Raw genomic sequence first — 53,867 nt, 5'->3', positions numbered from 1 at the left:
CAAAGATCAAGATGCGAGGGTTGGCCAGCAAGGCGCGGGCGATCGCTATACGCTGCCGCTGTCCGCCGGATAGATTGGCCCCGTGTTCGGTCACCAGCGTGTCGTAGCCTTCTGGTAACTCGCTGATGAATTCGTGCGCTCCCGCGAGCGTTGCTGCGTGCATGACTGCTGCAAGAGGGGTGCCAGGATCGGATAGGGCGATGTTGTCGCGGACTGATCGATTGAATAGGACGTTTTCCTGTAGCACCACGCCGATATGTCGTCGCAGCCATGCCGGGTCGGCCAATGCGAGATCGATGCCGTCCACGCGGACGCGACCAGCCTCTGGCAGATAGAGTCTTTGGATGAGCTTCGTGACGGTGCTCTTGCCGGACCCGGAGCGACCGACAATCCCGATGACCTCTCCGGCGCGGATTTCCATCGACACGCCGTCCAACACGGGGCGACCGTCTACCCGGTATTTGAACCGCACATCTTCGAAGCTGATGTGCCCTTGGATTGCCGGCAAGGCCTGGCGACTCGATGGCTGTTCGTTGCTCGAATTGAGAATATCGCCCAGGCGTTGCATTGAGATGCCGACTTGCTGGAAGTCTTGCCAGAGTTGCGCCAGCCGCAGCACAGGCGCCGCCACGTGCTGCGCCATCATGTTGAACGCAATGAGCTGGCCGATGGAGAGTTTGCCTTCAATGACGAGCAGCGCACCAAAGTACAGAATCGAAAGGTTGACTAGCTTGCCGACCAGCTGGATGAGTTGCTGTCCGATATTGCCGATGTTGCTGACGCGAAAGCCGGCTGTGACGTACGCTGCGAGCTGATTGTCCCAGCGACGAGTGAACTGGGGCTCCACCGCCATCGCCTTCACCGTCTCTGCTGCGGAGACTGACTCGACGAGGAACGATTGGTTGTCGGCTCCGCGTGCGAATTTTTCATTCAGGCGCCGGCGCAGGATGGGATTCAAGCCTGCTGAGATGGCAGCATAGATGGGCAGCGATAAGGTCACGATAAGGGTGAGCCAGCCGCTGTAGAAACACATCACGCCGAGGAATACGAATGAAAAGAATAGGTCGATGAGGGCAGTCACCGCTTGGCTCGTGAGAAAGCTCCGAATGCTTTCGAGTTCGCGCATGCGTGCGACGGTGTCACCGACGCGGCGGGAGGCAAAGTATTTGATGGGAAGCGCCATCAAATGTCGATACAAGCGGGCGCCCAACTCCACGTCGATGCGGTTCGTCGTGTGGGAAAACACGTAGTTGCGCAACCCAGTCAGGAGGACCTCGAATACGGAGCACACGAGAAGTGCGACGCACACGACTCCCAGCGTGCTTAGCGCTCGATTGACCAGGACCTTGTCCATGACGACCTGGAACATCAAGGGTGAGACCAAGCCGAATAGTTGCAACACAAAGGACACGAAGATGACTTCCAGTAGCAGCCGGCGATACTTCACTACGGCCGGGATAAACCACGAGAAGTCGAATCGAGCTAGTTCACCTGAGAGGGAGGCTCGAGATGCAAACAGCATGAGCTGGCCGCCGCACCGGTCGATGACCTCGCTCGCACGGCACACCTTAGGAGCCGTGCCGTCTGGATCGAGGACCATTGCGCGGTCAGCGTCGCTGCCCACAACGATGAAATGTGCCCCGTTCGGTGCAAGCGCCAGCGCCGGGCACGGCGTCTTTCCAAGGCGTTCCGCTGATACTCGGACGGTGCGAACCTTCAGCCCTAGTCTGCGTGCAGACAGGGCCAAGTCGCGGGTACTCAGCGCACCTGACAACACGCCTGCGGCATGCCGGAGCTGACTCGGATCAGTGGCGATACTGTGATGGCGAGCAATCAGCGCCAGGGCATTCACACCCGAATCGGTGACGGCGCAATCGGATTTGTCTGAAGAGAGGTTGGCCGGATCGGCCGCTGTTGCGGTTGACATGGGACGGAATGTCGCGAAGAGACATCTTCGGCGCCCCGGATGTGAAAGCCACAAGGAGGCACCTTCGCCGGGCTCTCCCATTGTTGATTGGGGGAGAGCCCAGGACCGGAAGTGCCTGTTACCGCGGGATCTTGTTGTGGTGAAGGATGTAGGCGCCAGCGATCTCGCCTGCCCAGAAGCACTTGTCACCGACGGCGATGTGCTGAACGTCGATCTCTCCAACCGATTCAACCACTTCCACCGTCTCCCACGCGGTGCGGACGCCGTTCTTGTCATCCACTCGCGTCGCAACTTTCAGCCCGATCAGCTTAGGTGCAGGGAAAACTCCATTCGGTGTCGGGATTGGCGCCGTTTCTGAGCACACCAGGCTTATGCCGCTCTGGGTTGTGATCTTGACCCCCGGAACCCGCTGACGCTTGGAATGTGTCACAACGCCCTCATCGGCCTCAAGCGTGGATTCGTCCGCCAACTGAAGGGTCGAATCCACAAGAACGTCTCCAGCAGTCCGCCCATCAGGAAGATGCGAAGAGACACTCACACAGTATTCAGGCGGATCCGGCTTGTAGACGTGCGTTGGATCGTAGCGAAAGCTCACGCCAGCAATATCTCCTGTTCCGCCTGCCTTCCAAGTGAACACGCTGTCATCAAGGATCTTATTGCCATTGTTGACTTGGTTCACATGGGTGGAACTGAGGCTGATGGAAGCAATCCCCAGTTGATCTACTGTCGACAATGCGCTCGCGCTGAATGCCCCAGTTCCGTATTGATCCACCCACACCTTAAGATGCGACCAAGCACTGTCCAATGCACTCAGTTTGCCGTCGTGGTTGGTATCGAGCGCTGTGAGCGCCGCGAATCCCGGGACCATAGCCTTGTCATTCGGGACGGAGTTGAGGTTGTTCGGATCGTAGACCAGATACCCTTCTCCGGCAGTGCCCCAACCCGTCTGGACTTTCTTGCCGATGTTCTGCATGTCGAAGTACACACTGGAGGTTCCGACTGCAGTCGTCTGAACACTGCCTCCGCGCAGATTGAGGATGATCGGGTCGTCAACCCAATCACCTGCGTCGTCTTCGCAAAGTGTGGTGTCGGGCGTCGTGAATTGCCCTCCGCCGCCAGTGTTGATTGAATCACCCGTGGTGGCGCCAGCCCACGTGATTGTGTCGCTGCTCGGCAAGCTGCCAGTGATGTTCGTTCCTTCAACCGCAAACTGATCGTTAGTACCGTTGCCGCCAACATAGTCAACCGATCCAACCAGTTTGACTCCGGTCAGTCCGCTCATGGTGAGATTCACCGTGTCGCCGGAAGCAAAGAGCAATTCGTTGCTGCCGTTCAAATTGATTGTGTCGCCGGTTCCGACGACCGCGGTCGTAGAGGGACCGTACAACCCCAAAGTCACTCCGGAACCGTAGAGAACGTCATTGTTCCCCATGATGGAAAACAAGTCTCCCGAGGCGACATATGCACTCTCATTCCAACCTTGGAGTGAGACGCTGCTGCCACTGGTGACGTTGAGAGTTCCGTTGTTTGCCCATACGTCACCAAGGCCAGTGACCGTGACGTTGCTCCCATCCAGAACGTGGGTGTCCCATTGGGAATACGGATTCACTCCGTTGATCTTGTCGCCACCGGCGTTCAGAACATCGACACGTCCGTAGCCACCAACGGTAATCGTATTGCCTGTGCCATTGATCGTTGCATAAGCGCCCTGTGCAAGATTCACTGTGGCGTTGCTGAATGTGTCGCTGGCACCGCTGCCGGTGATAGCAACATTGACTTGGCCTGCGGCCGCGGTGTTGATGACCTCCTCGGATTGAACTTGTCCCAAATACAAATTCTTCTTGTCATCCAGTTCACTCTTGTCCGCATTGACGACAACTACTTCATTTGCATCCTTGTTACCGTCGCCGTTGGCATCCCGGTTCATCACGACCTTCTCATACTTGCCGTCTCCGTTGAGATCCTGAAAGTCCATCGAACTCAGCTTCTGAGACTCCACTGGCACTGGCGAATCCGTGGTGGGTGACCACGTGCCTTGATCCATCGCCTTCGGCGGTGGAGTTGTTGTCATGAATGGGGATACAGACTTCAAGTATGTATTGCTCAGACCCGGCAGTTCGCATCCCACGCCTGGGGCGAGAACCGGATTGCCGTACCGAGGATCGATGGGAGTGCTTTTGACTTGATCTCCAAATCCCATGAATGTGGCAGCCGTGCTCATCACTGCGTTCGAGTTGCTCACGCAGGCGAAGGGATTTACAGAGTACGGAACGTACGAAATATTTCCTGTTTCGATGACGTGAGCAATGTTATCTCGAACGCCCTCAATCATTTGCCAGGCTACTGCATCCGATACTGTCCCAAGTACTTGCGTCGTAATCGTTATATTCGGGTCAAGATCACCTTTGGCCTGACGAGCATCTTCACCAAATAGAAAATTGTAGGTGAGACGATTTGGGTTATCGCTTGCAGGGCCGCCTCGAAATACGATCTCTTTCCCATCGTCGAACTTCCAAAGGATCGCGCCGTGGGCTGCTCCTGTAAACGCTTGAATTTGAGAGTACACAACTGAAACTTGAACGGGCATCGTTTCCTCCTGATATTAGTCGAGCCGTCGAGCAAGAATGCCAATTAGGTTCCCAGTGGAATCAATTAGCACAAGTGATTGAATCGGAGTCGTCGGAGCGTCTGCCGCGACACTTCTGTGCTCAATGCAGCGGTACACCCGACTTGCTGCTTTGAAGCTGGCGATCAAATTTGGATCGGTGACAAGAGTTGGTCGGTTTTTGAACACCAAATTTTCATAAACGCGAAGGGAGCCCGCATCCACCTGCTCGACGTGAAACGTTGTGTGCGCAGAGCAGGCCGCTCGGTCAAGGAACTGGTGAATCGGCTCTGCAACATCCGAAGCGGCTCTCTTGTCATCTGCGTGTGCGAGTCCGCCAAGAGACACGCAAACGGCGATCTGGATCAATAGACGTGCCGCCGTGGAACGCTTGGCTCGTGGGCCCCCTCCTGCCGGACGAGTCAATGTCTGCCGACTGTTTGGATCGCGCTCTATTGTTCGAACAGTGTGCTCAGTGCTTGGTGAAGCTGGTGTCATTTGTCTTTCCTCGTTCAACTCGGGCCGAAGGCGATACCCCATGTTTCAAGCAGTCCAGTTAGACATGCTGCCGCCCACCCTGAAAACCGGGAGAACTATTCGAATAGAGATGGCTTCCGAGAGAAAGCCAGAGATGTGCATCGGCCAGCCCAGACTTGGGCGGATGCTTGATGCAGCCGTAGAAACGACTCTCTGATGCTTGGACAAGCCAAACACCGAATCGGCGCTGCACACCTAATGTTCGTCAGATCAACGAGCCTCCCCGCGATTCCACTCACGGCCAAGCCCTCGACCTTGCCGAAGGGCTCGACCAGAACGGTACTATTTCGCAATTTGTTTGCGAGTAATCTAAGACATTCCTCCGGGAAAAAGCTTGCGGCTGGCTGACTTGTCACATCTTTTTGAGCTATAGCGGTTCGACCGTGCCGGCTCTCTTGACACGGGCGCGATTCAGCGCCGCATTTGCCTTCCGCTTTCGTTAGATGTCTTCGGTCGGGCCATGGACCCGCCTCGTCCCTATGCCAGACGCTGGTGCATGACCACGCCACGGAGCCACCCTCGTGATTCCGATACAGATGCGACCGTCAACCAACGGGCGATGAATTCGACCCTGTGGATGTCGCCTTTGGGTCGATTGCCGCCAGTCACGTTGCAGTTCATCCCCCCCTTCCGGCAGTTCATCGCAACCCATCTGGCCCCCGGCCGGCGGCTCCGCTATGGTGTGCTACATCACCAACACACCGGTGCCCTCATGCCCACCTGGAACAACGACTCGCCGATCTACCGGCAACTGGCCGGCCACCTGGCCGGGCAGCTTCTCGAAGGCGATCCGCCCGAAGGCGAGGCCATGCCCTCGGTGCGCACGCTCGCCAGCCAGTACGTCATCAACCCGCTCACCGTCACCCGGGCGCTGCAGTCGCTGGTGGACGAAGGCCTGGTGGAAAGCCGCCGCGGCCTGGGCATGTACGTGCAGCCCGGCGCCCGCCGGCGGCTGCTGCAGGCCGAGCGCTCGCGGTTCCTGAACGAGGAGTGGCCGCAGCTGGTGGCGAAGCTGCGGCGGCTGGGCATCAAGCCGGAAGACCTGAACTGGGAGGCGCAATGAGCGACAACAACCTGATCGAAGCGCGCGGACTGAGCGTGCGCTATGGCCGCAAGATGGCCTGCGACGAACTGACCTTCACCGTGCCCAAGGGCCGCGTGGTGGGCCTGCTGGGCCACAACGGGGCGGGCAAGACCTCCCTCATGAAGGCGCTGGTGGGGCTGATGCCGCGCAGCGGCGAGCTGAGCGTGATGGGCCTGGACCCGGTGCGCCAGCGCGTGCAGCTGCTGCAGTCGCTGTGCTACATCCCCGACGTCGCCATCCTCCCGCGCTGGGCGCGCGTGGACCAGCTCATCACGCTGATGAGCGGCCTGCATCCGCGCTTCTCCGCCGACCGGGCCCGCGCGTTGCTCAAGCGCACCAGCGTGGGCCCGCGCGACAAGGTCAAGACGCTGTCCAAGGGCATGGTGGTGCAACTGCACCTGGCGCTCATCGCGTCCATCGATGCGCGGCTGATGATCCTCGACGAGCCCACGCTGGGCCTGGACATCCTCTCGCGCAAGTCCTTCTACGAGATGCTCATCGACGAGTGGTGCGACGGCGAGCGCACCGTCATCATCTCCACCCACCAGGTGGAGGAGATCGAGACGCTGCTGAGCGACGTGATGATCCTGAACGAGGGCAAGCTGGTGCTGGACATCAGCCTGGAAGACGTGGACCGCCGCTTCGTCGCGCTCAGCCACGACGCGGTGAGCGCGGACCGCATCGCCGCGGCGCATCCGCTGCTGCGCTACCGGCAGCAAGGCGAGACGGTGGCGCTGTTCGATGGCGCACCGTCCGACGATGTGGCGCAGCTCGGCCGACGCATGCGGCCCAAGCTGGTGGACCTCTTCGTCGCCCTGACCCGCGCCCCCGAACTCAACCGCAGCTCGGCCTGAGCGTGCCGTGCAGGAGAAACTTCAGATGAACACCTTCAAGACCCTGCTGCTGCGCGAGTGGATGCAGCACCACAAGGGATGGCTGGCGGTGATGATCGCGCCGATCGTGCTGATCCTCGGCGTCTACGTCTTCTCCAAGCTCGCCAAGGTCGAGGTCGGCCAAACGCCCATGAACGTGCCTTCGGTGCTGATGGTCGGCAGCGTGCTGGCGGTCACCTTCATGGTGTTTGCCATCACCTGGACCGTCACGGTGATGCAGGCGCCTGGTATGGCAAGGCGCGACCACCAGGACCGCTCCGTCGAGTTCTGGGCCTCGCTGCCGGTGTCGCACACTGCCAGCGTCGCAGCCATGGTGCTGATGCAGTTGCTGCTCATCCCGCTGCTGGGCCTGTTGGTCGGCTATGTGGGTAGCCTTCTGGTGGGGGTCGTGGGCGTCGCTGTCACGTCGGGGCTGTCCGGCTTTGGCGAAGTGCCTTGGTCCGGCATCCTGAGCGGTTCTCTCGCCACGCTGGCCTACATGGTCTTGGGCATCACGCTGTCTATGCTGTGGCTGTCACCCATCGTGCTGGTGGCGATGGCAGCCTCGGCCTGGCTCAAGCGCTGGGGCGTGCCCGCGCTGGTGGCGGGGCTGGCCGGCAGTGACGTGCTGCTGGACAAGTTCTACGGCATCACGCTCATCGGCGACACCTTGAAGGGCGTTTGGGTGAACGCGCTGTACTCCATCGTCCACAAGGGACATCCGATCGTGGCGCAGTCGAATCAGCCGGTGGCCGACTTGAACCACTGGCCGGTCGACGCGGCGCAGCTGGTCGAGGGCGTTGGCATGTCGCTGGCGAACCTAGCCCAGCCCCTGTTCTTGTTCGTCCTGGTCACGGCCGCAGCCGCTTTCGCTGCCCTGGTGCTGCGTCGCTCCCGCGGCTGATCCTCACCGCAGGTACTTCGCCCGCAGGTAGTTCAGGTAGTCCTTGCTCTCGCCCACCACGTAGGGCGAGAGCAGGGTGAGCGTGTAGTAGGCGGCCAGTGCCGAGGCCCCGTAGGCCGGCGACTTCTGCGGCGGCGTGAGCCGCTTGAACGAGAACCAGCAGGTGGTGGAGAACACGATCTGCAGGGCCAGCATCTCCACGTCCTCGGGCGATGCGGCAATCACGCCGGCTTCGGCCAACCCGGCGCACATGGCCTTGGTGGCCACCAGGTTGCGTGCCGTCAGCGCCTGTGCACGCTGCTCCAGTTCGGGAAACTCCTTGAGCAGGTAGTCGATGTCGCGGTAGATGAAGCGATATTCATCGATGGCCTCGAAGGTGAGGTGCAGCGACAGCCACAGGTCGTCCAGCGCGGTCACGTTCGCATGCGCATCGATGCACGGCGCGAAGCGTTCCTCGAAGCGGCGGAACAGCCAGGTGACGATGAGTTCCTTGGTGCGGAAGTGGTAGTGCAGGTTGCCCGTGCTCATGTCCAGCTCCGCGGCGATGCGGTGCGTGGACACGCCCGCCAGGCCTTCCTGGTTGAACAGGTTCAGGCTGGTCTCGAGGATGCGGTCTCGCGTCTTGGGTGCGACCACCGGCGTGCCCTCGTCGCCTTCAGCGCGCGGTGGTCTTGCGGCTGGCGGTCTTGCGCGGGGCGGCGCGCTTCTTCGTCGCCGGCTGTGGCGATGAAGACTCGATGCGCTTCAGGTGCTCGTTGATGGCTTCAAGCTGCTGGCACAGCGTGGCCAGGGCCTGCGGCGAAGGCATCCCCAGCCGTTCCAGCGAACGGGCCACGCGCTGGTCGAAGATCTCTTCGAACTTCTGAACGCCGGCGGCGCCCGTGGGGTTGAGCAGCTTCCACTCGTGGGCCGAACGGTCGCTCGCGGTCTTGGAGGTGTCCAGGCCCAGCAGGGCTTCGAACACGCGGCTCTGGCGGGTGACGACGTCGTCGCGCACCTCGTTCAGCGCCTTGAGGCCGGCGCGCAGCAGGGCCTTCGCGCCAGTCTGTTTTTCTTCGGGGGCGGGTGTCTCGGCCTTGGCCCGTGCCTTGGCCGCGGGTGCGGCTTTCTGGTTCGATTTGCCTGCCATCGCATCGTCCCCTGGTGCGTCAGAAAGTGAAACGGCCGGCGCCCGCAAAGGAACGCCGGCCGCGGTCGCGCCGATTATGCGCGGCGGGTGCGGGCCACGCGCTTCTTGGCAGCGGGCTTCTTCGCGGGAGCTTCGGCCACGGTCTCTTCTTGCGTGCCGACCACGCGCTCGGACAGCTGCTTCGTGCGCTGGTTCACCAGGCTGCCGATCTCCAGCGTCACATAGGCCGCGGGCAGGGCCAGCACGTTCACCGTGTCGAGCACGGAGGTGTTGAACACCGTCTCGATCTTGGTGCCGGTTTCGGCGATGCGCTCGATGCCACCCTTGGCACCGCGGGCGATCTGGTCGATGGTGGCGTCCGCGCCGTTGGCGCTGGCGCTCAGGCCGCCGGCCACGAGGTTGACCAGGTGCTGCTGGGCGGTGATGAGGCTGGTCTTCACGTTCTCGCTCACCAGCGGCAGCGGGCGGGCATTGACGGCGGCGGCGAAGCGCTCGTTCACGGCGCCGACGGCACGCTCGGTGCTCGTGCGGTAGGCACGCACGAGGTGCTTGCCAGCCTGGTTGTACTGGCCGACGACATTGATCGCGACGGTGCTGAGGGTTTGCGTGGACATGGATGCTCCGTGGGAGGGAAAGAGGTGCACGGATCATCAGCGCCGAGTGCTGGGCGCGGAAAGCTAGAAGGCGCGGAAAGTTAGGCCAAGTGCCCTAGCTTGTATCTGCCGCTTCGGTTCACAGCGGCGGCAGGCCGTGCCGCTGGCGGGCGCGGTTGCAGGCCTCGTCGCCCACGCCCAGCGGAGCGCGCAGGCCGAACTCCCGGCAAGGCGACGGGCGCCATTCGTAGATGCCACAGTGCGCCTTCACGCCCACCGTGCCCACCAGGGCGGCGCAGCGCGGCTGGGCATGGTCGGTGCCGCGCATGCGGCAGGTGTGCCCGGTGACATCCACCGCCAAGCCCCCGGGCACGTGGCCGCCTTCCTCGTCCAGCTCGTCGCGGGCGAAGTCGACGTGGAAGCTGGCGCAGCAGGCGCCGCAGCGGGTGCAGGGGTTGGCGGGGGTGGACATGCGGCGAGTTTAGGATCGCCGGCCATGAGCACCGCGAGCAACGCCGGGTATTCCGGCACACCCTTGCCGAAAAAGCTGGGCATCCAGCCTGGCCTGCGCGTCTTCGTCATCGATGCGCCGATGGCCTACCGAACGCTCGTCGTGCCCTGGCCAGAGGGCGCCGAGCTGGTGTCCAGGGCGGATGCGAAGACGGGCCTGGTGCACCTGTTCGTGACCGAACGCAAGGTGCTGGCCGCGCAGGCGAAGAAGATGCGGCAGACCCTGGCGCCGGATTCCGTCCTGTGGGTGTCGTGGCCCAAGAAGTCGGCCAAGGTGCCCACCGACATCACCGAGGACGTGATCCGCGAGGTCGTGTTGCCCATGGGCTGGGTGGACGTGAAGGTCTGCGCGGTGAACGAGACCTGGTCGGGTCTGAAGCTGATGGTCCGCAAGGAACTCCGCTAGGGCCCGGAATTGCCCCTACAGCCGGCGAGGTTCGGCGGTAGCCGCGATTGGCTGGCGGGGCGAAGATGCCCCGGGCCCGTTGCGCGTCGCGGCGGCACACCGGAGGACTTCGACATGGCTTTGTCCCAAGGCAACAACGACGTCGGCAAGGAGTTGCGCGCGGCGTTCGAACTGGACCCGCGCGTCGACCTGCACAAGTACCCCATCCATGTGGTGCCCAACGGAAAGGGCCTCACCCTCGAAGGCGAGGTGGAGAACATCGCGGCCAAGCGGGTCGCGATGCAGCTGGCCCGCCGCGTGTGCGGCCTGGACCAGGTCATCGACGCCTTGCGCCTGGTGCCCACCGAGCCGCGCGGCGACGGAGAGATCTGCGACGCCTTCTCCCGTTCGCTGCTGGCCCAGCCGGAATTGCGCAACGCCACCATCCGCCAGCACCGCAAGGGCCGGCTGGAGACCCTCCACGAGACCGACGATGACGAGCCCTCCGCGACCATCGCCTTCGCGGTGGCCGAGGGCGAACTGACGCTCGCCGGTGAAGTGCTCAGCCTGAGCCACAAGCGTGTCATCGAGGCGCTGGGCTGGTGGACGCCCGGCTGCCGCAACGTGGTGAACAAGCTGGAAGTGAAGCCCGCCGAGGAAGACAACGACGACGAACTGGCGGACGCCATCCGCCTGGTGTTCGAGATGGACCCGATGGTGCATGCCGAGCAGATCGGCATCCACATTGCCGATGGCGAGGTGACGCTGTCGGGCATCCTCACGCGCGAGGAAGAACGGCGGCTGGCCGAGATGGACGCCTGGTCCGTCTGGGGCGTGAAGGACGTGCACAACGAGATCAAGCTGACCTGAGGCGCCGTCGTCCCCAGGCCAAGCACCCGGCGGCGCCGGCACACAGCCGCGCCGCCAGGCACGCTCACAGCGTGCGCATGAAGGCCACCAGGTCTTTCTTCTCCTGCTCGTTGAGCTTCACGCCCAGCACGAGGTTGAAGAATTCCACCGTGTCGTCCAGCGTGAGCAGCCGGTCGTCATGCAGGTAGGGCGGCGAGTCCTTGATGCCGCGCAGCGGGAAGGTCTTGATGGGCCCGTCCTGCATGGCCTTGCGCCCGTTGAAGGTCACGCCCTCGGTGTAGAAGCGCTCGGTGTGCAGGTTGTGCATGAGGTTGTCGGTGTAGTAGGGCGGCGCATGGCAGGTGCCGCAGCGGCCCTTGCCGTGGAAGACCTGCTCGCCGCGCAGCTCATCGGGTGAAGCCTTGGCCGGGTCGAGCCGGCCGAACACGTCCAGCTTGGGCGCGGGTGGGAAGTCCAGCAGGTTCTGGAACTCACCCATGGCGTGGACCTGGCTGCCGCGCTCCAGCGGGTTCACGCCCTTGCGCGCGGCGGTGGCGGGGTCGCCGTCGAAGTAGGCGGCGCGTTGCTCGAACTCGGTGAAGTCTTCCACCGACTTCAAGGCGCGCTGCGAGCCGAACAGCCGCTGGATGCCCACGCCGCGCAGCGAGGGCGTGTCGATGCGGTGGCGCAGTTCGTCGGGCCGGATGTCGCCCACTGTGTGCGTGGCCGCGGTGCTGTGGCCGTTGGCGTGGCAGTCGAAGCAGGCCACGCCCGGGTGCGGCCTGAGTGCGCGGCGGTCCTCCGTGAGATTGAACTGCTGCTGCGGGAAGGGCGTGACCAAGAGGCGCAGGCCTTCGAGCTGCTTCGGGTTGAGCACGCCCTTGAACAGCGCCTCGAAGTTGTCCTGCGTGATGAGCTGGCCTTTGGAGACATCTCCCAGATCAGGCCGCGTGGTAAGGAACACGGGCGCCGGGAATTCCGGAAGCAGGTGCTGCGGCAGGTCGAAGTCGAGGTCGAAGCGGGTGAGGTCGCGCTGGGTCTGGCGCCTGGTCTCATCGATCAGCGGCTGCGGGAAGATCATGCCGCCCGCCTCATGGTGCGGGTGCGGTAGCGGCAGGAAGCCCGCGGGCCAGAGCTTGCGGTCCTTGATCTCCTGCGGCGTCATGGCGGCCAGCGCGTCCCAGCTTGTGCCCAGCGGCAGCTTGACGCGAACACCGGTTTGCACCGGCTTGCCGCGGGTCATGGTCACGCCCTGGGCGGGGCGGTCGGCGAGGTCGTAGCGGGCGTTCAGCAGGTCCTGCTGCCGCTTGGCGAACTTGGGTTTTTCCTGCGTGAGTCGCTTGACGAGCGACGGGAAGTCTTCGGGGTCGGCCAAGGCCGTGGCGGTGATGGCGCCCAGAGTCGCCAGCGTCGCGACGGCGAGCGGCGCTTTCCAGGAGGGGCGGATGCGTTTCATGTCTTCTCCCATGTGACGGTTGAAAAGCCATTGCCGCGCAGCCCTCGGCAACCCCTCTCACGCGCCGGCTGGATGACTATAGAAATCAGCGATTGACCTTGATGTTTCCATTGGTACGGTCAATGTGAAGGCGTCACCCCGTTCGCGCGGGTCCTGCGTATCACCCTCCAACAACCACCACTTGGAGAGTAGCCATGCCCACCCGCCGCGCCGTCCTGTCTTACGCCCTCACCACCGTGGCTGCCGCGTCCGCCGGTGGCGTGCTGCCCCTTGCCAGCGCTGCGTCACGCAACACGCTCAAGCCCTTCGAGAGCGAGGCCGAGTTCCTGCGGGTGTTCAAGCGCTGGAGCGAGTCGTCCGCCGTGCGGCAGCGCCGCTCGATGGCCGATGCGGCGGGCAGCGTGGCAATGAACATGGCACCTGCGCCGATGGCTGCGCCCGCGGCGGAGCAATCCGCCAAGTCCGTCGCGCCCGGTGCGCCGGACTCCATCACCAACAACCAGACAGCCGGCGTGGATGAAGGCGGCATCGTCAAGCGCGCGGGCGACCACCTGGTGATCCTGCGCCGCGGCCGGCTGTTCACGGTGCGTGTCGGCGGCGATGCCCTGGAGCCGGTGCACATGGTCGATGCCTTCGCGCCCGGGTCGAGCCCGCAAGGTGCCTGGTACGACGAGATGCTCATCTCCGGCAGCACGGTGGTGGTCATCGGCTACAGCTACGAGCGCGGCGGCACGGAGATCGGCCTGTTCGAGCTCTCTCGCGATGGCCGGCTGCGCTACCGGTCCACCTACCACCTGCGCAGCTTCGACTACTACTCCTCGCGCAACTACGCGAGCCGGCTCATCGGCGACAAGCTGGTCTTCTACACGCCCAGCTACCTTCAGCCGCATGGCGACGTGCCGCTGGACCAGTTGCCCGCCTTCCGCCGCTGGCGCAGCGATGCGACGCCGGCAGACTTCCAGCGCATCCTTCCCGCCACCCGCATCTACCGCACCGACGACGACTTCGACATCAACGAGCCGCTGGCGTTGCACACCATCACCAGCATCGACCTGTCCAGCCCCAGCCTGCGCTGCGAATCCACCGCGGTGATGGGCCCGGCCGGACGTGTGTTCTACGTCTCGCAGGGTTCGGTCTATGTGTGGACGAGTTCGTGGCGGCAGCGCGGCACGTCGGCGGTCTTCCGAATCCCGCTGGACGGCTCGGCACCCACCGGCCTCAAGGCGGCGGGCGTGCCCATCGACCAGATGTCCTTCCTCGAGGAAGGCGCTCACCTGAACGTGCTGCTGGCCAGTGGCGGCGTGGGCGAAGGCATGTGGGGCAGTGAACTCGCGCGCACCGGCATGGCCTTGCTGCGCGTGCCGCTGTCGGCCTTCGGCGACGGCCGCGACTCGGCCCAGCGCGAGCACTACCGCAGCCTGCCGGCCATGCCGGGGTCCTCGGTGCAGAACCGCTTCATCGGCGACTGGCTGGTGTGGGGCGGCCTGAATACCGGCGCGGCACCGGGTGTGCTGCGCATCGGCGCGTGGGCGGTGCGGCAGGCTGACCGCACGATGGAGCCGGTGCCGCTGTCGCCGGGGCACCACGTCGAGCGCATCGAGGCGATGGGCAGCGATGCGCTGCTGGTGGGCGGCAGCAACGGCGACCTGCATTTTTCCAGCGTGCGGCTGGCATGGCGCTCGGCCGAGGTGATGGGCAAGCACGTGGTGCCCGGTGCGATGCAGGGCGAGACGCGAAGCCATGGCTTCTTCTACAAGCCCGTGTCGCGCAACGAAGGCATGCTGGGCCTGCCCGTGATGGGGCCGGGCCTGCGGCGCCGCCACGGTGGGGTGTATTCGGACGGGCAGGGCGCGGCGTCGGTGGTCTTCCTGCGCCAGCGTGACCTGGCCTTCACGCCGCTCGGCCAGCTGGACTCGCACGGCCAAGGCCAGCGCGACGACGGCTGCGTCGCGTCCTGCGTGGACTGGTATGGCAATGCACGGCCCATCTTCAGCGGCGACCGCGTGTTCGCCCTGATGGGCTACGAACTGGTGGAAGGGCGCCTGTCGGGTGGCGCATGGCGAGGGGAGGAGCGCATCGAGGAGCGCCGGCGGGTGGATTTCTCGCCCGCCGGCCGCCCGGTGAACGGGCGCTATTCGCCGTTCAACTGAGTGGCCAATCCAGTTGCGTCTGGAGGCAGGACTTTCCCTCTGGCGGCTTGCCCCCGGGCGCGAAAGACGAGAACATGCCCCTTCGTGCATCTCGACTTCGCGCCTTTCATGACCCCGACCCGCTGTATTGCCCTTGCCGCCTGGATGTTGTGTACCGCCGCCGGTGCCGCGGAGCTGCCCGCCGAACACGGCAAGGCGGCTGACAAGTGCGAGAACGCTGTGGCCGACACGGTCAAGCGCATGCGCGGCAAGGATGCGCAGGAGGTCGAGTTCATCGGCGCCAAGCGCCAGATCTCGCCCACGCCCGAAGAAGAGCTTGGCGTGAAGGGCGAGGGCCGCTACCGCCGGCCCGGTGGCGAGCAGGTCAGTTTCAGCTACAGCTGTGCCTACAACTCGACCACCGGCGGCACCTCGGGTGCGATGTTCCGCGAGACCGGCGTGAGCGGCGCGGGCCGTGCCGCCAAGGCCTGGGAGCCCGACCTGGCCAGCGTCTCGCCCGAAGCCTGCGAGAGCGCAACTGCTGCGGCCTTGAAACAGAAGTATCCGCGCGTGGGCCGCATTGCCTTCGGTTCGGATTCGCGCAAGCTGCGGCCGGCACCCAATGAACACACGCTGCTCGAAGCCCAGGGCGCCGTCGAACGTGCGCCTGGCATGAACCTCGTGCCCTTCACCTATCGCTGCGAATTCGAATCACACACCGGCAAGCTGTTGCGGGTGGAGACCAGCGACGCTTCATGAGGCGGCTGCTCGCCGCGTGCCTCGTGTTCGCGCTGGGCAGCGTCGCGGCCCAGCCTGACGCACCGGCATCCGCCCCTTCTGCCGCATCGCCGCTCTTCCATCGGCTGGATGGCAGCGGCGGCTTGTCGCAGGCGCAGATCGAGTCGACCATCGATGGCCTGATGGACAAGGCCCAGGTGCCCGGCCTCGCCCTGGGCCTGGTGCAGGACGGTCGCATCGTGCTGATGACCGGCCGCGGCTTCGCGGATGTGGCATCGAAGCGGCCCATGACGCCCGAGACGGTGATGAGCGCTGCATCGCTCACCAAGCCGACCTTCGCCACGGCCGTGATGCAGCTCGCGCAGGAAGGCCTCATTTCGCTGGACCAGCCCCTGGGCGAGCAACTGCCTGGCGGCATCGCCGAGTACCGCCAGTTCGCGGAGCTCGCAGGCGATGAACGCTGGAAGCGCATCACCCCGCGCATGCTGCTCACCCACAGCAGCGGCCTGCCCAACTGGCGCTGGTTCATCGAGGGGAAGAAGCTGGGCATTCATTTCGACCCGGGGTCGCGCTTCGTGTACTCGGGCGAGGGCATCCAACTGCTGCAACTGCTGGTCGAGCTGAAGACGCAGGAGCCCGTGGAGCAATTGCTGAAGGCGAAGGTGTTCGCCCCCTACGGGCTCACGAACTCCAGCCTCACCTGGCAGATCGAGAACGCCGCGCTGGCGACGACGCACTACCGTGCCGACGGGACGGCGTTTGCGCATCCGCGCCGCATGCGCGCCGTGGCCGCGGCCAGCATGGACACCACCTTGCATGACATGACGCACCTGGCCGCAGGTCTGCTGCGCGACTGGAAGGTCGGCAAGCCGGCGGTGCGCCGCATGTTCGAGCCGCAGCTGGCCATCGTGTCGCCTCAGGAGTTCCCGTCGCAACTGCCGGGCGAGACGCGGGTGAACGAGTCCATCCGGCTCAGCTCCGCGCATGGCTGGATCAGCTACCAGTCGCCCTACGGACAGGCGCTGTTCAAGGAAGGCAACGACGACGGTACCAACAACTTCATGCTGCTGTTCCCGCAGTCGGGCACGGGCATCGTGATGCTGGCCAACAGCGCGCGTGGCGACCGCATGTTCTTCCCCGCGGTGGAAGCGCTGGTGGGCCGCAGCTGCCTGCCGTGGTTCTGGATGGGCTACGTTCCCTACGACCGGCCGGAACTCAGGCGCAGCGGCGTGCGCGAGTCGCCGGTCGGGCCGTCCTGCAGCTGATCGTCTCCTGGGCGTCTGCAGCGCCGTTCGGTGCGGCCGCATTGTGGACATTGCGAACCGCTTGATAGCGCTACCAATGGTATGGTCGCAGGCCATGAGCGCGACGCCTCCCGAACCCCAGCCCCTGGCTCCCGTTCCGCCCGTCGCCACGGTGTCTGCCTGGACGCCGCTCATCAACCCCGTGTTCCGCATGCTGTGGGGCGTGTGGGTGGCGGCCAACGTCTGCATGTGGATGAACGACGTGGCCGCGGCCTGGCTCATGACCTCGCTGAGCCCGTCGCCCATCATGGTCGCGCTGGTGCAGTCGGCGTCCACGCTGCCGGTGTTCCTGCTGGGCGTGCCCAGCGGCGCACTGGCGGACATCCTCGACCGCCGGCACTACTTCATGATCACGCAGGTGTGGGTCGCGGCCGTGGCCATCGTGATCTGCCTGGTGGTGAGCGCCGACGGCATCAGTGCACCGCTGCTGCTGGCGCTCACCTTCGCCAACGGCATCGGCCTGGCCATGCGCTGGCCGGTGTTCGCGGCCATCGTTCCGGAGCTGGTGCCGCGTGCGCATTTGCCGGCGGCACTGGCGCTCAACGGCGTGGCGATGAATGCGTCGCGCATCATCGGACCCATCCTGGCGGGCGCCATCATCGCGAGCCTGGGCAGCGCCTACGTGTTCGCGCTCAACGCCGTGCTGTCGGTGGGGGCCTTCTTCATCATTCGCCGATGGAAGCGCGAGCAGAAGGTCAGTGCGCTGCCTGGCGAGCGCTTCGTCGGCGCGATGCGCGTGGGCCTGCAGTACGTGCGGCAGTCCCGGCGCATGCATGCGGTGCTGATCCGCGTGGGCATCTTCTTCCTGCAGTCCATGGCCTTGATGGCGCTGCTGCCGCTGGTGGCCAAGAGCCTGCACGGCGGCGGCGCGCGCACCTTCACCGTGCTGCTGGCCTGCATGGGGGCGGGCGCGATCGTCGCGGCGATGTTCCTGCCTCGGCTGCGTGCCGCTGCGTCGCGCGACGACATCGTCACCTGGGGCACGGTGATCCAGGCGTCGGCGATGCTGGTGGTGGGCATCACGTCCGAGCTGTGGATCGCGATGCCGGCGATGGTGGTGGCCGGTGGCGCATGGATCTCCGCGGCCAACTCGCTGACCGTGTCCGCGCAGCTCGTGCTGCCGGACTGGGTGCGTGCCCGCGGCATGTCGATCTACCAGATGGCCTTGATGGGCAGCTGTGCCGTCGGCGCCGCCGTGTGGGGCCAGGTCGCGACGTGGACCAGCGTGCACACCAGCCTGATGATTGCTTCGGGCCTGGCCATCCTGTGCCTGTTCATCACGCAGCGCTTCAACGTGGAATCCGGCGTGGTGGAGGACCTCACGCCTGCGCAGTTCGCCCGCCCGCCGGGCACGGACATCGAGCTCGACCCGCATGAAGGGCCGGTGCTCATCACCGTGGAATACAGGATCGACCCGGCGCGCACCGATGAATTCCTCTCGGTGATGCAGGAGAGCCGCCGCAACCGGCTGCGCCACGGCATGTTGTCCTGGGGGCTGTTCCGCGACCCGGCGGACCCGGCGCGCTACATCGAGCACTTCGTGGATGAGTCGTGGGTGGAGCACCTGCGCCACTTCGAGCGCATGAGCGCCTTCGACCTGTCGCTGCGTGAGCGGCGCCTTGCCTTCCACGTCGGCGACCAGCCGCCGGTGGTGCACCGCCTCCTTGCGCAGGCTGTGGACAAGTAGCGGCCGTCAGTCTTCCGCGACGGCCGGCGCCCGCACCACGGTGACGGTGCAGTTCGACTCCGCCACCACCTGCGCCGACACGCTGCCCAGGTAGCGCCGCAGCATCGAACTGCTGCGCGCGCCCATCACGATGTGATCGACCTGGTTGCGCCGGGCGTACTCCACGATGGCGGTGGCCGCATCGGGCGCTTCGATGACGTGGAAGGTGACGCGTGTGTCCTGGGCCGCATCCGGGGGCAGGGCGAGCGCGGCCACGAGCGGCCGGGCCCAGTGCTTGAGCTGCACCAGCATGTTCACGTGCTTGCTGCTGCCGTCCTTCTCGGTGAGCTCGTCCATGCCGATGCGGTTGACCTTCATCACTGCCAGGCAGGCCAGCCGCGCGCCCGGCGAGGTCTGCATCACGCGCTGCACCGTGATCTGGATGGCCTCCAGCAGCGCGGCCTCGGCGCCGGCCACGTCCACGGCCACGAGCACGATGGGGCTGCGGCTGGTCTGCGTGGTGATGCTGGCATCTCCCGCCGGCTCCGCGCCCATGGATGAGAACCAGCGCTGCATGGTTTTCAGCGTGCCGCGCCGCGACGAGCGTTCGGCGCGCTGGGTGAGCACCACCTGGTCGGGGTTCTGCAGGTCGAAGGCGAGTTGCGCGGCACTCTGGTGCCGCTTGGCGGGGTTCACCTCGAGGCAGCGCAGGATGATCTCCTGCAGCCACGGCGGGCAGTCCGCGCGCAGCGTGCGCACGGGCTCCGGGTCCTTGTACAGCCGCTGGCGCAGGCCGCGAACGCTGGTCGGGTTGCCGAAGGGCCGCTCGCCCGTGACGAGGTGGTAGAGCATCACGCCGAGTGCGAACAGGTCGCTGCGCGGGTCGTTGCGCACGAACTGCACCTGCTCGGGCGACATGTACGGCGCCGTGCCCATGGGCAGCTCGAACTCCTCTTCCAGCAGGTCGGGCAGGCGCTCGTGGCGCGACAGGCCGAAGTCGATCAACACGGCCTCGCCGCTGTCGCGGAACATGATGTTGCTGGGCTTCACGTCCAGGTGCACCACATGCTGGCGGTGCAGGTCGTGCAAGGCGGTGGCGACCTTGCAGCCGATCTGGCGCACGTCCTCGACGGGAATCGGTGCCTCGTCCAGCCGCGCCTTGAGCGAGGGGCCGGCGATGCGCTCCATCACGATGTACGGCTGCCCGGTGAAGTCTCCATTGGCGACGAAGCGCGGCACGTGCGGGCCGGTGAGCGTGGGCAGGATCATCTGCTCCACCTCGAAGCCGACGATGGTGGTCGGATCGTCGCCGCCCTTGATGCGCGGCACCTTCATGATGAGCGGCATCGTGTCGGTGCCGTCCAGCCGCTTCACGCGCCACAGCGAGGCCATGCCGCCCTGGTGGGTGCGCTCTTCCAGCATGAAGCCGTCGACGACGTCACCAGCTTCCAGCGGACCCTTCGAGGGCTTGCCTTCAGTCGCCATCGACCAGCCGCTCCGCCAGGCGCTCGGGCAGGCCCGCGGCGCGCACCTTCGCGGCCGCGGCCTCGTGGTCGTAGGGCACGCGGTGGAAGGTGAGGGCGTGGGTGTCCGTGTCGAACATCGCGTAGGCCGCGGCGGGGTTGCCGTCGCGCGGCTGGCCGGTCGAGCCGGGGATGGCCAGCCACTGGCGCTGCGGCGACAGCGGGATCGCGACGCCCGGGACTGGCTTGAATTCGCCGGCCTTGCCGGTGGTGGTCAGGTGGAACAGCTTGGGTTCGTGCACGTGCCCGCAGAAGGTGAAGCGTGCCTCGGTGCAGTGCAGGCTGCGGATGGCCTCCATGCGGCTCACGATGTAGGCCCACTGGTCGGGGGCGAAGGCATTGGCATGCACGTACAGCCGATCCTCGTCGCGCACCGACATGGGCAGGCCGGCGAGGAAGGTGAGCTGGTGGTCGTCGAGCTGGTTGCGCGTCCATTCCACCACCTCGCGCGCCTGCGGGACCATCGTCGGCGTCGGCCCCTTCACGACGGCGCTGTCGTGGTTGCCCATCACGGCGATCGCGCCCTGCCGTACATGCTCGATGAGGAAGTCGACCACCCAGCCCGGCTCCGGCCCGTAGCCGACGTAATCGCCGAGGAAGGCGTAGCGCTGTGCGCCCTGAAGCACCGAATGCACCATGACCGCCTCCACGGCGTCACGGTTGGCATGGAGGTCGGTGATGAGGGCGAGCTTCATGGACCCGCCGATCGTAAGGCACGACCGGCGGGGCGGGTCAAGCGCGGTTCAACCGATGCGGCCGAGCAGCAGATACTCCATCAACGCCTTCTGCACGTGCATGCGGTTCTCGGCCTCGTCCCACACGACGGACTGCGGACCGTCGATGACCTCGGCTTCCACCTCCTCGCCGCGGTGCGCCGGCAGGCAGTGCATGAACAGCGCATCGGGCTGGGCGGCGGCCATCATCTCGCGGTCCACGCACCAGTCGGCGAAGGCCTTCATGCGCGCCTCGTTCTCCGCCTCGTAGCCCATGCTCGTCCACACGTCAGTGGTGACGAGGTGGGCGCCCTTGCAGGCGTCCAGCGGGTTCTTGAAGATCTTCACGCACTGCGTGTTGCTGACGCCGGCGACCTTCGCGTCGATCTCGTAGCCCGAGGGCGTGCTCACGTGCAGCGTGAAGCCGAGGATGTCGGCCGCCTGCAGCCAGGTGTTGGCCATGTTGTTGCCGTCGCCCACCCAGGCCACCACCTTGCCCGCGATCGAGCCGCGGTGCTCGATGTAGGTGAAGATGTCCGCGAGGATCTGGCAGGGGTGGTACTCGTTGGTCAGCCCGTTGATGACCGGCACGCGCGAGTTGGCTGCGAAGCCTTCCAGCTTGGTCTGCTCGAAGGTGCGGATCATCACCAGGTCGACCATGCGGCTGATGACGCGCGCGCTGTCCTCGATGGGCTCGGCGCGGCCCAGCTGGCTGTCGCCCGTGGTGAGGTTCACCACCGAGCCGCCCATCTGGTACATGCCGGCCTCGAAGCTCACGCGCGTGCGGGTGCTGGCCTTCTCGAAGATCATCGCCAAGGTGCGGTCCACCAGAGGCGTGTACTTCTCGTAATTCTTGAACCGCTTCTTGATGATCGCGGTGCGGTCGAGCAGGTAGGCGTATTCCTCGGTCCGGAAATCCTTGAACTGCAGGTAGTGCTTGATCAGGCTCATTCCGGGTTTCATTGTTGTGGCGCGGGCTGCGCGAGGAATTCCTTGATGAGCGGACACAGGATCGCCACGATCTGGTCCGCTTCCGAGGCGTTGATGATGAGCGGGGGCAGCAGGCGCACCACCTTGTCGGCGGTGACGCTGATCATCAACCCCGCGTTGGCCGCCTTCAGCAGCAGTTCGCCGCAGGGTCGGGCGAGCTCGATGCCGATCATCAGGCCCTGGCCGCGGATGTCCACCACGCCATTCACGCCCTTGAACTCGCGCACGAAGGCGTCATGCAGCCGCGCGCCGATGGTCGCCGCGTTCTCCAGCAGCTTGTCCTCTTCCATGATCGTGAGCGTCTCGATGCCTGCGCGCATGGCCAGCGGATTGCCGCCGAAGGTCGTGCCGTGGTTGCCCGGGCCGAGCACGTGCGCCGCACGCGGCCCGCACACGAACGCGCCGATGGGCACGCCCGAGCCCAGGCCCTTGGCCAGCGGCATCACGTCCGGCTTGATGCCGGCCCACTGGTGCGCGAACCACTTGCCGGTGCGGCCGATGCCGCACTGCACCTCGTCGAGCATCAGCAGCCAGCCCTTGTCGTCGCAGATGCGGCGAACGGCCTGCAGGTACTCGATCTTGGCGGGGTTGATGCCGCCTTCACCCTGGATGACCTCCAGGAACACGGCGACCACGTTCGGGTTGCCGGCGGCGACCTTCTCGATCGCGGCCACGTCGTTCAGCGGCACGCGCACGAAGCCTTCCACCAGCGGCTCGAAGCCAGCCTGCACCTTGGTGTTGCCGGTGGCCGAAAGCGTGGCGATGGAGCGGCCATGGAAGGCCTTCTCGTAGACGATGATCTCCGGCCGGGCGATGCCCTTGTCATGGCCGAACTTGCGCGCGATCTTGATGGCGCCCTCGTTGGCTTCGAGGCCGGAGTTGCAGAAGAAGACGTTGGTCAGGCCGGAGATCTCGGTGAGCCTGGCGGCCAGCCGTTCCTGCAGGGGCGCGGCGTAGTAGTTGGAGGTGTGGATCAGCTTGCTGACCTGGTCCTGCAGGGCGGGCACCAGCTTGGGATGGCCGTGGCCGAGCGTGTTGACCGCGATGCCGCCCAGCCCGTCGAGGTACTTCTTGCCCTCGGTGTCCCAGACCCAGCATCCTCGGCCATGCGACAAGGCCATCGGCAGGCGGCCGTAGGTCTTCATCACATGGGGTTCCGGGGTGGTCGGGACTTTCTCAGGGGCATTCATCGAGCGCTCTCCGCGTGGATGGGCTGGAAGGATGTCAGGACATCGACAGATGGCTGACAGCGAATCGTCAGCGGCAACAGCGATGATTCCTTCGCAGTGCCGCATCGAACGATTCTAAGGGTCAGCCCCAATGTGCCGATGACAACGCCATGGGCGCCAGAGACTTCCAGATCGAGCGTGCTGCGACGCAGCACAAACACGGCACAATACCGCCTGCCGTTCGGATCCCGTTGTGGGTCGAACATCCCTCCTGGGCCCGTTGGACGGCCCGACTGCACAGAATGACCGACCCCAAGCCTCGCCAAGTCTTCATCCAGGGAATCACCCAGGACGGCAAGACCTTCAGGCCGAGCGACTGGGCCGAGCGACTGTGCGGAGCGATGTCCTGCTTCCGCCCCGAGGGCTCGGCCGGCGGCATCGGCTCCTTCATCGGCTACTCGCCGTACTGCGTGCCGCAGGTCATCAACGGCGTGAAGTGCGTGATCGTCAACGAGAAGCTGCGTGAGATCGAGCCGATGGCCTGGGACTTCGTCATCAACTTTGCCCGCGACAACAAGCTGCAGTACAGCGACGCCTGCCTGCTGCCGGACGCCGAGCCGCCCAAGGACTGATCCTTCTTCGGGGATGGTCGGTGAAGCCAAACCGCCAGGCCAAACCGTCAGGCAAAACAAAAAGGGCTCGCAATCGCGAGCCCTTTTTTCACCTGGATGCTTTGCCGTCTTAGGCGGCGGCAGTGGCGAGCGCCTTGACCTTGGCGGCCAGACGGCTCTTGTGGCGAGCAGCCTTGTTCTTGTGGAAGATGCCCTTGTCGGCGACCGAGTCGATCACGCTCTGGGCAGTTTGGAAGAGTTCGGTGGCCTTCGCCTTGTCACCGGCGACAACGGCCTTCTGCACGTTCTTGATGACGGTGCGGAACTTGGAACGCAGCGCCGTGTTGGCGGCGTTCAGCTTGACGTCTTGGCGGACACGCTTGCGACCAGACGCAATGCGAACCGTCTTTTTCTTGGCTTTGGAAGAGGTGGCCATGCTTGAGCTTCGATCCAGGTGGGCGCTCCATGGTCCAATTCACTGGGTGAATGCACACGGAGCAAAGACAGCGAGTATAGCACCCGTTGGCAAGTCTGGGCAAATGGCAGCAACTGAACGTTAGTAACCGCTTCCTATAATGCCGCCCACTCCATAGTCCATCGACGAGCCGGGCCCGCCCGAAAGACCCCATGAACCTGTTGAGGGCCGCCTCCACCGTCTCCTTGCTGACGCTCGCCTCGCGTGTCACCGGGCTGGTCCGCGACATGCTCCAGGCGTCCGTCTTCGGAGCCAACGCCTTGACCGACGCCTTCAACGTGGCGTTCCGCATCCCGAACCTGTTTCGGCGCCTGGTGGGCGAGGGCGCATTTTCCCAGGCCTTCGTGCCCTTGCTGGCGGCTTCCCACGAGCGCGATGGGCCCGAGGCCACCCAGAAGCTGATCGATGCCGTCGCCACCGTGCTGCTGTGGTCGCTGATCGTGCTGTGCGTCGTGGGCGTGGCCGGGGCGCCGGTCCTGGTCTACCTGATGGGCAGTGGCCTGAAGGCCACCGGCGGTTTCGACGCGGCCGTCCTGATGACGCGCTGGATGTTTCCGTACATCGCGTGCATGTCGCTGGTGGCGCTGGCCGCGGGAATTCTCAACACCTGGCGCCGCTTCGTGGTGCCCGCGGCCACGCCGGTGCTGCTGAACCTGTCGTGGATCGCCGCGATGCTGCTGCTCACGCCCTGGTTCCGCCGCTGGGGCATCGAGCCCATCTACTCCCTGGCCGTCGGCGTGATGGTGGGCGGCGTGCTGCAGCTGGCCGTGCAGGTGCCGGCGCTGCGACGGGCGGATGCCTTGCCGCACTTCGGGCTGGGCTGGCAGCGGCTGAAGGAATCCTGGTCGCACGAAGGCGTGCGGCACGTGATGGGCAAGATGGCGCCGGCGCTGATCGGCGTGTCGGTGGCGCAGATTTCACAGCTCATCAACACGCAGATCGCCAGCCACCTCGGTGCCGGTGCGGTCTCGCTGCTCACCTACGCCGACCGGCTGATGGAGTTCCCGTCCGCGCTGCTTGGCGTGGCGCTGGGCGTCGTGCTGACGCCGCAGCTGTCGGCGGCCCACGCGCGCAAGGACGATGCCGCGTATTCCGATCTCATCGAATGGGGCCTGAGGCAACTGCTGCTGCTGGCGCTGCCTTGTGCGGTGGCCTTGCTGGTGTTCGCCGAGCCGCTGGTGTCCACGCTCTTCCAGCGTGGCGAATTCCGTGCCGCCCAGGTTCATGGCGCCGCGCTCGCGGTGAGCGGCTACGGTGTCGGTTTGATCGGAATCGTGTCGATCCGTATCCTCGCTCCGGGCTTCTTTGCCCGGCAGGACACCCGCACCCCGGTGCGCGTGGGCATCGCGGTGCTGGTGCTGACGCAGCTGTTCAACCTCGGATTCGTCTATGGCCTGGGGCTGGGCGTGGCGGGCCTCGCCTTGTCCACTGGGCTGGGTGGTGTCGTCAATGCCGGCATGCTGCTTTTCTTCCTGTGGCGCCGCGGCGCCTACCGGCCGGCGGCGGGCTGGCTCCTGTACGTGCTGCGCCTGTGCGCGGGCTGTGCGGTGATGGGCGGCGGGCTGTGGTGGGCGGCGCATCACCTGGACTGGCTGGGCGCCGACAGCCTGCGCCGCGCGGCCTGGATGGCCGGGGTGCTGGCTGCCGCCGCCGTGCTGTACTTCGCCACCCTGGCAGCCACTGGCCTGAAGCTTCGCGAGTTCGCCCGCCGGGGCTAAACTGACCCGATGTCCGAGCCCCTGCAGTTCGCAGCACCTACTGCGCTGGAATACTTTTCCTCGCTGGTGGCCGACGATGCGAGCCTGTCGCTGGTCGAGGCCGCCGTTTCCATCGCCCAGGACGACTACCCCGATCTCGACACCCAGGCCGTGCTGGCCGACATCGACACCCTGGCCGACCGTCTCAAGCGCCGCATCCCGGCCGACGCCGTGCCCGTGCAGCGACTGCGCTGGCTCAACCGCTACTTCTTCCGCGAACTGGGCTTCGCGGGCAACGTCAACGACTACTACGACCCGCGCAACAGCTACCTGCACATGGTGCTGTCCACGCGGCGCGGCATTCCCATCACGCTGGCAGTGCTCTACATCGAGCTGGCCACGCAGATCGGGCTGACCGCCCGTGGCGTGTCCTTTCCCGGCCATTTCCTCATCAAGCTGCGCATGCACACCGGCCAGCAGCACGGCGAGGTGGTGATCGACCCGTTCACTGGCCACTCGCTGTCGCGCGAGGAGCTGGACGAATTGCTGGGCCCCTACAAGCGCAGCCATGGCCTCATGGGCGAGTTCGATGCGCCGCTGGGCCTGTTCCTGCAGTCGGCCCCGCCGCGCGACGTGCTGGCGCGCATGCTGCGCAACCTGAAGGAAATCCACCGCAGCGCGCAGGACTGGCCGCGGGCGCTGTCGGTGGCGCATCGCCTGGTCATCCTGCTGCCGCACGCCGTCGAGGAGCGGCGCGACCGCGGCATGGTATTGGCCGAGCTCGGCCAATACCCGCAGGCGGTCGAGGACATCGACGCCTACCTGCGCCAGCGCCCCGAGGCCGAAGACCACGCGGCGCTCACGGCTCGCATCGATGAGTGGCGCAGTGCGGGCAGGCCGAGGCTGCATTGAGTTTGTAGCCCCTAGAATTCCCCCCGACCATGGCGCGCCACAAGCCATGGCGTCCGAACCAACCGACACGGGCCGCGCCACGCCGGCCTCCATGTTCGCTCGATGAACCTGTCTTCCACACAACGCCGCACCCTGACCTGGATCGCGCTCGGCCTGGCCGGACTCGGCCTGCTGTGGCTGCTGGCGCCGGTGCTGACCCCCTTCCTCATCGCGGCGGTGCTGGCCTATGCCTTGCATCCTGCGGTGGAGCGCATGGCGGCCCGCGGCGTGCCGCGGGCGCTGGCGGTGATCGCGGTGGAGGTTCTGGTGCTCCTCGCCTTCACGGCCGTCCTCTTGCTCATGGTGCCCATCCTGTCCAAGGAAATCCCGCTGCTGCGCGAGCGCATCCCGGTGCTGGCCAAGGGCGCAAAGGAATCGCTGGAACCCTGGCTCGCGCATTACGGCGTCAACGTCTCGCTGGACATCGACAGCCTGCAACAAATGGTGCTCAAGGCGCTGAACGCCAACTTCGAGGACTGGCTGTCCACCATCCTCGCCTCGGCGCGCATTGGCGGCAGCATCGTGCTCACGGTGCTGGGTGCGATGGTGCTGGTGCCGGTGGCCCTGTTCTACCTGCTGATGGACTGGTCCCGCCTCACAGAGCGGGTGCAGGAGCTGGTGCCGCCGCGCCTGCGCCCGGGCTTCCACGGCTTCATGAGCGAATGCGACACCGTCCTCGGCCAGTACCTGCGCGGCCAGCTGCTGGTGATGCTGGCGATGGCCATCTTCTACAGCGTGGGCCTCGCGCTTTTCCGCTTCGACCTCGCCGTGCCCGTGGGCGTGTTCACCGGCATGGCGATGTTCATCCCCTACCTGGGCTTCGGCCTGGGCATGCTGCTGGCGCTGCTGGCGGGCGTGCTGCAGTTCGCGAGCTGGTACGGCTTGATCGCGGTGGCCGTGATCTATGGGCTGGGCCAGATCCTGGAAGGCTTCTTCCTCACGCCGCGCCTGGTGGGCGAGCGCATCGGCCTGAGTCCGCTGATGGTCATCTTCGCGCTGCTTGCCTTCGGGCATCTCTTCGGCTTCGCCGGCGTGCTGGTGGCCCTGCCGCTGAGCGCCGTGCTGGCCGTGGCCGTGGGGCGCCTGCGCAGTTGGTACCTGCAAAGCCGGCTGTACGGTGCCTGAGCGATGAAGCAGATTCCGCTCGCCTTCGGCCCCGCCATCGTCCACAGCTTCGACACCTTCGTGCCGGGCGCCAACGGCATGGCGCTGGAGCACCTGCGGGCCGTGCACGCAGGCTCGGCGCCGGTCTACCTGTGGGGGCCGTCGGGCAGCGGCAAGACGCACCTGCTGCAGGCGCTGGCCCAGCGCTTCCAGCTGCAAGGCGGGCAGGTCGGCTGGTTCAGTGCGGCCGATGCCGGGCCCTGGGCCATCGACGAGCGCACGGACCTCATCGTCTTCGACGCCTGCGACCAGTTCGATGCCGACCAGCAGCAGTCGGCCTTCGCGCTCTTCGTGGACGCCACCACTCGCGGCATTCCCATTGCCGCCGCCGGCCGCCTGCCGCCCGTGGACCTGCCCCTGCGCGACGACTTGCGCACGCGGCTGGGCTGGGGCCATGTGCTGGCGATCCAGCCACTGTCCGAGTCGGAGACCCGCGCGGCCTTGCGCCGCGAGGCGGACCGCCGCGGCCTGTTCCTTTCCGACGAGGTGATGGACTACCTCCTCACCCGCTTCACCCGCGACCTCAAGCACCTCATGGCCCTGCTCGACGGCCTCGATGAATACGCGCTGGCCAACAAGCGCGCCATCACCGTGCCCTTGCTCAAGCAGATGCTGGCCGACCAGGGTTCCTCATGAATCTTTGCCTCTTCGACCTCGACGACACGCTCATTCCGCTGGATTCCGACCACGCCTGGGGCGAGTTCGTCACCCGGCTGGGCTGGGTGGACGCGGCGGAATTCCGCCGCCGCAACGACGAGTTCTTCGAGACCTACAAGGCCGGCAAGCTCGACGTGCACGCCTACATCGAGTTCGCCACGCAGCCCCTGCGAGAGCATTCGGCCGAGGAAACCGCTGCCGCCCACCGGCAGTTCATGGCCGAGGTCATCACCCCGCGCATGCACGACAGCGCCCGCCAACTGGTGCAAAGCCACGTCGACCAGGGCGACCTCGTGGCCCTGGTCACGGCCACCAACGAATTCGTCACCGCGCCCATCGCGCAGGCCTTCGGCATCGCCGATCTGATCGCCGTCCGGCTGGAGCGCGGTCCGGGGGGTACCATCACGGGTCGCATCGACGGCGTGCCGAGCTACCGGGAAGGCAAGGTCACGCGGGTCGAGCAATGGCTGGCCGGGCGCGGGCTGCGCTGGAGCGATTTCGAACGCACCAGCGTCTACAGCGACTCGACCAACGACCTGCCGCTGCTCGAGCGCGCCACGCATCCCGTCGCCACGAACCCGTCGCCGGCGCTCCAAGCCATTGCCGGCGAGCGCGGTTGGCGCATCCTGAACCTCTTCAAATGATCAAGAAGCTCATCAACAAGCTGCTCGGAAAGGGCGAAGCCGCCGCCGGTAACGGAAAGGCCAAGGCCACGCCGCTGGGCAAGCGCGTCGAGGTGGCCAAGGACGAGCACCTCATCGATCTCACGCTCGTGGACGAACGCGCGATCAAGGTGGTGCAGACACTGTCCGAAGCCGGCTTCGAGGCCTACATCGTCGGCGGTGCGGTGCGCGACCTGCTGCTGGGCCTGCGCCCCAAGGACTTCGACGTGGCCACCAATGCCACGCCCGAGGAGGTGAAGAACCTCTTCCGCCGCGCCTTCATCATCGGCCGGCGCTTTCGCATCGTGCACGTGGTGTTCGGCCGCGGCCGCGACCACGAGGTGATCGAGGTCTCGACCTTCCGCGCCATGATGGATGCATCGGCCGCCGAGACGGTGAGCGGCAACGAGAAGACCTCCAAGAGCGAACTCGCCGGCAAGACCCACGTGGTGGACGCCGAAGGCCGCGTGCTGCGCGACAACGTCTGGGGTCCGCAGGTCGAGGATGCCGCGCGCCGCGACTTCACCGTCAACGCCATGTACTACGACCCGCAGCGCGAGATCGTGGTCGACTACCACGGCGGCATCAAGGACTCCAAGAAGAAGCTGCTGCGCATGATCGGCGACCCGGAGACGCGCTACCGCGAAGACCCGGTGCGCATCATTCGCGTGGTGCGCTTCGCCGCCAAGCTGGGCTTCGAGATCGAGCCCAAGACGCGCGCGCCCATCCAGGCCATGGCGTCCCTGCTCGAGAACGTGCCGCAGTCGCGCATGTTCGACGAGATGATCAAGCTGCTGCAGACCGGGCACTCGCTGGCGAGCCTGGAAGAGTTGCGCAAGCAGGGGCTGCACCAGGGCGTGTTCCCGATCCTTGACGTGGTGCTGGACGAGGCCCACCGGCACGACGGCCGCGAGAAGTTCGTGCAGATGGCGCTGGCCGACACCGACCGGCGCGTGGGAGAGAACAAACCGGTCGCACCCAGCTTCATGCTGGCGTGCATGCTGTGGCACGACGTGCTGGACCGCTGGCAGAAACTCAAGGGACAGGGCGAGGCCCCGTTCCCGGCCTTGCAGCAGGCCATCGACCTGGTGTTCGACGCCCGCATCGGCGACATCTCCGGCCGCGGCAAGCTGGCCGCGGACATGCGCGAGATCTGGATGATGCAACCGCGCTTCGACCGCCGCGTGGGCAGCGGGCCGTTCACGCTGGTGGAGCAGCCGCGCTTCCGTGCGGGCTTCGACTTCCTGCGGCTGCGGGCCGATTCGGGCGAGATCGACAACACGCTGGCCGAGTGGTGGGAAGACTTCTCGCTGGGCGACGATGAAGAGCGCCGCGCGCTGATCGACCTGGCCAAGGAGCAGGACCATTCGAAGCGGGTGAAGCCGGCTGCGGGTCATGCGCCGCAGGCGGCCGCGGGTGCGGCATCGGATGCCGGCGACCCGGCCAAGAAGCGCCGCCGCCGTCGACGCAAGCCCGGTGGTGGCTCAGGTGCAGGGCCTGCGCCCTCGCAGGACTGAACCGGAAAGGGTGCGGGAGTTGGACGACGCGCCGCAGGATTCGGGCGTGCAGGCGTGCATTGCGCTGGGAGCGAATCTCGGGGATGCCTTGGCCACCCTGCAGGCTGCCGAGCGCGCCTTGAGCGAACTGCCGGGGACGACGCTGCTTGCCGTGTCGCCGATCTACCGCACCGCGCCCATCGATGCGACTGGGCCGGATTACCTCAACGGCGTGGCCTTGGTGCGCACTTCGCTGGATGCGCACGGGCTCCTTCGCCACCTCCAGGCCATCGAGCAGCGGCATGGCCGCCAGCGCAGCACGCGCAACGCACCGCGCACGCTCGACCTGGACCTGCTGCTCTACGGTGACCAAGCCATGCACGGCGACGACCTGACCGTGCCGCACCCGCGCATGCACGAGCGCGCCTTCGTGCTGCGCCCCTTGCTGGACGTGGCGCCGTCCATCCGCATCCCGGGCCTCGGCCCCGCCAGTGACTGGCTGCCCCGCGTGGCCGACCAACGCATCGAACGGCTCAACCCATGATCTCCCTGCCCATCTCCGTCCAGACCACCTTGTTGCTGGTGGCGTCCAACGTCTTCATGACCTTCGCCTGGTACGGGCACCTCAAGAATCTCAACGACAAGCCCTGGTACATCGCTGCGCTGGTGAGCTGGGGCATTGCGCTGTTCGAGTACCTGTTGCAGGTGCCGGGCAACCGCATCGGATTCGCGGGCGGCCTCACGCTGGCGCAGCTGAAGATCATGCAGGAGGTGATCACGCTGCTGGTGTTCGTGCCCTTTGCGATGTTCTTCATGGACCAGCCTTTCCGCATGGATTTCGTGTGGGCGGGCCTGTGCCTGGTGGGCGCGGTGTACTTCGTGTTCCGCAGCGCATGACGAACCTGCTCGACCGCTTTCGCCACATCGCCATCGAAGGCCCGATCGGCGTGGGCAAGAGTTCGCTCGCCCGGCGCCTGGGCGCGCACCTGGGGGCCGACCTGCTGCTGGAGAAGGCCGAGGAGAACCCCTTCCTCGAGCGCTTCTACCGCGACCGCACCGCCTACGCGTTTCAGACGCAGCTCTTTTTCCTCTTCCAGCGTGTGAAGCAGATGCAGGAGATTGCCCAGCCGGGCATGTTCTCGCGCGGCATCGTCAGCGACTTCGTGTTCGCCAAGGACGCACTCTTCGCCCGCATGAACCTGGACGATGAGGAATACCGCCTGTACACGCAGATCCACGGCCACATGGCGCAGAGCCTGCCCCGGCCGGACCTGGTCATCTGGCTGCAGGCCGAGCCGCAGGCGCTGCTGCAGCGCATCGGCCGGCGGGGCATTGCCATGGAGCAGGACATCGACGCCGCCTACCTGCAGCGTCTGTGCGATGCCTATGTGGAGCACTTCCGCTCGGATGGCACCTCGCCGGTGCTCACCGTGCCGACCGAGAGCTTCAACCCCGCCGGCAACGACGAGGACTTCCGCCGGCTTGTCGATGCGCTGGATCAATTCCGCGGACCGGCCGGTGTACTGGACCCCGCAGCCGCGTGAACTACACTTCGCGGGTTTTGACCGATTGATGACGCCGCGCCGGTTCCGTGCGCATGGCGCCGCGAGGAGACCCGGATGCTGTTCGGCAAGCTGCTGCCCCGAGAGGGCAATTTTTTCGAGCTGTTCAACCAGCACGGCGGGTTCATTGTTGAAGGCGCGCGCTCCTTCATCCTGCTGATCGAGAACTACGGCGACACCAGCCTGCGCGAGAAGTACACCCAGGAAGTGGGCAACGCCGAGCGACAGGCCGACCGCGTCACCGCCGAGGTGAACCGGCTGCTGCACAAGACGTTCATCACGCCCATCGACCGCGAGCAGATCCACAGCCTGATCAACGCGATGGATGACATCCTCGACCTGCTGCAGGATGCCACCGAGACCATGCTGCTGTACGACGTGCGCAAGATGACCGAGGACATCCTGCGCCTGGGCGACTTGAGCGCCAAGTGCTGCGAACGCGTGCAGCATGCGGTGTCCTTGCTGCCCAAGCTCAGCGACCACGAGGCGGCGGCCGCGGCCATCAAGACCTGCGAAGAGATCGACAAGCTCGAATCCGACGCCGACCGCGTGATGCGTGCGGCGATGTCGCGCCTCTTCCGCGAGGAGACCGACGTGCGCGAGCTGATCAAGCTCAAGGCCATCTACGAGCAGCTGGAGTCGATCTCCGACCGCTGCGAGGACGTGGCCAACCTCATCGAGGGCGTGGTCCTCGAGAACTCCTGACCCGGCACCCGAGCCTCCTCTTCAGATGGAAAAAATCCAGGCTGCCTTCTGGGTCGTGACGCTGCTCGTCGTCCTGGCCGTCGCGTTCGACTTCATGAACGGCTTCCACGATGCGGCGAACTCCATCGCCACCGTCGTGTCCACCGGCGTGCTCAAGCCCCAGCAGGCGGTGGTGTTCGCCGCCTTCTTCAACGTCATCGCGATCTCCGTCTTCCAGCTCAAGGTGGCCGCCACCATCGGCAAGGGCATCGTGCTGCCGGGCGTGGTGGACCACCACGTGGTGTTCGGGGCCCTGGTCGGGGCGCTGGTGTGGAACGTCGTCACCTGGTTGTACGGCATTCCGTCGAGTTCGTCTCATGCGCTCATCGGCGGCATCGTGGGTGCGGTGATGGCCAAGGCCGGCGCCAGCTCGCTGATCGCGGCAGGCATCTGGAAGACGGTGCTCTTCATTTTCCTCTCGCCGCTGCTGGGCTTTGCCTTCGGCTCGCTGCTGATGGTGATCGTGGCGAACCTGTTCAAGCGCTCGTCGCCCTTGCGGGTGGACAACTGGTTCCGGCGATTGCAGCTCGTGTCCGCGGGCTTGTACAGCCTGGGCCATGGCGGCAACGATGCGCAGAAGACCATCGGCATCATCTGGATGCTGCTGATCGCCACAGGCTACGCCACGGCCGGCGACAAGCTGCCCCCGGTGTGGGTGATCTGGGTTTGCTACGTGGCCATCGGCCTGGGCACGATGTTCGGCGGCTGGCGCATCGTCAAGACCATGGGCCAGAAGATCACCAAGCTCAAGCCGGTGGGCGGCTTCTGCGCCGAGACGGGCGGAGCGATCACCCTGTTCATGGCGACGGCGCTGGGCGTTCCGGTGTCCACGACGCACACCATCACCGGCGCCATCGTGGGCGTGGGCTCAACGCAGCGCGCTTCGGCGGTGCGCTGGGGCGTGGCGGGCAACATCGTGTGGGCCTGGATCTTCACGATCCCCGCCTCGGCCTTCGTGGCCGCGATCGCTTACTGGCTGGGCCTCACGCTGTTCCCCTGATTCACCTCACTGGCTGATCTTGCGGCCTTCCTCGATCTGGTATTCGAAGTAGCGCTGGCCGCTGAAGGCGATGGTGGCCATCAGCACGCCCGCGCCGATGAGCAGCGCAACGATCACGCCCATCACCGCACCCCAGCCGCTGTGCGTGGCGGGGCCGTCGGTGTTGTAGCGGGCGTCCCATTTCTCATCGGCCATCAGGCCATAGACGATGGCCGTCAGCATGGCCGCGGCGATGGCACAGCCGGCCAGCGGAATCAAGGCCCAGGAGAGCATGTCGTCCTGGCCGAGTTCCTGCACCCGCCGCACGCCGTACAGGCCCAGCAGCGTGGGCAGCGGGTACAGCCAGCCCCACAGGTCGCGAAAGCCGTGCAGGTAGAAGCGGTGCAGACCCATGCTGCCGCCGATGACGGCGATCCAGGTCGTGAGCGTTTTGGATTTGCGCATGTGCATGTGTCAGCTCGGGTCGACGGGGTCGCGGCTGTCGCCCACGCCCAGCGATCGCTGCATGAGGACCACGTCCAGCCAGCGGTTGAATTTCCAGCCGACGGATTGGAGGATGCCCGTCTGTTCGAAGCCCAGCGTCCGGTGCACGCCGATGGAGCTGGCGTTGTTCGAGTCGCCGATCACGGCCAGCATCTGCCGCGCACCGCGTGCCTCGCACTGCGACATCAGCTCCGCCAGCAACAGCCGGCCGATGCCCTGGCCTCGGGTGCCGTCGGCCAGGTAGATCGAGTCTTCCACGCAGAAGCGGTAGGCCTTGCGCGGTCGGAAGTGGTTGGCGTAGGCGTAGCCGAGCACCTGGCCGTCGCGCTCGGCCACCAGCCAGGGCAGGCCCTTGGACAGCACATCGTCGCGGCGGCGAGTCATCTCGGCCTGGTCCGGGGCGTCCAACTCGAAGGTGCCCGTGCCGTTTGTCACGTTCCAGGCGTAGATGGCGGTGATGGCGGGCAGGTCTTGGGCCGTGCTGGGCCGCAGAAAGAGGGGCGAGGACATGGGTTTGGCCTGGGAAGGTTCTTGGAGTTTATAATGCGCGGTTTCGGTGACGGCCCAAGTCCTGCTTTGGAAACAACGCGTCTTGCGGCGTATCTACGGTACCGAATGGCTGGCGGACGAGGCGTAGGGCCTCGGTCGTCGTTGATCTGCTCGCCCTGAGTGTCTCCTGGTGCGGTGGATTGTTTTCACAATTCAAGGAAACAACATGGTCGTGATTCGACTCGCACGTGGCGGCGCCAAGAAGCGTCCTTTCTTCAACATCGTGGTTGCTGACTCGCGCGTTCGCCGCGATGGCCGCTTCATCGAGCGCGTGGGCTTCTACAACCCCGTGGCCGCTGGCGCCGAGCAACCCCTGCGCGTGGCTTTCGACCGCGTCGACTACTGGGCCAGCCAAGGCGCCCAGCTGTCGCCCACGGTGGCTCGCCTGGTTGCCCAGGCCAAGGCCGCAGCCTAAGCTGTACCGTGAGCACGGCGTCCCAAGCCGCGGGCGACACGCCCGCCTGGCCTGAAGACGCCATCGAGGTTGGCCGCATCATCGACGCCTGGGGCGTCAAGGGATGGATCAAGATCCACCCCTTCGCGGCCGATCCTCAAGCGCTGTTCTCCACGCGGCGCTGGTTCCTCAAGCCGCCCGAGCCGCAAGGCCCGAAGCGGCCCGCCCCTGCGGCAGAAGCCATTCCCTCTTTCCTCAAGATTTCCCAGGTCAAGCACCATGGCGATGGCGTCGTCGCGCTGCCGTTGGATGTGTCTGACCGCAGCGGCGCAGAAGCGCTCAAGGGCGCCAGGGTGTTCGTCTCCCGCGCCAGCTTCCCGACCGCCGAACCCGACGAGTACTACTGGGTCGATCTCATCGGCATGTCCGTGGTGAACCTGCAGGGCGAAGCTCTGGGTACCGTGGTGAGCCTGCTGGATACTGGTCCGCACAGCGTGCTGCGCATCGCGCCGCCGGATGCCGACCCCAATGACGAGGCGGTGCAGCGGCTGGTTCCCTTCGTCGCCGCCTACGTGAGCGACGTGAGCCTGGCCGACAAGCGCATCACCGTCGACTGGGGCCTGGACTACTGACCCCGCGCAGTCATGCGCTTCGACGCCATCACCCTGTTTCCCGAGCTGTTCGCGCCGCACCTGACGCAAGGCGTGACGCGGCGCGCGTTCGAGTCCGGGCAGGTGGCGGTTCACCTGTGGCAGTTGCGTGACTTTGCTGATGACAACTACCGCAGGGTGGATGACCGCCCGTATGGCGGCGGGCCTGGCATGGTGATGCTGGCCGAGCCGTTGGAGCGGGCCTTGGCGGCGGTGCGTGCGGCCCGGGCCGATTCGGCTCCGGTGGTGCATTTCACGCCCACCGGCCGGCGCATCGACCAGCAGGTCGTGACGGAATTTGCGTCTGGCGCCGGTGCCATCTTCCTGTGCGGGCGGTACGAGGGCATCGACCAGCGCTTCCTCGACCGCCACGTGGACGTCGAGCTGAGCCTGGGCGACTTCGTGCTCTCCGGAGGCGAACTGCCTGCGCTGGCCCTGCTGGATGGCGTGGCCCGCCTGCAGGATGGCGTGCTGGGCGATGCCCAGTCCCACCAGCAGGACAGCTTCTCGGACGGCCTGCTCGATTGCCCGCACTACAGCCGTCCCGAAGTCCTGGCAGGCGAGGGCGAACCCCAGCCCGTGCCGCCGGTGCTGCTGTCGGGCCACCACGCCGACATCGCCCGCTGGCGGCGGGAACGCTCGCTGGAGCTGACCGCCCGGCGCCGGCCCGACCTGATCGCTGCCGCTCGGGCGGCGGGAAAGCTCACCAAAGCCGACGAGAAGTTCCTGGCCGGCCTTGCGCTATAATCAAAGGCTTTTCGATCCTCTGCCAGGCCCGGGTACCACGTATCCGAACCCAATTCTCAACACCGCGTTGGCACGATCGCACGGAGAAACCATGGACCTGATCCAGACCCTCGAGCAAGAAGAAATTGCTCGCCTGAACAAGACCATCCCGGCCTTCGCGCCCGGCGACACGGTCATCGTCAACGTGAACGTCGTCGAAGGCACCCGCAAGCGCGTGCAGGCCTACGAAGGCGTCGTGATTGCCAAGCGCAACCGCGGCCTGAACTCCAGCTTCATCGTCCGCAAGATCTCCAGCGGCGAAGGCGTGGAGCGTACCTTCCAGATCTACAGCCCGCTGATCGCCTCGATCGAAGTCAAGCGCCGCGGCGATGTGCGCCGCGCCAAGCTGTACTACCTCCGCGATCGTTCGGGCAAGTCGGCTCGCATCAAGGAAAAGCTCGCCTGACGCAGTCAGCCTCCGCGTCGCGGAGGTCGCGCGAAGCGCGGAGCGAGTTTTAGCCGTAGGCAAAAGTTGGCCTGCAGTGATCGTCGCTCCTCGACACAACAAAGCCGCCTCTCCAGGCGGCTTTTTGTTTGAAAATGCCGGATGGCCCTGAGCTTCGATCCCACCACCTTGCCGGTCCTCGGCGTCGACGATCACCTGCCTGCGATCACTCCTGCCGAGCTGAAGCCCGACGCCCTGCGCCGTCGGTTCAAGGCCCCACCCACGTGGGCGCCTGAGATCGTGGTCGAACACCGCTTCAGCGACCGCGAACCCACCAACGCTTCCGTTCTCGTCCCTCTCGTGCAGCGCGATGACGAAGTGACTGTCCTCCTCACCCAACGCACCGACCACCTGCACGACCACCCGGGCCAGATCAGCTTCCCCGGCGGCCGGGCCGAGCCCGAGGATGTCGATGCCGTCGCCACCGCCATGCGCGAAGCGGAGGAGGAAATCGGTCTGCATGCCCGCCACGTCGAGGTGCTGGGCGTGCTGCCCACGTACACCACCGGCACGGGCTTTGTCGTCACCCCTGTCGTGGCCCTGATCGAGCCCCCGTTCAGCATCCAGGTCGATCCTTTCGAGGTCGCCGAAGTCTTCGAGGTGCCGCTGGGCTTCCTGATGTCGCCGGCCAACCACCGGCGCCATGGCATCGAGGTCGCCGGCCGCAGGCGCGAATTCCTGTCCATGCCGTGGCAGGCGCGCAGCGAGGCGGCGCGCCAGTACTTCATCTGGGGAGCGACGGCGGCGATGCTGCGCAACTTCTATCGCTTCCTGGCGGCGTGAAGCAGCACATCCCACCGTTATGATTCGCGGCGAATGAGCTTCTTCGCCGTCCTCTTCGCACTGCTCATCGAGCAACTCAAGCCGTTGCCGCGTGGCAATCCGGTGCACGATTCGCTCACCCAATGGATGCGCTGGACCGGCCGCAACTTCGACGCCGGCAAGCCGCACCACGCCTGGGTGGTGTGGTGCGTGACCACCATCGCGCCAGCGGTCCTGGCCTGGCTCATCTACCTCGGGCTGGTGCACGTCAACATCTTCCTCGGGCTGGCGTGGAACGTGGCCGTGCTCTACGTGACGCTCGGCTTCCGCCAGTTCAGCCACCATTTCACCGACATCCGCGATGCGCTGGAGCGCGGCGACGAGGACGAGGCCCGCAGGCTGCTGACCGAATGGCGGCACCTGGACGCGAGCGAACTGCCGCGCACCGAGCTGTTGCGCCACATCATCGAACACTCGCTGCTGGCGGCGCATCGCCACGTGTTTGGCGTGTTCTTCTGGTTCGTCGTGCTCTCGACGCTCGGCCTGGGCCCGGCCGGTGCGGTGCTGTACCGCATGGCCGAGTTCGCCAGCCGCTACTGGGCCTACAAGAACCGCACCGTGGGCGAGGCGATCAACGAGCGGCTCATGGCCCTGTCGCAGCGCATGTTCAGCATCATCGACCACCTGCCCGCACGGCTGACGGCCTTCGGCTTCGCCGTGGTCGGCAACTTCGAGGAGGCGGTGAGCTGCTGGCGGCGGGATGCGGGCCTGTGGAAGCATCCCAACGAGGGCATCATCCTCGCGGCGGCTGCCGGCGCCGTGGGCGTGCAGCTGGGCGGCAGCGCGGCACCCGGGGTGACACCGGACCGGTCCAAGACCTTCGATCGCGGCGGGGCCATCGGCGAGATGGATGCGGAAGGTTCGACGCCAGGTGCCGTGCCGGTGCCGGCTCATCTGCGCAGCATCGTCGGCCTGGTGTGGCGCTCGGTGGTGCTATGGATGCTGCTGGTCGCCTTGCTGTCGCTGGCGAACATCCTCGGCTGAGCCGGCTCACCAGCGCGTCTGGCTCAGCTCCTCGCGGATCTCGCCGTAGATCCGATAGCGCGACTCGCTGATCTCGCCACGTTCCACCGCTGCACGCACACCGCAGCCGGGCTCGTGCTGGTGGGTGCAGTTGTAGAAGCGGCAGCCCGGAAGATGCTCGCGCAGGTCCGGCATCAGCGTCGGAAGGTCCTGGGCGGTCACCTGGCGCAGGCCGAATTCCTGGAAGCCGGGGGAGTCGATCAGCCCTGTCGTCCGCTGCGCATCCAGCCAATACCACTGTGTGCTGGTGGTGGTGTGCTTGCCCGAGTTCAATGCCTGCGATATCTCGCCGACCTGCGCCTTGGCATCCGGCGCCAGCAGGTTGATGAGCGTGCTCTTGCCCGCGCCGCTGGGGCCCAGCACCAGCGTGGCCTTGCCTTCCAGCATGGGCGACAGCGTGGCCCGGGCCTCGTCGGTCCGGGCCTTCAACGCCACCTCTACCACCTCGTAGCCCATGCGCGTGTAGGGGGCGAGCCGGGCGCGCGCGTCCTCGATCTCAGGCAGATCGGCCTTGTTCAGCAGCACGTGTGCCGCGATGCCGGCGCTCTCCGCCGCGATCAGCGCCCGGGCCAGCTGCGATTCGCTGAACACCGGCTTGGCCGCCACCATCACGAGGATCTGGTCGAGGTTGGCTGCAAACGCCTTGGTGCGCCACTCGTCCTGCCGGAACATCAGGTTGCGCCGCGGCTCCACGTGCTCGATGACGCCCTCGTCGCCAGCCGGTTGCCAGCGCAGGCGATCGCCCACCACGCATTCGCTCTTCTTGCCGCGCGGATGGCAGATCACGCGCCGGCCTTCGGGCGTCTCCACCACGTAGTGGCGGCCATACCCGGCGACGACCAGGCCGAAGTCCAGCCCGTCGTCGGGCACCTGGACCTTGCTCACTGCAAGGCCCTCGTGAAGCGCTCAGCCGACAAAGGCCACGAGCGCGTTCACCTTCGCCGCGCAGATGAAGTCGTTGATCGACACGCCGCCCACCGAGTGGGTGTTGAAGCGCACCACGCAGCGGCTGTAGCTCACCTGCAGGTCGGGGTGATGGTCCTCCGTGTGGCAGATCCACGCCATCGCATTGAGGAAGGCCATGGTCTCGTGGAAGTCCTTGAAGCTGAAGGTCTTCTCGATGAAGCCCTTGTCGAGGTGCCAGCCCGGGACCTCGTTGAGGTGGCGCTTGATGTCCGATTCGCTCATCGGCGAGCCGCCTTCGAGGGCCTGGCACTTGCTGTGCAGAAGATTCGTCATGGTGTCACCCGGCTTGGTGGGAGGGCGTGAGGGGAAGCGCGGCCAGGCGTTCACTGGCCGGCGGATGCGAATAGTAGAAGCGCACGTAGATCGGATCGGGCGTCAGGGTTGATGCGTTGTCTTCGTGCAGCTTGAGCAGGGCCGCCGCGAGGTCGGTGCCGCTGGCCTGCGCGCAGGCGTAGGCGTCCGCTTCGAACTCGTGCTTTCGCGACAACTGGGCGAACAGCGGGGAGATGAAGAAGCCGAAGACCGGCACCACCAGCATGAACAGCAGCAGCGCGACGGCGTCGTTGGGGGCTGCCAGGGCCGGGCGCACACCGAAGGCGGTGTAGAACCAGGCCTGCCCCGACAGCCAGCCCAGCAGGGCGAAGCCCGCCAGGCTCAAGGCAAACATCGACGCGATGCGCTTTTGCACGTGGCGGTGCTTGAAGTGGCCCAGCTCGTGTGCCAGCACGGCCTCGACCTCGCCTGCCGTGAGCTTGTTGAGCAGCGTGTCGAAGAACACCACGCGCTTGGCGGCACCGAAGCCCGTGAAGTAGGCGTTGGCGTGGGCCGAGCGCTTGCTGCCGTCCATCACGAACAGGCCTTTGGCCGCGAAACCGCAGCGCTGCATCAGCGCCTGCACGCGGGCCTTGAGCGATTCGTCGGGCAGCGGCTCGAACTTGTTGAACATCGGCGCGATGACGGTCGGATAGAGCACCAGCATCAGCAGGTTGAAGCCCATCCACACCCCCCAGGCCCACAGCCACCACCAGCGGCCGGCACTGCCCATCAGCCAGAGGATGAGCGCGGCGATCGGCACGCCCACCAGCAGGCCGACCAGCACGCCCTTGAGCGTGTCGGCGATGTACAGCTTCCAGGTGAGGCGGTTGAAACCGAAGCGCTGCTCGATGCGGAAGGTGCTGTAGAGCTCGAAGGGCAATTCGAGGATGCCGCCGACCAGCGTGAACGCGCCGAGGAGCGACAGCTGGTACGCCATGCCGCCCCAGCGCGGTTGCACGGTCTGCAGCAGGAACTGGTTCAGTTCGTCCAGCCCGCCCATGAGCGTCCAGCCGATCAGCACTGCCGCCCCGAAAGCCGTGCTCAGCAGACCGAAGCGCGCCTTGGCCAGGGTGTAGTCCGCCGCCTTCTGGTGCGCAGCGAGGGAAATGGTCTGGGCAAAGGTGCCCGGTACTGCGCCGCGATGCGCAGCCACGTGCCGCATCTGCCGTGTCGCCAGCCAGAACTTGACCAGCAGCGAGGCGACCAGCGCCGACACGAAGAGCAGGGTGAGGGAAAACGACGTCATGGCCGGGAGTGTAGGTCGTGCGTGCCGATGTCACAGGCGGCGCGGTCGCCTGGCGCAAACGGTGCCAGGGCCATCCCCGGCCCTGCGAGAATGCCGGTTCAAGGAGAAAAGACAATGTCCGAGACCGCACTGGCCGCCAGCGAACACAACCTGGTCTGGATCGACCTGGAAATGACGGGGCTGTACCCCGACCGCGATCGCATCATCGAAATCGCCCTGGTGGTCACCGATCCGCAGCTGAACGTCCGCGTCGAAGGGCCGGTGTTCGCCATCCACCAGAGCGACGCCACGCTGGATGGCATGGACGCCTGGAACAAGGGCACCCACGGCAAGAGCGGCTTGATCGACCGGGTGAAGGCTTCCACCGTCGACGAGGCCCAGGCCGAGGCGCTGTGCATCGAATTCCTGAAGAAGTATGTTGGCTCCAGCAAATCGCCGATGTGCGGCAACAGCATCTGCCAGGACCGTCGCTTCCTCGCCAACTACATGCCCAAGCTGGAAGCCTTCTTCCACTACCGCAACCTGGACGTGAGCACGCTCAAGGAGCTGGCGCGCCGCTGGAAGCCCGACATCATGGGCGGCTTCAAGAAGGCGCAGGCGCATACGGCGCTTGCCGACATTCACGAATCCATCGACGAACTGGTGTACTACCGGCAGCATCTGCTGGCGGTGTGAGGAACTTCTCGGACCCTGGTCAAGAAAAACCTGGGGCAAACCCGAGGATTCTTGGTAGAATCAAAGGCTGCGCTGGCTTCCGGCTGGAAGTCAGCGCATTCGTTCATCCCCTCTGACCTCTTTCGAGCCACCCACGCATGCCGTCGGCCTGGTTCGATTTCCTGAAGCGTCCGTCCATTCGCGGCGGCGCGGGCAACGGTTGGCGGCGATGCCGTCGCTTTGACTGTTCCCTTCAGAACGTTCTCCCAGCGACCTGACCAAGGCGCTCCCGCGTGCGGGCGCGCCGGTGCGTTGTTGCGTTTCGCCCGTGGGCGGCGCCACGCACTGCTTTTGCTTGAAAGAAGACGATGAGTTTCGATTCCCTGGGCCTGCATGCCGCCCTTTCCAAGGCCGTGGCCGACGCTGGCTACGACACCCCCACCGACGTCCAGTCCAAGGCCATTCCGCCGGCCATCGAGGGACGCGACCTGATGGTCTCGTCCAGTACCGGCAGCGGCAAGACCGCTTCCTTCATCCTCCCCGCGCTGCAGCGCATCCTGGCCGCCCGCGGCGACAACACCAAGCGCCGTGAAAAGGGCGTGGTCTACGGCCCCCGCGTGCTGGTGCTGACGCCCACGCGCGAGCTGGCCATCCAGGTCGCCAAGGCGGCCTCCACCTATGGCCGCCACGTGCAGGGCCTGCGCGTCGCCACCGTTGTCGGCGGCGTGCCCTATCCGGCGCAGATCAAGGCGCTGCGTGGCCCGCTGGACATCCTCATCTCCACCCCCGGCCGCCTGCTCGACCACCTCACCACCGGCAAGGCCGTGCTCGACCACGTCGAGGTGCTGGTGCTCGACGAAGCCGACCGCATGCTGGACATGGGCTTCATCGAAGACATCCAGACCATTGCCGAGCACGTGCCGGCCGAGCGCCAGACGCTGATGTACAGCGCCACCTTCGCCGGCCACGTCGGCCGCCTGGCCGAGAGCCTGCTGAAGAACGCGCAGCGCATCGACGTCGCCTCGCACACCGACACGCACGAGAACATCGAGCAGCGCCTGCACTGGGCCGACAACTCGACCCACAAGAACGCGCTGCTGGACCACATCCTGACCGAGCGCGACATGGAACAGGCCGTGGTGTTCACCAGCACCCAGCGCGACGCCGACTGGCTGGCCGACCGCCTGGCCGACATGGGCCATCAGGTCGCTTCGCTGCACGGCGGCATGCCGCAAGGCCGCCGCAACCGCGTGCTGCAGGGCCTGCGCCTGAAGCAGCTGCGCGTGCTGGTGGCCACCGACGTGGCCGCCCGTGGCATCGACGTGCCGACCATCAGCCACGTCATCAACTACGGCCTGCCGATGAAGGCCGAAGACTACGTGCATCGCATCGGCCGCACGGGCCGCGCCGGCCGCAATGGCCTGGCGGTGACGCTGGCCGAGCGCATGGACGCCGGCATGATCCGCCGCATCCAGCAATTCACCACCCAGAGCATTCCGGTGGCGACGGTGTCGGGCCTGGAGCCCAAGAACCCCGAGCCGCGCATGTTCCCGCCGCGTCCCGCTGACAACAAGTTCGCTGGCAAGGGCTTCGGCAACCGTGGCAACGACGGCCCCCGCCGTCCGGGTGGCAAGCCCTTTGGCCCGCGCCGCGATGCTGGCTTCGCGCCGCGTCGTGACGACGGCTTTGCACCGCGTCGTGATGATGGCTTTGCAGCGCGCCGTGATGATGGCGGCGCACCTCGCCGCGAAGAAGGCTTCGCGCCCCGTCGCGACGACGCCTTCAAGCCTCGCGGCGACAAGGCCTTCACCTCGCGCAACGACGGAACCTTCGATCGCCGCGACGGCGCATCGCGCGGCGCCTTCGACCGCAAGCCTGCCGACAAGGGCACCTTCGCAGGCCGCAAGGCCCCGGCCGGCAAACCCGCGCCGCGCCCCGGCGGCAAGCCCGGCTTCAAAGCCCAACGCGGCCAAGGCCGCTAAGTAAAAAAGGGTCGCCTCAAGCGACCCTTTTTCATTCCAGCCCCACCCACCCAAGCGAGCGCAGCGAAGCGACAGATCAAGCAACGCCCGCGGGACTGGCTTTGCCAGCCCGCAGGGTGGCGCCCCTTGGGGGCAGGAGCGCCAGCGACTGGGGGGCTCAAGGCCTGATCGCGATCTCGTTCTTCACCGACTTCACGCCGTTCACGTTGCGGGCGATGCTCTCAGCCGTCGCACGTTCGTTGTTGCTCTTGGCGAAGCCCGACAGCATCACCGTGCCGTTGAGCGTCTCGACCTTGATGGCGCCGGCGTCCACATCCTTGTTGTCGACGAAGCGGGCCTTGACCTGGGTGGTGATCGTCGCGTCGTCGACGTAGGCGCCGACCGTTTCCTGTCCGCGGGCAATCGCGCAGCCTTCCAGGCTGACGATGGCGGCGATGGAGGTGGCGGCGACGAGGGCGGCGAGGATGGTGCGTGCGAGCATGGTGTTCTCCTGTTGGATGGTTGGAAGCGATTCAATCGAACGAATTGACTAACGAACGGGCGGTCTCGAAAAGGCTGCGCCGGTCCCGCCACCCCAGGGGACCGAGCCGGAAAAGGTCATTCGTCGAGCAGGTCCTTCAGCTCGTCGGCGTGCTCTTCTTCATCGTTGAGCACTTCCTCCAGCAGCCGGCGCGTGGTCGGGTCCTTGTCGCCGATGAGCTCGATCATCTGGCGGTAGGTCTCCACCGCGACGCGTTCCGCGATGAGGTTGGACCGCAGCATGTCGCGCAGATCCTTGGACTCGTCGTACTCCGCATGGCTGCGCTGCGAGAGGTGGTCGGGCGAGAAGTCAGGTTCGCCGCCCAGCTGAACGATGCGCTCGGCGATGCGGTCGGCATGGCCGGCTTCCGCGTTGGCGTGTTCCAGGAACTCCTCTGCGATGCGCGGCGATGCGATGCCGTGCGCGGTGAAGTAGTGGCGCTTGTAGCGAAGCACGCACACCAGCTCGGTGGCCAGTGCGTCGTTGAGCAGCTTGACGATGTCGTCGCGCCACGGGCCGTAGCTGGGCGTCACCGCGCCGTCGTCGAGGCTGCGCTTGGCGGCCTCGATGGCCTTCTCGTTCAACTCGAGCTTGGTTCGTGAATCCATTGTGGCTGGTCCTTGGAATTCGTGACGGACATCGGGACGCGTCGGGCGCAGCCCGCAGTGAATCAACTCTAGGGGGAGGGTCAGCGCCGGGCCATCGGAGCGATGGCCCTTGCCCTGTAGGACGAAGCCGCGTTCATGCCGCTTCCTTCATGCCGACCATCTCTTCGCTCGCGGCTGGCCCGGGCGCAGGGGCCGCAGCCGTGTCGTCAGGGGCCCGCGGCGCCTTGCGCGCGAACGCGGTCACCGCGTCCAGCACCGATTCCCACGGCATCTGCGTGAGGACGTGGGAAGTGATCTGCGAGAACAGCCCTGCGAAGAGCGCTGTCCTGCCCAGACGACGCCATGGCTTGAAGCGAACGAGGGCAGCACCGGCGGCAAAGGCCGCTGTGACCAACAGGATGGGGTGCCTGCGTGCCAGCGGCGCCGCGCTCTCGCGGATCACGCCCTCGGCCATCGTGACCACTGGATGCAGCGGGTGGTTGGACCACCACGCCTGCACCGCGTCGATCACCACGCCCAGGCCCGGCATGGCCCTCAGCCTGTCGAACAAGGGGGACTGCAGGCCCTGCGCATTCGCCATGGCGCGCCGCCGCCTCGCTTCGTCGCGACCTTCTCCACGCAGCATGTACTGGCGCATGCGCTCGCGTGACTCGGCCAGGCGCTGCACCGCCGTGGCGGGTTGGGACTGCCCGGACTCGCCGGCCGGAGGCATCGGCGTGCTCATGGTGCGGTCACGCTGCGCAGCATCGCAGCGTCGGCGGACAGTTGTTCACGGATGGCGCTGAAGCCGCGCTCGCCGCCCACCGGAGCCTTCGCCGACGATCGGGCCCACAGTCCCAGCACCAGCGGAATGCACGGCGCGATCAGCAAGGCCCAGGGCGAATTCATCCGCTCCAACGGCACCACCGCCCACAGCATCACGGCCACGCCGGCGAGTACCACGGTCACGAACAGGCAGGCCAACGACACCGCATGCAGCATCGCTCGTCGCTTCCATTGCACGGTGACGGCGCCGACTTCTTCGGCCACCATCTCGGAATAGGCCTCGACGTGATCGGCGATCAGTTGGGGCTCGGATACCAGCAGACGAAACAGCGGATGGATCATGATGGACCCCGGCGTTGGGCTGACGCGCCGCGAACGGCGGCGAAGAAAAGGGGTTCACCGTGTTGCGGTGAACCCCTGTGGCGGTGAAGGCAGCGAGTGCCGCGTTCAGTCGCGGTTGCGCAGCAGCAGGGTCACCACGGCGGCCACCGCCGCGCCCACGCCGGCGGCGATCAGCACGGACTTGACGGGTTCGTCCTTGATGTAGCCCACCGTCGCTTCCGAGGCCCGCTGCGCTCGCTCCTTCAGGTGGGCGGTCGTGTCGCGCATGGCGTCCGCGCTGCGGCGCGCCAATTCTTCGGCCTTGCTGGCAACGCGATTGAGCGCAGGGGCGGCCTGGTCCTTCATGTCGTGCACCTTGTCCGAAAGTGAATCCAGGGCTTCGTCGGCGACGCGCTTGGTGGACGAGATCGCGCTGTCGGCGCTTTGCGCAGCCTGGTCGGCCAGGGTGTTTGTCGGGCCGAAGGGCTTGGTGGTGGCAATCATGTTGATCCTTTCGATGGGTGGAAGAGCGCGAGCGAACGGTGTGGCGCTGAATCAAGCCGCCACTCAAATCAAGGTTTCTTGATCAGCCCAAAAAGGAAACTGGCCACGGCGAGGATGGCGAACAGGATGAACAGGATCTTCGCGATGCCCGCCGCGCTGGCGGCGATGCCGCCGAAACCGAACAGGGCGGCAATCAGGGCGATGACGAAGAAGACGACGGCGTAGTGCAGCATGGGCAGTGATCCTCCGTTGATCCGCACCCTTGTGGAGGGTGCGTGGAAGACAGCTTATGCAGCGGCTTGGCGCACTGCCATGAGAGGCCCCCGCTTCGCGCTGTCGGCTGGATCAGCAATCCCGTGTAGGACGGCGCCTCATGTGGAAACGCCCAGTGTGGCCCCGTGGATCAGGCCGCCTGCGGAGCGGCTTCTTCCTCGGCCAGCAAGGGCAGGCTCGCCCGCACGCAGGTGCCCTGGCCGGGCGCCGATTCGAGGGTGAAGCGGCCGCCGTCGGCCTCGACGCGGTAGCGCATCCCGAGCAGCCCGTGGGCTGAGGCGCGGCGCTGACGCGTGTCGAAGCCCACCCCATCGTCGCGCACCCAGATGCGGGCTTCGCCGTCCTCCTCCACGAGGCGGACCTCGACCTTGGAGGCCCGGGCGTACTTGGCGATGTTGGTGAAGGCCTCCTGCACCATGCGGTAGGCAGTGAGCTCCACGTTCGGCCTGAGCTTGACGGGCGTGAGCTGGCAATCGACCTCGACACCCGAGCGCTCGGCAAACTCGCGCGACTGGATCTCCAGCGCCGCCAGCAGGCCCAGGTTGCTCAGCGACGACGGACGCAGGTCTTCGATGATGCGGCGCTTGAGTGCGATGCCGTTGTTGAGGATGTCGCTCAGGTGGCCCAGCCGCTCCGTGGCCTCTGGCGACGTGGCGCCGAGCCGCGATTTGATGCGCGCCGCATCCAGCTTGGCAGCCGTCAGCAAGGCGCCCAGCTCGTCGTGCAGTTCACGCGCCAGCCGGCTGCGCTCGTCCTCCCGGGCGGTCTGCAAGTGCTGGGCGAGTTCGGTCAGCTGCTGTGCGAGCTCGGTGAGCTGCGCAGTGCGACGTGACACCTCCTGCTCGAGCTGGTCGCGCTCGGCCTCGATGGCTTCCTGCCGCTCGCGCCGGTGCGCCTCCAGCGCGGCCGTCTGCCGCAGGTACATGCCCAGGGCCAGCAGGCTCAGGGCGCTCATGGTGGCCACGCCGATGCGGTTGAGCATCAGTGTCTCGAAGACGTCGCGGCGGCCGGCCGTGTCCTTGCGCGTTTCCGCGGCGAGCAACTGGTCCAGCACGCTGCGGATCTCGTCCATCTTCTCCTTGCCGATGTCCGTCAGCACGAAGGTGCGCCACGCTTCCTCCTTGCCTTCGTCGAAGAGGCGCAGGGTCTGGTCCAGCTCCGAGAGTCGGCTGTTGAAGCGGGACTCCAGCTTGTCCACCAGCGCGATCTGCGCCGGCTTGCCGGCGTAGTAGCTGCGCAGCCAGTGCAGGTCGCTGTCGATGTCGCGTGCTGCATCGCGGTAGGGCGCGAGGTACTCCTTGCGTGCGGTCAGCAGGTAGCCGCGCTGGCCGGTCTCGGCGTCGACGATGCGCCGCGACAGGCTCATGATGTGGTTGCGCGCGGCGGTCACCGTGTCCAGCGCTTCCATCGCGCGGGTGGACTGGTAGTAGGCCGTCTCGCTGATGAAGATGAGCGCGAGTGCCGCCAGTGCCGCCAGCGGGAACACGAAGGGGCTGCGCTTCAAACGCAGCAGGATGTTCAGGGATTTGTCTTGCATCTAAACTCGCTCATCGCAGCAGTGAGTCACGAACGCCATGATCCGAGTAGCTATCGTCGATGACCATGCCATTGTGCGCGCCGGTCTGCGCCAGTACTTCTCCGACCAAGTGGACCTCAAGGTCACCGGAGAAGCCGCCAACGGCCGTGAGGCGCTCGATCTTGTCCGCAAGGGCGAAGTCGACGTGCTGGTGATGGACCTGTCCATGCCCGACCAGAGCGGTGTCGATGCGCTGGCGGCCATCAAGGCCCGTGCACCCGAGCTGCCGGTGCTCATCCTCAGCGGCTTTCCTGAAGAGCACTACGCCACCACCTTGCTGCGGCAAGGTGCCAGCGGCTACCTCAACAAGGAATGCGACCCCGAGGAGATCGTCAAGGCCATCCGCACCGTGGTGCGCGGGCGCAAGTACATCACCGCCGGCGTGGCCGAGCTGCTGGCCGACGGCCTGGCGGGCGGGGGCGAGAAGCCGCCTCATGAGCAGCTGTCCGAACGCGAGTTCCAGGTGTTCCTGCGCCTGGCCAAGGGCGAGACCATCGGCCACATGGCCGACAGCATGAACCTGAGCGTCAAGACGGTGAGCACCTATCGAACCCGGGTGATGGAGAAGATGAAGCTGGAGTCCAACAGCGACCTCACCTACTACGCGTTGAAGAACGGGCTCATCCAGTGAGCCACTGAGGCCATCCGGCTTCAGGAGGGGAGCTGGCCGAAGCCGGTGGTCTCCTCGCCCGACGCAAGCCGGGCGCAGTAGTTGATGAGGCCGTCGATCTCGTTGGATTTGTCGAACACCTTGTCGGCGCCCAGCTGCAGGCACTTGCGGCGCATGTCGGGCGTGGCGTAGTTGCTCAGCACCACCAGCTTGCGCCCGGTCGCGGCGTTGCGTGCGGTCTGCAGCACGCCCAGGCCGGAGCCGCTTTTCAGGAATATGTCGATGATGACCAGGTCGCAGGTGTTGCCCGACTGGCCCAGCCATTGCGCGGCGCTCGATTCGTCCTCGGCGGTGCCGATCACCTCGACAGGGACCATCTCCTCCAGCGTCGCGATCAGGTTCTCGCGAATGACGGGACTGTCCTCAACGATGTAGGTTCTCAGGTGCGCCATGACAGGGTCGATCGGAATGGACGTGAGACTCCGGGCAGAACCGCTCGGATCGCCAGGCAAACGCAGAGGGCGAACCCACTCATCGGCAAGCGGACGACACTGAGCATTGTTTCCAGTGTTGCCGATGCCCGGGGGAACCGCCATCGGGCGACAGCGGGCGACCGCGTCAGGCATATCCTACACAGACCCCTTTTGGATCTGCAATCGCAAGGCCTGACGGCGGCCCGACTGCGTAGGACGAAAACTACGGTCGCTCGCGGTCGAGTCCGCTTCATCCGGCGGGACGCGGTGGCGATACTTTCTGGCAAATCATCAACCTGAAAGGACCGACCATGATCCGCACGCTGAAGCTCTCCGTCCTCGCTGCCGCCTTGTGTGTGGCCTCGTCCGGCTTTGCCGCCGACGCGATGAGCAAGGACGACTACAAGGCCGCCAAGGACAAGATCGAGGCCGACTACAAGGCCGCCAAGGACGGCTGCAAGGACATGAAGGACAACGCCAAGGATGTCTGCCAGAAGCAGGCCAAGGCCACCGAGAAGATCGCCATCGCCGATCTCGACTACAAGCGCAGCGGCAAGGACAGCGACCGCCTGAAGGCCGAGAAGGTCAAGGCCGAGCAGGACTACGCCGTGGCCAAGGAAAAGTGCGAAGACCTGAAGGGCGCTGAAGAGAGCGCCTGCAAGAAGGAAGCGAAGGCCGTCGAGGCCAAGGCCAAGGCCGACATCAAGGCCGAGAAGAAGGCGGAGAAGTCAGCCCCGAAGACGGCCGGCTGATCAGACCGCCAGCAGTTCGACCTCGAACATCAGCGTGGCGTTGGGCGGGATGACGCCGCCCGCGCCGCGCGAGCCGTAGCCCAGCTGCGGCGGGATCACCAGCAGGCGGGTGCCGCCCACCTTCATGCCCTGCACGCCTTCGTCCCAGCCCTTGATGACCTGGCCCTGGCCCAGGTCGAACTGGAACGGGTCTCGGCGGTCCTTGCTGCTGTCGAACTTCGAACCCTTTACCCCATCGTTGTAGAGCCAGCCGGTGTAGTGCACGGTGACGTACTGGCCGGCCTTGGCTTCTGCGCCGCTGCCCGCGACGGTGTCTTCGTATTGGAGGCCGGAGGGGGTGGTGTTCATGGAAGGGATTCCTTGGTGGTGAGTGAGTGAAGGGTGGGCATCATGCCACCGGGCGCAGCCAGGTGGTACGCCACCGTTCCACGGCCAGGGGCAGCCAGTCTTCCAGCCGGCCGGCGTCGCAGCGGATGCCCAGCACCTCGCCGGCCTGCTTCAGCGCCGCCAGCGGATCCCGCAGGTCGAGCGCCTGTGCGCCGTTCTGCTTGGAGAGCTTCTCGCCATTGGCACCCAGCACCAGCGCCGTGTGCATGTAGTGCGGCGTGGGCAGCCCGAGCAGCCGCTGCAGGTGGATCTGCCGCGGCGTGTTGTCTGCCAAGTCCTCGCCGCGCACGATGTGCGAGATGCCTTGCAAGGCATCGTCGACCACCACGGCGAGCTGGTAGGCCCACAGGCCGTCGGCGCGGTGCAGCACGAAGTCGCCCACGGCGTGCGTCACGTCCTGCGCCTGCAAGCCCAGGCGGCGGTCCATCCATTCGATGCGGATGTCATGCCCCCGGCGATCCAGCGTGCGCACGCGCGTGGCGCGGGCTGGCTTGCCCTTCAAGCCATGCCTGCAGGTGCCGGGGTAGACCAGCTCGGCATGCCGCAGCAGCTCCAGGCCCTGGGACTGCACGGCCAGTTCGATCTCGCGGCGCGAGCAGCCGCACGGGTAGGCGAGGTCGGCGGCCAGGAGGCCCTGCAGCGCGTTCTCGTAGAGTTCGCCTCGCTCGGACTGCCACACCGGCGTCTCGTCCGGGGTCAGCCCGCAGGCAGCGAGCTGGCCGAGGATGGTGCGGTCCATGCCCGGCACGCAGCGAGGCATGTCCACGTCCTCGATGCGCACCAGCCAGCGTCCGCCATGCGCCCGCGCATCGAGCCAGGAAGCCAGGGCGGCCACCAGGGAACCGGCATGCAAGGGGCCGGTGGGCGAGGGCGCGAAGCGGCCGATGTAGCCGGCCCCGGGCAGGTCGCTGCGGTGCATCGTCTCAGCTCTCCGCCTGTGCGCTGCCGTGCCGTTCCAGCAGGGCGCGCCGGGTCTTGGGGCTTTCCAATTGCCCGAGCCACCACTGCAGCGCCAGGCCCAGCGGACCGTTGCCGGTGCGCCAGGCATAGCCCAGGCGCGGCGGCTGCGGGCGACGCTCGGTTTCCTTGACCACCAGCCGGCCGGCGTCGATGTGGTCGCGCACGATGGGCTCGGGCAGGTAGCCGCAGCCCAGACAGCGAAGCTGTGCCTCGATCTTGGCCTGCGTACTGGCCACGGTGAACACCTCCTGCCCAGGCAGCAGGTTGACGGTGACCGGCTCCATGCGTTGGGCGGAATCCGCCACCGCCACGGCGCGGTGGCGGATGATTTCCGCCTCGCTCAACGGGCCTTCCACTGCAGCCAGTGGGTGATGCGGCGGCACGGCGAACACGAATCGAATCTCGCCCAGCGGCTTGATCTGGATGCCCGGCTGAGGGTCGGACGCGATGCCCACGCCCAGCGCCAGGTCAGCGGCGCCGCTGACGAGCGCCTCCCAGGTACCGGCCAGTACCTCGGTGCGGAAGCGCAGCCGGGTTCCGGGGCCAGTGCGTTCGTTGAGCACGCCATGGTCGGCCACCCCTTCGGGCCGCAAGGCGTAGAAGGCTTCGGCCAGCTCGAACATCGTCGTGGACGACAGCACCCCGTCCACTGCGATGGTGAGCTGCGTCTCCCAGCCGGTGGCCACGCGCTTGACGCGGTTGGCCACGGCGTCCACCTGTTCCAGCAGGCGGCGGCCTTCGTTGAGCAGTTCCTCGCCGGCGGCGGTGAGCTTGGCCTGGCGCGAGCGGCGGTCGAACAGCAGCACGTCCAGCGCGTCTTCGAGCTGGCGCACGTTGTAGGTGAGGGCGCTGGGCACCTTGCCCAGCTCGCGCGCCGCGGCGGCAAAACTGCCGGTGCGGGCGATGACATCCATCATCGCGAGCGCTTCGGGGGTGAGGACGTTGCGGGCGGCGGACATGCGTTCATCTTATTTGAACGGACGCTTCAAGGGGCGAGGCCCTGCAAACGGGCCCGGGCTCCTACAGTGGAGCCAACCAAGGAGTCCCCACGCATGATCACCCTGCGCAAATCCTGCGACCGCGGCTACGCCGACCATGGCTGGCTCAAGAGCTTCCACAGCTTTTCCTTCGCCGACTACTACGATCCGAAGCACATGGGCTTCGGCAACCTGCGCGTCATCAACGAAGACCGCATCGCCCCGGGCACCGGCTTCGGCACCCACAGCCACCGCGACATGGAGATCGTGAGCTACGTGCTCGAAGGCGCGCTGGCGCACAAGGACAGCATGGGCAACGGCGCGAGCATCGTGCCCGGCGACGTGCAGCGCATGAGCGCCGGCCGCGGCGTGATGCACAGCGAGTTTAACCACGCGCCCTCGCAGACCACGCACTTCCTGCAGATCTGGATCATGCCCAGCGTGCAGGGCATCGAGCCCGGCTATGAGCAGAAGCACTTCGACGAGGCCAGCAAGCGTGGGCAGCTGCGGCTCGTGGCCAGCAATGACGGGCGCGAGGGCTCGCTGGTCATCCATGCCGATGCGGCCATCTACGCCGGGCTGTTCGACGGCGCCGAGTCGGCCCGCATCGCCGTGAATCCGCAGCGCAAGGCCTACGTCCAGGTGGTGCGCGGCAAGGTGCAGGTCAACGGACAGGCGTTGTCCCCGGGCGATGCGGCGCAGCTGAGCCAGGAAGAAGCGCTGG

Annotated in this window: 60 protein-coding genes (2 of these 60 running past the window's edge); 32 read left to right on the top strand and 28 right to left on the bottom strand. The window is 66.0% G+C overall.

Annotated elements, in window-relative coordinates; all coding sequences use genetic code 11:
- Positions 1-1,927, bottom strand: partial view of a type I secretion system permease/ATPase gene (locus DZC73_RS02830; protein WP_124538674.1) — the 5' portion only. 233 nt of this gene lie to the left of the window's left edge; the window shows 1,927 of its 2,160 coding nt (coding positions 1-1,927); it begins with the start codon at positions 1,925-1,927; its stop codon lies off the left edge, out of view.
- 118 nt (positions 1,928-2,045) lie between these two features.
- A complete protein-coding gene (locus DZC73_RS02825; protein WP_124538673.1) occupies positions 2,046-4,514 on the bottom strand; it encodes an autotransporter outer membrane beta-barrel domain-containing protein in 2,469 nt (822 codons plus the stop codon).
- A gap of 1,267 nt (positions 4,515-5,781) precedes the next feature.
- Here DZC73_RS02825 and DZC73_RS02820 point away from each other — a divergent pair.
- Genes DZC73_RS02820 through DZC73_RS02810 form a run of 3 tightly spaced genes read left to right on the top strand, consistent with a single transcriptional unit; the run spans position 5,782 to position 7,929 of the window.
- Positions 5,782-6,132 (top strand): GntR family transcriptional regulator, encoded by a 351-nt coding sequence (locus tag DZC73_RS02820; RefSeq protein ID WP_124538672.1) that lies wholly within the window; start codon positions 5,782-5,784, stop codon positions 6,130-6,132.
- On the top strand, positions 6,129-7,007 hold the full coding sequence (locus DZC73_RS02815; protein WP_124538671.1) for an ABC transporter ATP-binding protein: 879 nt from the start codon (positions 6,129-6,131) through the stop codon (positions 7,005-7,007). The genes DZC73_RS02820 and DZC73_RS02815 overlap by 4 nt, the downstream gene beginning before the upstream one ends.
- A gap of 25 nt (positions 7,008-7,032) precedes the next feature.
- Entirely contained in the window at positions 7,033-7,929 is an 897-nt protein-coding gene (locus DZC73_RS02810) for a hypothetical protein (protein WP_124538670.1), read from the top strand.
- Between the two features lie 3 nt (positions 7,930-7,932).
- On the opposite strand, the gene DZC73_RS02805 is transcribed toward DZC73_RS02810, so the two are convergent.
- The 4 genes from DZC73_RS02805 to DZC73_RS02795 form a co-directional block, all read right to left on the bottom strand.
- Complete coding sequence (locus DZC73_RS02805) at positions 7,933-8,565, bottom strand: TetR/AcrR family transcriptional regulator (RefSeq protein ID WP_124538669.1); 633 nt, start codon at positions 8,563-8,565, stop codon at positions 7,933-7,935.
- Positions 8,566-8,584: 19 nt separating this feature from the next.
- The gene (locus tag DZC73_RS29595; RefSeq protein WP_161974426.1) at positions 8,585-9,058 is read right to left on the bottom strand and encodes a phasin family protein; all 474 of its coding nucleotides are present in this window, start codon (positions 9,056-9,058) and stop codon (positions 8,585-8,587) included.
- A 74-nt stretch (positions 9,059-9,132) separates the two neighbouring features.
- On the bottom strand, positions 9,133-9,672 hold the full coding sequence (locus DZC73_RS29590; protein WP_161974425.1) for a hypothetical protein: 540 nt from the start codon (positions 9,670-9,672) through the stop codon (positions 9,133-9,135).
- A 118-nt stretch (positions 9,673-9,790) separates the two neighbouring features.
- Entirely contained in the window at positions 9,791-10,123 is a 333-nt protein-coding gene (locus DZC73_RS02795; protein WP_124538668.1) for a YkgJ family cysteine cluster protein, read from the bottom strand.
- Positions 10,124-10,147: 24 nt separating this feature from the next.
- Between DZC73_RS02795 and DZC73_RS02790 the strand changes: the two genes are divergently transcribed.
- Positions 10,148-10,567 (top strand): DUF3052 domain-containing protein, encoded by a 420-nt coding sequence (locus DZC73_RS02790; RefSeq protein ID WP_124538667.1) that lies wholly within the window; start codon positions 10,148-10,150, stop codon positions 10,565-10,567.
- A 114-nt stretch (positions 10,568-10,681) separates the two neighbouring features.
- Positions 10,682-11,416 (top strand): BON domain-containing protein, encoded by a 735-nt coding sequence (locus DZC73_RS02785; RefSeq protein ID WP_124538666.1) that lies wholly within the window; start codon positions 10,682-10,684, stop codon positions 11,414-11,416.
- 64 nt (positions 11,417-11,480) lie between these two features.
- Here the strand turns inward: DZC73_RS02785 and DZC73_RS02780 are convergent, their stop codons facing one another.
- The gene (locus tag DZC73_RS02780) at positions 11,481-12,851 is read right to left on the bottom strand and encodes a cytochrome B6 (RefSeq protein ID WP_124538665.1); all 1,371 of its coding nucleotides are present in this window, start codon (positions 12,849-12,851) and stop codon (positions 11,481-11,483) included.
- 194 nt (positions 12,852-13,045) lie between these two features.
- Here DZC73_RS02780 and DZC73_RS02775 point away from each other — a divergent pair, with 194 nt between their 5' ends.
- From DZC73_RS02775 to DZC73_RS02760, 4 genes are all read left to right on the top strand, one after another.
- Complete coding sequence (locus DZC73_RS02775; RefSeq protein ID WP_124538664.1) at positions 13,046-15,001, top strand: beta-propeller domain-containing protein; 1,956 nt, start codon at positions 13,046-13,048, stop codon at positions 14,999-15,001.
- Between the two features lie 108 nt (positions 15,002-15,109).
- Complete coding sequence (locus DZC73_RS02770) at positions 15,110-15,739, top strand: hypothetical protein (RefSeq protein ID WP_124538663.1); 630 nt, start codon at positions 15,110-15,112, stop codon at positions 15,737-15,739.
- A complete protein-coding gene (locus tag DZC73_RS02765; protein WP_124538662.1) occupies positions 15,736-16,983 on the top strand; it encodes a serine hydrolase domain-containing protein in 1,248 nt (415 codons plus the stop codon). The genes DZC73_RS02770 and DZC73_RS02765 overlap by 4 nt, the downstream gene beginning before the upstream one ends.
- Positions 16,984-17,077: 94 nt before the next feature.
- Entirely contained in the window at positions 17,078-18,709 is a 1,632-nt protein-coding gene (locus DZC73_RS02760; protein WP_124538661.1) for an MFS transporter, read from the top strand.
- A 6-nt stretch (positions 18,710-18,715) separates the two neighbouring features.
- On the opposite strand, the gene DZC73_RS02755 is transcribed toward DZC73_RS02760, so the two are convergent.
- Genes DZC73_RS02755 through DZC73_RS02740 form a run of 4 tightly spaced genes read right to left on the bottom strand, consistent with a single transcriptional unit; the run spans position 18,716 to position 23,104 of the window.
- Positions 18,716-20,173: a bifunctional serine/threonine-protein kinase/universal stress protein gene (locus DZC73_RS02755; protein WP_124538660.1), complete on the bottom strand. Its 1,458-nt coding sequence runs from the start codon at positions 20,171-20,173 to the stop codon at positions 18,716-18,718.
- Complete coding sequence (locus DZC73_RS02750) at positions 20,163-20,906, bottom strand: metallophosphoesterase family protein (protein WP_124538659.1); 744 nt, start codon at positions 20,904-20,906, stop codon at positions 20,163-20,165. The genes DZC73_RS02755 and DZC73_RS02750 overlap by 11 nt, the downstream gene beginning before the upstream one ends.
- Positions 20,907-20,954: 48 nt before the next feature.
- Positions 20,955-21,887 (bottom strand): ornithine carbamoyltransferase, encoded by a 933-nt coding sequence (gene argF / locus DZC73_RS02745; protein WP_124538658.1) that lies wholly within the window; start codon positions 21,885-21,887, stop codon positions 20,955-20,957.
- Positions 21,884-23,104, bottom strand: a complete 1,221-nt coding sequence (locus DZC73_RS02740; RefSeq protein ID WP_124538657.1) for an aspartate aminotransferase family protein — start codon at positions 23,102-23,104, stop codon at positions 21,884-21,886. The genes argF and DZC73_RS02740 overlap by 4 nt, the downstream gene beginning before the upstream one ends.
- A 281-nt stretch (positions 23,105-23,385) precedes the next feature.
- Between DZC73_RS02740 and DZC73_RS02735 the strand changes: the two genes are divergently transcribed.
- Positions 23,386-23,715 carry a DUF3579 domain-containing protein gene (locus DZC73_RS02735; protein ID WP_124538656.1) on the top strand — a complete coding sequence of 110 codons (330 nt, stop codon included), beginning with the start codon at positions 23,386-23,388 and terminating at the stop codon, positions 23,713-23,715.
- Positions 23,716-23,824: 109 nt separating this feature from the next.
- On the opposite strand, the gene rpsT is transcribed toward DZC73_RS02735, so the two are convergent.
- Positions 23,825-24,130 (bottom strand): 30S ribosomal protein S20, encoded by a 306-nt coding sequence (gene rpsT / locus DZC73_RS02730; protein WP_124538655.1) that lies wholly within the window; start codon positions 24,128-24,130, stop codon positions 23,825-23,827.
- Positions 24,131-24,321: 191 nt separating this feature from the next.
- Here rpsT and murJ point away from each other — a divergent pair, with 191 nt between their 5' ends.
- From murJ to DZC73_RS02675, 11 genes are all read left to right on the top strand, one after another.
- Positions 24,322-25,887 carry a murein biosynthesis integral membrane protein MurJ gene (gene murJ / locus DZC73_RS02725; RefSeq protein ID WP_124538654.1) on the top strand — a complete coding sequence of 522 codons (1,566 nt, stop codon included), beginning with the start codon at positions 24,322-24,324 and terminating at the stop codon, positions 25,885-25,887.
- A 9-nt stretch (positions 25,888-25,896) separates the two neighbouring features.
- Positions 25,897-26,778: a SirB1 family protein gene (locus tag DZC73_RS02720; RefSeq protein ID WP_124538653.1), complete on the top strand. Its 882-nt coding sequence runs from the start codon at positions 25,897-25,899 to the stop codon at positions 26,776-26,778.
- Between the two features lie 102 nt (positions 26,779-26,880).
- Complete coding sequence (locus tag DZC73_RS02715) at positions 26,881-27,942, top strand: AI-2E family transporter (RefSeq protein WP_124538652.1); 1,062 nt, start codon at positions 26,881-26,883, stop codon at positions 27,940-27,942.
- Between the two features lie 3 nt (positions 27,943-27,945).
- The gene (gene hda, locus DZC73_RS02710) at positions 27,946-28,617 is read left to right on the top strand and encodes a DnaA regulatory inactivator Hda (RefSeq protein WP_124538651.1); all 672 of its coding nucleotides are present in this window, start codon (positions 27,946-27,948) and stop codon (positions 28,615-28,617) included.
- Positions 28,614-29,282, top strand: a complete 669-nt coding sequence (locus DZC73_RS02705; RefSeq protein ID WP_124538650.1) for a histidinol-phosphatase — start codon at positions 28,614-28,616, stop codon at positions 29,280-29,282. Before hda ends, DZC73_RS02705 begins: the two co-directional genes overlap by 4 nt.
- Complete coding sequence (gene pcnB, locus DZC73_RS02700) at positions 29,279-30,817, top strand: polynucleotide adenylyltransferase PcnB (protein ID WP_124538649.1); 1,539 nt, start codon at positions 29,279-29,281, stop codon at positions 30,815-30,817. Before DZC73_RS02705 ends, pcnB begins: the two co-directional genes overlap by 4 nt.
- 10 nt (positions 30,818-30,827) lie before the next feature.
- Positions 30,828-31,340 carry a 2-amino-4-hydroxy-6-hydroxymethyldihydropteridine diphosphokinase gene (gene folK / locus DZC73_RS02695; protein ID WP_235834959.1) on the top strand — a complete coding sequence of 171 codons (513 nt, stop codon included), beginning with the start codon at positions 30,828-30,830 and terminating at the stop codon, positions 31,338-31,340.
- Positions 31,337-31,693: a DMT family protein gene (locus DZC73_RS02690; RefSeq protein ID WP_124538647.1), complete on the top strand. Its 357-nt coding sequence runs from the start codon at positions 31,337-31,339 to the stop codon at positions 31,691-31,693. The genes folK and DZC73_RS02690 overlap by 4 nt, the downstream gene beginning before the upstream one ends.
- Positions 31,690-32,340: a deoxynucleoside kinase gene (locus tag DZC73_RS02685; protein WP_124538646.1), complete on the top strand. Its 651-nt coding sequence runs from the start codon at positions 31,690-31,692 to the stop codon at positions 32,338-32,340. The genes DZC73_RS02690 and DZC73_RS02685 overlap by 4 nt, the downstream gene beginning before the upstream one ends.
- 75 nt (positions 32,341-32,415) lie before the next feature.
- Positions 32,416-33,063, top strand: a complete 648-nt coding sequence (locus DZC73_RS02680) for a DUF47 domain-containing protein (protein WP_124538645.1) — start codon at positions 32,416-32,418, stop codon at positions 33,061-33,063.
- Between the two features lie 25 nt (positions 33,064-33,088).
- A complete protein-coding gene (locus DZC73_RS02675; protein ID WP_124538644.1) occupies positions 33,089-34,102 on the top strand; it encodes an inorganic phosphate transporter in 1,014 nt (337 codons plus the stop codon).
- A 6-nt stretch (positions 34,103-34,108) separates the two neighbouring features.
- Here DZC73_RS02675 and DZC73_RS02670 read toward each other — a convergent pair whose 3' ends face one another.
- On the bottom strand, positions 34,109-34,552 hold the full coding sequence (locus DZC73_RS02670; RefSeq protein ID WP_198414763.1) for a TM2 domain-containing protein: 444 nt from the start codon (positions 34,550-34,552) through the stop codon (positions 34,109-34,111).
- Between the two features lie 3 nt (positions 34,553-34,555).
- Positions 34,556-35,095 carry a GNAT family N-acetyltransferase gene (locus tag DZC73_RS02665; protein ID WP_124538642.1) on the bottom strand — a complete coding sequence of 180 codons (540 nt, stop codon included), beginning with the start codon at positions 35,093-35,095 and terminating at the stop codon, positions 34,556-34,558.
- A gap of 205 nt (positions 35,096-35,300) precedes the next feature.
- On the opposite strand from DZC73_RS02665, the gene rpsP reads away from it, so the two are divergent.
- From rpsP to DZC73_RS02635, 6 genes are all read left to right on the top strand, one after another.
- Entirely contained in the window at positions 35,301-35,549 is a 249-nt protein-coding gene (gene rpsP, locus DZC73_RS02660) for a 30S ribosomal protein S16 (protein ID WP_124538641.1), read from the top strand.
- An 8-nt stretch (positions 35,550-35,557) separates the two neighbouring features.
- Positions 35,558-36,160 carry a ribosome maturation factor RimM gene (rimM, locus tag DZC73_RS02655; RefSeq protein ID WP_124538640.1) on the top strand — a complete coding sequence of 201 codons (603 nt, stop codon included), beginning with the start codon at positions 35,558-35,560 and terminating at the stop codon, positions 36,158-36,160.
- Between the two features lie 12 nt (positions 36,161-36,172).
- Positions 36,173-36,925, top strand: a complete 753-nt coding sequence (gene trmD / locus DZC73_RS02650; RefSeq protein WP_124538639.1) for a tRNA (guanosine(37)-N1)-methyltransferase TrmD — start codon at positions 36,173-36,175, stop codon at positions 36,923-36,925.
- Positions 36,926-37,016: 91 nt separating this feature from the next.
- Entirely contained in the window at positions 37,017-37,370 is a 354-nt protein-coding gene (rplS, locus tag DZC73_RS02645) for a 50S ribosomal protein L19 (protein ID WP_124538638.1), read from the top strand.
- A 141-nt stretch (positions 37,371-37,511) separates the two neighbouring features.
- The gene (locus tag DZC73_RS02640; protein WP_124538637.1) at positions 37,512-38,192 is read left to right on the top strand and encodes a CoA pyrophosphatase; all 681 of its coding nucleotides are present in this window, start codon (positions 37,512-37,514) and stop codon (positions 38,190-38,192) included.
- A 33-nt stretch (positions 38,193-38,225) separates the two neighbouring features.
- A complete protein-coding gene (locus tag DZC73_RS02635) occupies positions 38,226-39,215 on the top strand; it encodes a CobD/CbiB family protein (RefSeq protein WP_124538636.1) in 990 nt (329 codons plus the stop codon).
- Positions 39,216-39,221: 6 nt separating this feature from the next.
- Here the strand turns inward: DZC73_RS02635 and rsgA are convergent, their stop codons facing one another.
- From rsgA to DZC73_RS02620, 3 genes are read right to left on the bottom strand one after another with little or no spacing between them, the layout of a single operon-like run.
- Positions 39,222-40,139, bottom strand: coding sequence for a ribosome small subunit-dependent GTPase A (rsgA, locus tag DZC73_RS02630; RefSeq protein WP_235834958.1), 918 nt, complete (start codon positions 40,137-40,139; stop codon positions 39,222-39,224).
- A 21-nt stretch (positions 40,140-40,160) separates the two neighbouring features.
- Positions 40,161-40,493 carry a 4a-hydroxytetrahydrobiopterin dehydratase gene (locus DZC73_RS02625; RefSeq protein WP_124538635.1) on the bottom strand — a complete coding sequence of 111 codons (333 nt, stop codon included), beginning with the start codon at positions 40,491-40,493 and terminating at the stop codon, positions 40,161-40,163.
- Between the two features lie 4 nt (positions 40,494-40,497).
- A complete protein-coding gene (locus DZC73_RS02620; RefSeq protein WP_124538634.1) occupies positions 40,498-41,781 on the bottom strand; it encodes a M48 family metallopeptidase in 1,284 nt (427 codons plus the stop codon).
- A 114-nt stretch (positions 41,782-41,895) separates the two neighbouring features.
- Here DZC73_RS02620 and orn point away from each other — a divergent pair, with 114 nt between their 5' ends.
- Both orn and DZC73_RS02610 read left to right on the top strand, forming a co-directional pair.
- Positions 41,896-42,456: an oligoribonuclease gene (orn, locus tag DZC73_RS02615; protein WP_124538633.1), complete on the top strand. Its 561-nt coding sequence runs from the start codon at positions 41,896-41,898 to the stop codon at positions 42,454-42,456.
- A 347-nt stretch (positions 42,457-42,803) separates the two neighbouring features.
- Positions 42,804-44,417: a DEAD/DEAH box helicase gene (locus tag DZC73_RS02610; RefSeq protein ID WP_124538632.1), complete on the top strand. Its 1,614-nt coding sequence runs from the start codon at positions 42,804-42,806 to the stop codon at positions 44,415-44,417.
- Between the two features lie 157 nt (positions 44,418-44,574).
- On the opposite strand, the gene DZC73_RS02605 is transcribed toward DZC73_RS02610, so the two are convergent.
- From DZC73_RS02605 to DZC73_RS02575, 7 genes are all read right to left on the bottom strand, one after another.
- Positions 44,575-44,898 carry a BON domain-containing protein gene (locus DZC73_RS02605; protein WP_124538631.1) on the bottom strand — a complete coding sequence of 108 codons (324 nt, stop codon included), beginning with the start codon at positions 44,896-44,898 and terminating at the stop codon, positions 44,575-44,577.
- A gap of 116 nt (positions 44,899-45,014) precedes the next feature.
- Entirely contained in the window at positions 45,015-45,545 is a 531-nt protein-coding gene (locus DZC73_RS02600; RefSeq protein ID WP_124538630.1) for a ferritin-like domain-containing protein, read from the bottom strand.
- Between the two features lie 133 nt (positions 45,546-45,678).
- Positions 45,679-46,269: a hypothetical protein gene (locus DZC73_RS02595; protein ID WP_124538629.1), complete on the bottom strand. Its 591-nt coding sequence runs from the start codon at positions 46,267-46,269 to the stop codon at positions 45,679-45,681.
- A complete protein-coding gene (locus DZC73_RS02590) occupies positions 46,266-46,652 on the bottom strand; it encodes a hypothetical protein (protein WP_124538628.1) in 387 nt (128 codons plus the stop codon). Before DZC73_RS02590 ends, DZC73_RS02595 begins: the two co-directional genes overlap by 4 nt.
- Positions 46,653-46,757: 105 nt before the next feature.
- Positions 46,758-47,135, bottom strand: a complete 378-nt coding sequence (locus DZC73_RS02585) for a hypothetical protein (RefSeq protein ID WP_124538627.1) — start codon at positions 47,133-47,135, stop codon at positions 46,758-46,760.
- 68 nt (positions 47,136-47,203) lie between these two features.
- A complete protein-coding gene (locus DZC73_RS02580) occupies positions 47,204-47,368 on the bottom strand; it encodes a DUF1328 domain-containing protein (RefSeq protein WP_124538626.1) in 165 nt (54 codons plus the stop codon).
- A gap of 170 nt (positions 47,369-47,538) precedes the next feature.
- Positions 47,539-48,945 carry a CHASE3 domain-containing protein gene (locus DZC73_RS02575; RefSeq protein ID WP_124538625.1) on the bottom strand — a complete coding sequence of 469 codons (1,407 nt, stop codon included), beginning with the start codon at positions 48,943-48,945 and terminating at the stop codon, positions 47,539-47,541.
- A 37-nt stretch (positions 48,946-48,982) separates the two neighbouring features.
- Between DZC73_RS02575 and DZC73_RS02570 the strand changes: the two genes are divergently transcribed.
- Positions 48,983-49,615 (top strand): response regulator, encoded by a 633-nt coding sequence (locus DZC73_RS02570; RefSeq protein ID WP_124538624.1) that lies wholly within the window; start codon positions 48,983-48,985, stop codon positions 49,613-49,615.
- A gap of 20 nt (positions 49,616-49,635) precedes the next feature.
- Here DZC73_RS02570 and DZC73_RS02565 read toward each other — a convergent pair whose 3' ends face one another.
- A complete protein-coding gene (locus tag DZC73_RS02565) occupies positions 49,636-50,046 on the bottom strand; it encodes a response regulator transcription factor (protein ID WP_124538623.1) in 411 nt (136 codons plus the stop codon).
- 332 nt (positions 50,047-50,378) lie between these two features.
- Here DZC73_RS02565 and DZC73_RS02560 point away from each other — a divergent pair, with 332 nt between their 5' ends.
- The gene (locus DZC73_RS02560) at positions 50,379-50,819 is read left to right on the top strand and encodes a prolipoprotein diacylglyceryl transferase (RefSeq protein WP_124538622.1); all 441 of its coding nucleotides are present in this window, start codon (positions 50,379-50,381) and stop codon (positions 50,817-50,819) included.
- Here DZC73_RS02560 and DZC73_RS02555 read toward each other — a convergent pair whose 3' ends face one another.
- From DZC73_RS02555 to DZC73_RS02545, 3 genes are read right to left on the bottom strand one after another with little or no spacing between them, the layout of a single operon-like run.
- Entirely contained in the window at positions 50,820-51,167 is a 348-nt protein-coding gene (locus tag DZC73_RS02555) for an FKBP-type peptidyl-prolyl cis-trans isomerase (RefSeq protein WP_124538621.1), read from the bottom strand.
- A gap of 40 nt (positions 51,168-51,207) precedes the next feature.
- The gene (gene gluQRS / locus DZC73_RS02550; RefSeq protein WP_124538620.1) at positions 51,208-52,125 is read right to left on the bottom strand and encodes a tRNA glutamyl-Q(34) synthetase GluQRS; all 918 of its coding nucleotides are present in this window, start codon (positions 52,123-52,125) and stop codon (positions 51,208-51,210) included.
- Positions 52,126-52,129: 4 nt separating this feature from the next.
- Positions 52,130-53,125, bottom strand: coding sequence for a LysR family transcriptional regulator (locus DZC73_RS02545; RefSeq protein ID WP_124538619.1), 996 nt, complete (start codon positions 53,123-53,125; stop codon positions 52,130-52,132).
- A gap of 93 nt (positions 53,126-53,218) precedes the next feature.
- Here DZC73_RS02545 and DZC73_RS02540 point away from each other — a divergent pair, with 93 nt between their 5' ends.
- A protein-coding gene (locus DZC73_RS02540; protein ID WP_124538618.1) for a pirin family protein crosses the window boundary here: on the top strand, positions 53,219-53,867 show its 5' portion. It continues 53 nt past the right edge of the window; the window shows 649 of its 702 coding nt (coding positions 1-649); it begins with the start codon at positions 53,219-53,221; its stop codon lies beyond the right edge, outside the window.

It is taken from the genome of Rhizobacter terrae, assembly GCF_003852895.1.
GTDB classification, from domain to species: domain Bacteria; phylum Pseudomonadota; class Gammaproteobacteria; order Burkholderiales; family Burkholderiaceae_C; genus Albitalea; species Albitalea terrae.
Note: the sequence above shows the minus strand (reverse complement) of the source record. Positions and strands in the feature narration are given on the sequence as shown.

What these genes read in the sequence shown, in the direction of transcription:
- DZC73_RS02825 (WP_124538673.1), bottom strand. Translation starts at nt 4,514, where the DNA reads ATGCCCGTTCAAGTTTCAGTTGTGTACTCTCAAATTCAAGCGTTTACA.
- DZC73_RS02820 (WP_124538672.1), top strand. Translation starts at nt 5,782, where the DNA reads ATGCCCACCTGGAACAACGACTCGCCGATCTACCGGCAACTGGCCGGC.
- DZC73_RS02815 (WP_124538671.1), top strand. Translation starts at nt 6,129, where the DNA reads ATGAGCGACAACAACCTGATCGAAGCGCGCGGACTGAGCGTGCGCTAT.
- DZC73_RS02810 (WP_124538670.1), top strand. Translation starts at nt 7,033, where the DNA reads ATGAACACCTTCAAGACCCTGCTGCTGCGCGAGTGGATGCAGCACCAC.
- DZC73_RS29595 (WP_161974426.1), bottom strand. Translation starts at nt 9,058, where the DNA reads ATGGCAGGCAAATCGAACCAGAAAGCCGCACCCGCGGCCAAGGCACGG.
- DZC73_RS29590 (WP_161974425.1), bottom strand. Translation starts at nt 9,672, where the DNA reads ATGTCCACGCAAACCCTCAGCACCGTCGCGATCAATGTCGTCGGCCAG.
- DZC73_RS02795 (WP_124538668.1), bottom strand. Translation starts at nt 10,123, where the DNA reads ATGTCCACCCCCGCCAACCCCTGCACCCGCTGCGGCGCCTGCTGCGCC.
- DZC73_RS02790 (WP_124538667.1), top strand. Translation starts at nt 10,148, where the DNA reads ATGAGCACCGCGAGCAACGCCGGGTATTCCGGCACACCCTTGCCGAAA.
- DZC73_RS02785 (WP_124538666.1), top strand. Translation starts at nt 10,682, where the DNA reads ATGGCTTTGTCCCAAGGCAACAACGACGTCGGCAAGGAGTTGCGCGCG.
- DZC73_RS02780 (WP_124538665.1), bottom strand. Translation starts at nt 12,851, where the DNA reads ATGAAACGCATCCGCCCCTCCTGGAAAGCGCCGCTCGCCGTCGCGACG.
- DZC73_RS02775 (WP_124538664.1), top strand. Translation starts at nt 13,046, where the DNA reads ATGCCCACCCGCCGCGCCGTCCTGTCTTACGCCCTCACCACCGTGGCT.
- DZC73_RS02770 (WP_124538663.1), top strand. Translation starts at nt 15,110, where the DNA reads ATGACCCCGACCCGCTGTATTGCCCTTGCCGCCTGGATGTTGTGTACC.
- DZC73_RS02765 (WP_124538662.1), top strand. Translation starts at nt 15,736, where the DNA reads ATGAGGCGGCTGCTCGCCGCGTGCCTCGTGTTCGCGCTGGGCAGCGTC.
- DZC73_RS02760 (WP_124538661.1), top strand. Translation starts at nt 17,078, where the DNA reads ATGAGCGCGACGCCTCCCGAACCCCAGCCCCTGGCTCCCGTTCCGCCC.
- DZC73_RS02755 (WP_124538660.1), bottom strand. Translation starts at nt 20,173, where the DNA reads ATGGCGACTGAAGGCAAGCCCTCGAAGGGTCCGCTGGAAGCTGGTGAC.
- DZC73_RS02750 (WP_124538659.1), bottom strand. Translation starts at nt 20,906, where the DNA reads ATGAAGCTCGCCCTCATCACCGACCTCCATGCCAACCGTGACGCCGTG.
- argF (WP_124538658.1), bottom strand. Translation starts at nt 21,887, where the DNA reads ATGAAACCCGGAATGAGCCTGATCAAGCACTACCTGCAGTTCAAGGAT.
- DZC73_RS02740 (WP_124538657.1), bottom strand. Translation starts at nt 23,104, where the DNA reads ATGAATGCCCCTGAGAAAGTCCCGACCACCCCGGAACCCCATGTGATG.
- DZC73_RS02735 (WP_124538656.1), top strand. Translation starts at nt 23,386, where the DNA reads ATGACCGACCCCAAGCCTCGCCAAGTCTTCATCCAGGGAATCACCCAG.
- rpsT (WP_124538655.1), bottom strand. Translation starts at nt 24,130, where the DNA reads ATGGCCACCTCTTCCAAAGCCAAGAAAAAGACGGTTCGCATTGCGTCT.
- murJ (WP_124538654.1), top strand. Translation starts at nt 24,322, where the DNA reads ATGAACCTGTTGAGGGCCGCCTCCACCGTCTCCTTGCTGACGCTCGCC.
- DZC73_RS02720 (WP_124538653.1), top strand. Translation starts at nt 25,897, where the DNA reads ATGTCCGAGCCCCTGCAGTTCGCAGCACCTACTGCGCTGGAATACTTT.
- DZC73_RS02715 (WP_124538652.1), top strand. Translation starts at nt 26,881, where the DNA reads ATGAACCTGTCTTCCACACAACGCCGCACCCTGACCTGGATCGCGCTC.
- hda (WP_124538651.1), top strand. Translation starts at nt 27,946, where the DNA reads ATGAAGCAGATTCCGCTCGCCTTCGGCCCCGCCATCGTCCACAGCTTC.
- DZC73_RS02705 (WP_124538650.1), top strand. Translation starts at nt 28,614, where the DNA reads ATGAATCTTTGCCTCTTCGACCTCGACGACACGCTCATTCCGCTGGAT.
- pcnB (WP_124538649.1), top strand. Translation starts at nt 29,279, where the DNA reads ATGATCAAGAAGCTCATCAACAAGCTGCTCGGAAAGGGCGAAGCCGCC.
- DZC73_RS02690 (WP_124538647.1), top strand. Translation starts at nt 31,337, where the DNA reads ATGATCTCCCTGCCCATCTCCGTCCAGACCACCTTGTTGCTGGTGGCG.
- DZC73_RS02685 (WP_124538646.1), top strand. Translation starts at nt 31,690, where the DNA reads ATGACGAACCTGCTCGACCGCTTTCGCCACATCGCCATCGAAGGCCCG.
- DZC73_RS02680 (WP_124538645.1), top strand. Translation starts at nt 32,416, where the DNA reads ATGCTGTTCGGCAAGCTGCTGCCCCGAGAGGGCAATTTTTTCGAGCTG.
- DZC73_RS02675 (WP_124538644.1), top strand. Translation starts at nt 33,089, where the DNA reads ATGGAAAAAATCCAGGCTGCCTTCTGGGTCGTGACGCTGCTCGTCGTC.
- DZC73_RS02670 (WP_198414763.1), bottom strand. Translation starts at nt 34,552, where the DNA reads ATGCACATGCGCAAATCCAAAACGCTCACGACCTGGATCGCCGTCATC.
- DZC73_RS02665 (WP_124538642.1), bottom strand. Translation starts at nt 35,095, where the DNA reads ATGTCCTCGCCCCTCTTTCTGCGGCCCAGCACGGCCCAAGACCTGCCC.
- rpsP (WP_124538641.1), top strand. Translation starts at nt 35,301, where the DNA reads ATGGTCGTGATTCGACTCGCACGTGGCGGCGCCAAGAAGCGTCCTTTC.
- trmD (WP_124538639.1), top strand. Translation starts at nt 36,173, where the DNA reads ATGCGCTTCGACGCCATCACCCTGTTTCCCGAGCTGTTCGCGCCGCAC.
- rplS (WP_124538638.1), top strand. Translation starts at nt 37,017, where the DNA reads ATGGACCTGATCCAGACCCTCGAGCAAGAAGAAATTGCTCGCCTGAAC.
- DZC73_RS02640 (WP_124538637.1), top strand. Translation starts at nt 37,512, where the DNA reads ATGGCCCTGAGCTTCGATCCCACCACCTTGCCGGTCCTCGGCGTCGAC.
- DZC73_RS02635 (WP_124538636.1), top strand. Translation starts at nt 38,226, where the DNA reads ATGAGCTTCTTCGCCGTCCTCTTCGCACTGCTCATCGAGCAACTCAAG.
- DZC73_RS02625 (WP_124538635.1), bottom strand. Translation starts at nt 40,493, where the DNA reads ATGACGAATCTTCTGCACAGCAAGTGCCAGGCCCTCGAAGGCGGCTCG.
- DZC73_RS02620 (WP_124538634.1), bottom strand. Translation starts at nt 41,781, where the DNA reads ATGACGTCGTTTTCCCTCACCCTGCTCTTCGTGTCGGCGCTGGTCGCC.
- orn (WP_124538633.1), top strand. Translation starts at nt 41,896, where the DNA reads ATGTCCGAGACCGCACTGGCCGCCAGCGAACACAACCTGGTCTGGATC.
- DZC73_RS02610 (WP_124538632.1), top strand. Translation starts at nt 42,804, where the DNA reads ATGAGTTTCGATTCCCTGGGCCTGCATGCCGCCCTTTCCAAGGCCGTG.
- DZC73_RS02605 (WP_124538631.1), bottom strand. Translation starts at nt 44,898, where the DNA reads ATGCTCGCACGCACCATCCTCGCCGCCCTCGTCGCCGCCACCTCCATC.
- DZC73_RS02600 (WP_124538630.1), bottom strand. Translation starts at nt 45,545, where the DNA reads ATGGATTCACGAACCAAGCTCGAGTTGAACGAGAAGGCCATCGAGGCC.
- DZC73_RS02595 (WP_124538629.1), bottom strand. Translation starts at nt 46,269, where the DNA reads ATGAGCACGCCGATGCCTCCGGCCGGCGAGTCCGGGCAGTCCCAACCC.
- DZC73_RS02590 (WP_124538628.1), bottom strand. Translation starts at nt 46,652, where the DNA reads ATGATCCATCCGCTGTTTCGTCTGCTGGTATCCGAGCCCCAACTGATC.
- DZC73_RS02585 (WP_124538627.1), bottom strand. Translation starts at nt 47,135, where the DNA reads ATGATTGCCACCACCAAGCCCTTCGGCCCGACAAACACCCTGGCCGAC.
- DZC73_RS02580 (WP_124538626.1), bottom strand. Translation starts at nt 47,368, where the DNA reads ATGCTGCACTACGCCGTCGTCTTCTTCGTCATCGCCCTGATTGCCGCC.
- DZC73_RS02575 (WP_124538625.1), bottom strand. Translation starts at nt 48,945, where the DNA reads ATGCAAGACAAATCCCTGAACATCCTGCTGCGTTTGAAGCGCAGCCCC.
- DZC73_RS02570 (WP_124538624.1), top strand. Translation starts at nt 48,983, where the DNA reads ATGATCCGAGTAGCTATCGTCGATGACCATGCCATTGTGCGCGCCGGT.
- DZC73_RS02565 (WP_124538623.1), bottom strand. Translation starts at nt 50,046, where the DNA reads ATGGCGCACCTGAGAACCTACATCGTTGAGGACAGTCCCGTCATTCGC.
- DZC73_RS02560 (WP_124538622.1), top strand. Translation starts at nt 50,379, where the DNA reads ATGATCCGCACGCTGAAGCTCTCCGTCCTCGCTGCCGCCTTGTGTGTG.
- DZC73_RS02555 (WP_124538621.1), bottom strand. Translation starts at nt 51,167, where the DNA reads ATGAACACCACCCCCTCCGGCCTCCAATACGAAGACACCGTCGCGGGC.
- gluQRS (WP_124538620.1), bottom strand. Translation starts at nt 52,125, where the DNA reads ATGCACCGCAGCGACCTGCCCGGGGCCGGCTACATCGGCCGCTTCGCG.
- DZC73_RS02545 (WP_124538619.1), bottom strand. Translation starts at nt 53,125, where the DNA reads ATGTCCGCCGCCCGCAACGTCCTCACCCCCGAAGCGCTCGCGATGATG.